Origin of the sequence: Chryseobacterium polytrichastri, assembly GCF_900142445.1 — a bacterium.
GTDB lineage: Bacteria > Bacteroidota > Bacteroidia > Flavobacteriales > Weeksellaceae > Chryseobacterium > Chryseobacterium polytrichastri.
In genome coordinates this window covers 1-46,288 of record NZ_FRAV01000039.1, presented here as the reverse complement: position 1 = coordinate 46,288, position 46,288 = coordinate 1, and the positions used below count along the sequence as shown (strand labels likewise).

The window sequence follows — 46,288 nt, the reverse complement described above, 5'->3', positions numbered from 1 at the left end:
TGCACCTGTCGTTTGCCATGGAGTAGAAGATAAAGTCTGTGATGGGGTCAGTTGTTCTTCAACGGTTAAATGATCATCGTCGTTCGAACAAGATACTGCAGTTGCAGTTAGTGTGAAAACTGTCAACAGATAAAATAATTTTTTCATTGTGTTCATAATTTATATTTTTAAATCTTTACAAACATATCCTTTCTGAAGATTAAAAATTTGTACGAAATATCTCTTTTGTTGTAAAAAATATCACTTGCTGTTAATGTTTTCTTAAATTTTCCATAAAATTTATATGAATTTAGATATTTGTACATTTGAAAGGCTAAATAGTGAAAAATTAAATGTTACGAATTGCTAGCCTTATCCTTGATAATGAAATAAAAGATTCTTTCCGGATTTCTAGATTAGACCATTCTATATATAATGAAGGTTCTTTGATAAGCGTTACCTATAATAGAATATTTATTATTCAGGAAGGAAAAGGCTCCGTTATTATCGATGATAAAGAATTTGAAATTAATAGTAAAGAGGTTCTATTGATCTCAAAAGGGCAGATATTTTCATTTTCCCCGCTTACCACATTATCCGGATTTGAAATAAGTTTTGGAGATTGTTTTTGGGAAAAGGCTCCTGCAAGTGCTTCCAATTGTAAGCTTTTATTATTCAACGATGCGGCACTTCATCAAAAAATATCTTTACAGGAAAAAGATTTTATTGAGCTTGATCCTATTTGTAAGATTCTTTTAATTGAATATCTCAGCGATGATTATCCAAATAAACTGGATGCAATGGCAGCCTATTTAAAAATTTTGATGATTAAATTAGCCAATCTTGCGCCTTCTTATAATGAAGGAATTGATGATTTTGATAATCAGATTTACCGAAAGTTTTTGGAGCTTGTAAGTACAGAATATCATCAGATGCATGATGTATTATATTATGCAGAAAAGCTTTTAATGACGCCTCGAAAACTTTCAGATATATCCAAAAAGAAAAGTGGAAAAGGAGCGAAGGAGATTATTGCCGGACAAATTATAGCAGAATCAAAACGATTGCTTCAGTTTTCGGCTAAAACAATTAAAGAGATTGCTTACGAACTGTCATTCAGTACACCCGAGCAGTTCAGTCATTTTTTCAAAAAGTATACAAATACTTCACCTTTAGATTACCGCAAGATCTTTGTAAATATTGGCAGGTAATGTGAAGATTCTGACATTCCTTTCAATCTTGAATGAGCCTACTTTTGTTATCATAAAAAATTAAAAAGTATGTCAGTTCAAAGATTACAAAACATTGCAGGAATCACCATTCCCGATAGTAAAATTGCAACAGAAGCAACCGAATTATTGTTAGAGCACGGAACCGAATTTATCTACAATCATTCTTTAAGGGTTTTCCTTTTTTCTTCGTTAAATGGTAAAAGAAAGAACCTTGCATATGATGAAGAGTTGTTATATGTGAGTTCTGTTTTTCATGATTTAGGATTGGTTCCACATTACAGCAGTTCAGATTTGAGATTTGAAGTGGATGGAGCCAATGCAGCAAGGGATTTTTTGAAAAGCCATGGAATCCCGAAGGAGAAATTACAGTTGGTTTGGGATACAATTGCCCTTCATACAACAATCGGGATTGCAGAACATAAAGAAAACGAAGTTGCTTTGATGTATTCGGGAGTTGGACTAGATGTGATGGGAGAGGGATATGAGCATTTAAGTGAGAAAAATAGGAATGAAATTATTCAAGCTTTTCCTAGAAATGATTTTAAGAATAAAATAATCCCAACCTTTTTTGATGGTTTTAAAAACAAAACAGAAACTACTTTCGGGAATATAAAAGCAGATGTCTGCGCCTTTATGATTCCTAATTTCGAAAGAAAAAACTTCTGCGACTGCATTCTTCATTCGCCTTGGAGTGAATAGTTAAAAAAATATTCTTAACCAATAAGTTAAGTTTTCATAAGTCATTCAATATGCATACACTTTGTCATCCTGAAAGGATCTCAACAGTTTTATTAATAGTTTGGATTCCTCAGGAATGAACCGAATAAATTCAGTTAAATTTTACACCGCAGTATTTTTTCTAAAATAGTGTTAAATCCTTATCATTGATAAGGATTTTTTATGCAGAACTGAAAATATTTTTTAATTTTGGAGAAACAACTCAATATGTTTATTAATAAAATTTCTCTTTTTGGATTGATGAGTGCAATCGGTTGCATTACTGCGAATTCTTTACATGGGCAAAATTCCATTCAGATTAAAAATACATTGGATTTTCCTAGAACAGAAGTCGTTTCAATTCCTGTTTCAAACCTACAATCTTTTTTAAACAAAAACAAAGAGTCTGATCTTAGAATCAAAGATAACGGAAATAAATATCTTCCTATTCAATGGATCGATAATGATGGAGATGGCAAAAGTGACGAATTATTATTCCAAGCCAATATCGAAGCCAATAAAACCAATTCATATACAATTGTAGCAGATTCTAAAGTTGCGGTTCCTGAAAGTAAATTAACCACTTATTCAAGATTGGTTCCTGAGCGTGTAGATGATTATGCGTGGGAAAATGATAAAATAGCTTTCCGAGTGTACGGGCCCAAAGGACAGAAGGAAGCGCTAGCGGGCGTTAATGGAAGTACCCTTTCTAGTGGAGTTGATATTTGGCTGAAAAGAACAGATCAACCAATCATTAATAAATGGTATAAAGGTTATATGACGGATCCTATGTATTACCATAAAGATACAAGAGGCGAGGGATATGATCCTTACCATGTGGGAAACAGCCGTGGAACGGGAGGTATCGGAATTTGGAAAAATGACAGTCTTCAGGTTTCTCAAAATTTTGTGACTTCCAAAACCATTGCAGAAGGACCATTGAGAACGGTTTTTGAATTAACCTACAATCCGTGGAGTGAATATGGAGTCAAAGAAACCAAACGTATTTCTTTAGATCTGGGTTCTAATTTCTCAAAGTTTGAATCTACTTTTGAGGCTGAAAAACAAGTTCCTAATTATACGATTGGAGTGACATTGCATAAAAATGAAGGCGAAGCAAAACTGAATGATAAAAGCGGATATTATCTTCATTGGGAAAAAATTGATGATGCTTTTGTAGGTGAGGGAATTGTTCTAGATCCTAAAATTGTTGAAAAGTCTATTGCCTTTACTTCTAAAACTCCGGATCAGAGCAATCTTTTAGTAGTTACCAAACCTCAGCGAAAACTGGTGTATTATGCAGGATTTGCATGGCAAAAAAGCGGACAGGTGCAAACACAAAAAGATTGGGAAGCTGTATTGCAAAAACAATCTAAGATCATTGCTAATCCTTTATTGATTAAGATTAAATAAATAAAAATGAATATAAAAATCTGTACTTTAATTCTGGGATTAGCGGCTGTACCTTATTCAGCTCAGATAAAAGATAGCTTAGCGGAAAAAATGTTGGTGTATCAACTTCCAAATGGCGGTTGGGGAAAGCAGCTCAATGATAAATCTGTGGTGAACTATAATTTAGCCATCGATAAAAATCTTTTAAAGAAAATCAAAGCGACGGGAGATGACCACGCTACGATTGACAATAATGCAACTTCCAGAGAGATCAATGCATTGATTAAATTATATAAAACAACAAACAATCCCGAATATCTAAAGTCAGCAGAAAAAGGAATTAACTATCTTCTTTCGATGCAGTATCAAAATGGTGGATTTCCTCAATATTATCCGAATACAGGATTATACAGAAAGCAGATTACATATAATGACAATGCGATGATCAATGCTTTAACGGTTTTGTATAATGTGGCGGAAGGTAAAAATGATTTTGATGTTGTGGATACTAAAGTAAAAGAAAAATCAAAGGTTGCTGTTCAAAAAGGAATCGACTGTATTTTAAAAACGCAGGTATTGCAAAAAGGGACTCCGTCAATTTGGGGAGATCAGTATAATGAAATCACAATGCAACCTGATAAGGCCCGGGCTTTTGAACCTATTTCTTTGGCGACTGGAGAATCGGTCAATATTGTGAAATTTTTAATGATGCAACCTGCCACTCCGGAAATTCAAAAATCGATAAAGTCTGCGATAAGCTGGTTTAAGGTAAATAAAATTGAAGGGTACAGTTATAATGTTACCAAGCAAAACGGAAAAGCAGTTAGGATTTTGGCTGAAGATAAAAATTCTATCATTTGGGCTAGATTTTATGATATCAATAACAATAAACCGTTGTTCGGAGATCGTGACGGAAGCGTAAAATATAATTATAACGATGTTTCCGAAGAAAGAAGAAACGGTTACAGCTGGTTCGGTGATAGTCCTGAAAAGCTGATTGATAAAGAATATCCGAAATGGGCACAGAAGAATAATGTGGTGTTTTAGGGCTGAAGACTTGGAACGTTTTAGGGTTTGAAAGTAGGAGAGTGAGAGTGTTTTAGGGTAGTGGAGTTGTCGTATTTTTGTGTCATTGCGAGGAGCAGAGCGACGAAGCAATCTCAATACATAATAGTAAGCATCACAGTTATCCACAAAGTTTGTCATCCTGGAAGGATCTCAACGGATGAAATACAATCTCAAGAGATAACAAAATAAGATTGGTTTACTTTGATAGGCTCAGAACAGGCTAACTATGCTTTACGTAATGAACCTAAATAAGATCTCTAATACTATGCTTAGATCCTTTCAGGATGACAAAATGAGTGTTGAAATGCATAGGTTGAAAATACGACTTCAACCCTAGCCCCGATTATAATGAAAATCCTTTTTTGAAAAAAAAGATTGTAATGGAAAGCGGGAAAAAGCTACTAAATAAAAAGTAAAAACTTATCTAAATAGAAAATGACTGAGCATTACACTCAGTCATTTTCGTCTACAATTTTAATTTTAACTTATAATGTATTGCAAATATTGCCTCCTAAAGTAGCGCCTGCATTGGCGGTAACATCAGCTTTTACGTCTGCAGCTGATAAAGCAGGAATTGAATAAGGCGGTGTAAATGCCGTTCCGCTTCCGGCTGTGTTTCCTGTTACGTTGGTAAAGATGCTTCCGGTTTGAGTAACAGCAGTAAATCCGCTCATTAAATTAATAGGCTCTTTTACGTTTTCAAAAACATTTCTGTCCACAAGAATATTCGCCTGAACTCCAGCTGCAATACATTTATTACTCGCAGAGCTGTTGAAATAACTGTTGATAATATGTATTTTTCCAAATCTCACTCTTGGCATACGCTCTTTACATCCGGGTGCCCACCAGCAACGAACAAACGTTACATTCAGTTTTCCTGCATCGGCAGTAGCTCCATCGCTTGATCCTATAAGATTCGAAAATCTGTGATCGTCTGTTCCTCCTGAACCTCCAGGTTTTGGTGTTTTCAAATAATGAAATTTAGTATACGAAACTGTTACAAAGTCAGATTTATTTTTGATATCAAAGTTCCCATCTACACCGTCTCTGAACTCACAATGATCAATCCATACATTTCGGCAATCATCTAAAATAGCATTGTCCCAACCGTCTGTATCATACGCTCCGGGTCCTTCAAAGATGAGGTTTCTGATAATGATATTGTCACATCTTTTAATATTGATAATTCCTGATCCGCTTGCAGTCTGATCCGTAGAAACCAACTTGGCACCACTTGCTCCATAAACCGTCTTTCCGGTTTGATCCTGAAGCGATAAACGCGTGGTAATAGTGATAGTTCCTGTTATCTTCACAACTTTTACGGCGGTGTTTTCGATGGCTGCTTTTAATTGTGCATAGGTAGTAACTGTAGTTTCGGCGGCTGTTCCACCTCCTGTAGTTCCCCCATTTTGAGAAGCCCATCCCGGAGCAAGACAGTTGGCGAGAGGAATAATGGCATTGGTTTCTAATGCGCCTAGATTAATGGTGTTTGGGCTTTCTTTCAATTCACTTTTGATGTCGTCTTGTCCGCAACCGATTAAGGCAAAAGTTGAACTTAAAGCTACCGTCAATAAAGCAACTTTGATTTTTGTTTTCATAGTTTAATATTTTTGTGATTTGGTGAGTTGTAAAATTATTAAATATGTAGTTAATTGTTTTATATTTTAACGTATCAATATTTATATAATTATAATGTTATTTATTTTATTAATTCAATCGGTTGCATTTTGATTTAATGTTAAAAATATTAAATTATTGTTGCTTGAATATAAAAATCCCGCAAATTTTACCAATTCTACAGAATACATCTGGCTAATTCGTAAAACCTGCGGGAGAGAAATATATATAAAGAGATTGAGTGTATTGTTTATTATTCCAACGTATTATGGAATAAGGAAATCTTCTCTAAATGGGGTGAATGCATCAATTAATTGTCCTTCTTCCAAGCATTTCACGCCATGAAAAATATTGGGCTGAGCGAAGAAACCGTCTCCTTTCTGTAGAATTTTCACTTCATCATTAACGGTTACTTCAAACTTTCCTGAAGCAACATATGTAATTTGGGAATGAAAATGCTGATGCAATGTTCCAATCGCATCTTTTTCAAATTTTACAATCACCATCATAACTTGAGAATTGTAGCCTACAAATTGTCTGCAAACTCCGCTTCCTAAATCTTCCCATTCAGAATTTCCGTCAAAGAAGGGTTCTTTTTTGAATTCCATTTTTCTATGTTTTATTGTTGGTTATTCGCAATGACGCAAAGGTTTTCAATTATTCAGTGTAAAATTTTATCGAAGATAAAATCCTTGCGTCTTAAAAAATATTTATAAGTTCAAGAATGCCTTGCGTCTTTGCGTTTAAAACTATTTAATATACTTCTCCAAGCCCGTTTTTAACGTTTTCAAAGACTGTACCGTCAATTTAGCAATAGATTCCGCCCCTAATTTTGATAAATGGGTATCGTCATCTTTTCCTTCGGGATAATAATCTATATCTCCTTTTTTATAATGCAAATGTAGCTTTTTCGAATTTTCAGGACCATAAGAAATTTCCATTTGCTCTGTCAATAACTGTAAATCTACAAAAGGAACTTTCAGCTCATTCGCAACCATTCTTACGACCAGAGGATATTCTTTATGGGTATCTACCAACACTCCATTTTCATTGAAATTTCTTCTGACAATGGAAGTCATTAAGATCGGAGTCGCTCCTTTCGATCTTGCTTCATTTACATATCTTTCTAAGTTCGCTCTGTATTGAGTATAAGGATTCGTGAAACGTACAGAATCATTTAGTTTTTGGTCGTTATGCCCAAATTGAATAATAACGAAATCCCCTTTTTTAAGCTGTTTCATTACTTTGTCCCATCTTCCTTCCGTTCTGAAACTTTTAGAACTTCTTCCGTTGGTTGCATGATTCTGAATTTCAATTCCTGAAGTCATTAATGGCGGAAGCATTTGCCCCCAACCATGTTCCGGGTTTTTATCAGGATTTTCCTTATTTGCCATCGTGGAATCACCAATAAGGAATAGGGTTGGTTTTTGTTGTGCAAATGTTATTATGGATAAGAGTAGAAATAGTAATGCAAGTTTTTTATTCATTGTAAATAGTTTTTTAATTAAATTTCTTTTGTCTTGAAACAAAAGAACCAAAAGTTCAAGACTTGGAAACTTCCGCTAAAAATTATTTCTGTTCTCTAAAAATTCTAAAACTCGCGCAAATTTGATATTTGTTCTTCGGTTCAATATTTGTGTTGCGCTCAAACAGTAGAGTTTTTTTAACGTTCACAGAATTAATTTTTTTAACGCTCCATTTTCCTATGTCAATTTAAAGATGGCTGTAATTACTCATTGCCAATTACTTATTACCTATGTTTAAGGTTTCCAGCCATTAAATATTTTTTCGACAGTATAATTTTTCAAATCCTTTTTTGTTAATTGATGTGACCAGCTTACACGCTTTGCTATATTTCCTCCTTCACCTTTGCTTCCGAATTCTGCATAGTAAGCGGTTTTTTCTTTATCAGGAAACATTTTGTCTCCTTTCCAGGGATTCCAGCCTTCAGGGACGATATGTTTTCCCATTTCGGTATTGATGAAAACTGTTTTAGCGTAAGGTCGCCAAGGCCTTCCTAAATAAACTTTTGTGATGCCTTCTTTCGCTATTAATTGGCAATCAATAAAAACAAAGCCGTATTGTCTGTCGGCTTCTGTAGCCGCCGCCGTGATATAAGAATCGGCTAAACTTTTAATGGTACAGTTTTTAAAAACTACGGTTGCCTGTCCGAAAATAAAATCAGTCGTTCCTTCGATATAACAATTCTCGAAATATTGTCTGCTATGATTCGTTGCAGAATAAAGGGTGTCCTGACACCCTAAAATAGTAGAATTTTTAATAATAAAACGGTCACCTTCCACATGAAGAGAAACAGCTTGTCCTTCATTGCATGAACTGTTTTGAATGGTTAGATTACTGATTTTAATATCATCAGCCATCACCAATACAGTATAAGAATTGAAGGTTGTCATTTTTTCATTGAACGAATCTGGTTTTCCTGAGAAATCATTATTGGTAATGATGGTGTTATCTTTATTTTCGCCTTCTAGCGTGATTTTATGTTTTGAAGTGGGAATAACAATCTTCTCATGATACGTTCCTGATTTAATAAAAATCAAAGCTTCTGCAGGACCTAAATCTCTGACTGAATTTATTGCTTTCTGAATGGATGTAAAATCTCCGCTTCCGTCTTTGGCTACGGTAATTTTGATGTACTGTTCATTTTCTGCAAACAGAAATTGAGTTATCGAAATGAAGAAAATTAATAATATTTTTTTCATAGGCTATACTATTTTTTGACGCAAAGTTTGTTTTTCTTGATGTTGATTTTTTAGTGAGCAAAGAGGGAATCAATAAATTGATTTTGATTAAGCGGACGCTGGACACATTACCATTAAGCTTCATCAGCGACTTGTCGCTTTCTTTGCTCTCTTAAATATTTAACATTATTGTTTAAAAACCTTTGCGTTTAAAATTATTATTTCAAAACTTTATCTAGAAAATCAACTGTGTAATTTAATGTTTCCGTGAACCAAGGTTCTGCTGACCAAAAAGAATGCGGTGTATCCTTGATTTCATGAAATTCGGTTGGAATATGATACGCCTTTAATTTTTTCATCATCTCGTCTCTTCCCGCATGAAATCGAGGTTGAGAACTGTTGATGAAAAGGGTAGGAGGTGTATTTTTACTCACGTATTCCAATGGTGAAGCTTCCGTCCAATTTTTGAGATTGGTATTTCTATCGCCATCCAGCCAATAGGCAGCATAGGTACTTTCTTCAGCTTCTGGGTGGATGAACGAAACAATTCCGTCAACATTCACGATGGCCTTAATGTTGTTCTTTGAGCGTACTCCAACCAAAGTGACCATCTGCGCGCCTGCCGATTCGCCCAATACAGCTATTTTATCTTGATCTAAAGAATATTTTTTTCTGTTTTTCTTTAACCATTTGATAGCAGTTTCAATATCTTCAACACCTGCGGGATATTTTGCAACATCAGCCAATCGATAACCGACTGCGATGGTAACATATCCTTTTGAAGCAAGCTCCATGGCCATATATTTTTCATTTTCCTTAGTTCCGGAAATCCAGCCACCGCCGTGAACCATTGCAATTCCGGGATGTTTTTTTGAGTTGTCGAGTGGATAATATACATCCGCTTTTAAGGAAAGTCCATTAATATTGGCGTATTCTACTTCTTTATCAATTCCAATATTTTGAGGTGTTGGTCGGTTAATTAGAGTGATGAAAGGATATTTTTTCTTTAATTTTTCATAGGTCGCTTCATTGGTGTAAGGAGTAGCATTCGGTCGTGGAACTTGCCCGAATGCTAATGTTTCTCCTACCCAAAAAATAGAAATATAAAAAAGTTTTTTATTGAAAATCATTCACTTGTGGAATTTTTTAATGCTGTTTTTGATACCTGTTTTTAATTTGTTGGTGAATCGCAAAGGCGCAAAGAATAATTAAAGGTACATGCGTTAAGGCGCAAGGATTTTATCTTCGATAAAATTTTACACTGAATAACTGAAAATCTTTGATTTTCTTGCGCCTTAAAACACGATCAAGTTTAAAAACTTTGCGCCTTTGCGATGACCAACTATTTAACTGCATTCTTAGTTACTTCTGTGCCGATAGAAAATGCATTTTTATCAGATGTAATTTCTTTCGGTAACATAACTGCTCCCGTTTTATTTCCTAATACCTTAACCGTTGGTTTATTCGCAGATTCAAATTTCACGGTTGAAAGGTTGATGTTTTTACTATTGTAAATGGTTGCGCCAGTTCCTTCCGTATATTTCAGGTTTACATTTTTCAAAGTAATTCCGTCTGTATCAACGATTGTTAAAGCTTTTTTTGTGTCAAACTGAGAATCTTCAATCACAATATTTTTAAGATTCATTTCTGCTAAACCAAATAAGGTAATTGCTTCGTAAGAGTTTGCCGCATTGATATTTTTAAAGAAAATATTTCTGAAAATAGGTGTTTCTTCTGTGACAGGATATGTTTTTTCAGGGGCTTTATTTCCTTCTTTTTTCTGTCCGTCTTCCAACACGGGAGAAGCGCCTTCATAGAACATATTGAAACCAATGGTCTGCGTTGGAATATTAATCATATCAATATTTTTAATGTAAATATTTTCAACAATTCCTCCTCTTCCGCGGGTTGTTTTAAAACGTAGCCCGATGTCTGTTCCAATAAACGTACAGTCTGAAACCTGGATGTTTCTTGCTCCACCGGACATTTCGCTTCCTACTACAAAACCTCCGTGACCGTGGTAAACGATATTGTTTTTAATGATTACATTTTCAGTAGGCATAGCTCTTTTTCTCCCATCTTCGTTTTTCCCTGATTTAATACAGATGGCATCATCACCCACATCAAACGTATTGTCGTAGATCAAAACGTTTTTACACGATTCCAGATCTACACCGTCACCATTTTGAGAAAACCAAGGATTTCTAACCGTAAGATTTCTTAAAATAACGTTTGTACACATCAATGGATGAAGGTTCCATGCGGGAGAATTTTGGAAAGTGGGTCCGTCTAACAACACTTTATCACAACCTACCAAACTTACCATAACCGGACGAAGAAAATCTTTAACGGTTGAGAGTTCTTCTTTAGAAATTTTATCAGGAACATTAAAGTTTGAACTACTTTCAAATCCTTTTTTATAACTTTCGGAAGGATACCAGTTTTTACCATCGGAAGATAAAATTCCGCCTGATGCAACGATTTCTTTCCATTCAGATTCTGCTACTTTGCTTTTTTTGATGGCTCTCCACGCATCGCCGCTTCCATCAATTACCCCTTTTCCAGTGATGGCAATATTGCTTGCATTTTTAGCAGAGATTGGAGATTGACAACGGATGGTATTTAATCCTTCAAAACTTACATCAACCAATGGATAGTCTTTTTTATCTTTGCTGAATATAATGAATGCGCCTTCTTCTACGTGAAGATTGATATTGCTTTTTAATTCGATAGGACCTGTAAGCCACATTCCGCGGGGAACAACTAATTTTCCACCTCCTTTTTTGGAAAGATCATCGATTGCTTTTTTAAAAGCTTCTGTATTTTTTACGTTACCTCCTGCAACGCCTCCATATTGAGTGATAGAAACGGTGTTGGCTGCAAAAGAAGTTTCTGTAACCTGAGGCATTTTAAACTCAATATTTTTATAAATATCCAGATTCTGAGCATATATCTGCCCTGAAAACATCATTGCTGCTACTAAACCAATAATTTTAAGAGACTTCTTCATTTTATTTTTTTTGAGTTTTAATTACTTTTTTAAATTCTTGATAAACCATAGATGCTACAACTTTTGCTCCTTCCGGTTGGAAATGAGTATTGTCTTTTTGACCTTTAGGATACGCTTCATACACATTCTCAGGAAGATTCATGAAGTAATGATTCGTGGTGAAATCCTGTCCTTTTTGGGTAAAATAATCCATAGATAATTTGTTTAAATCAATATAAGGAACCTTCATTTCCTTAGCGATATCAATAGGAGCCTGCCAATATTCTCCGTGTACATTTTCTAATTTCCCGTCTTTCCAAGGATAGTTTCTTGCAACTGGGGTTAAGATGATCGGGTTTCCTCCTTTCTGTCTGGTTTGGGTAACGAATAATCTTAAAAATTCTTTATACCCCTGAATGTTTACATAACGATCCGGATGTTTTTCTGAACCGTCGTTATGACCAAATTGCATGATCACATAATCGTTCGGCTGTACATGTTCATACACATATCTCCATCTTCCTTCCTGAAAAAAAGTTCGGGTGCTTCTTCCGCCATGAGCCCTATCAATCACTGCAACAGAATCTGCTGTGATGGCAGGTTGTAAAGATGCCAAACTATCTTTCACAAAAAACGGGTGAAAAACCTGTCCCCAACCTGTAATTGGGTAACGAACTTTCATATAATCTTTTCCGGGCTCGTAATCTCCCGTATAATCTGCCATCGTGGAATCTCCGATGAGGTAAATATGAGTGATTTTTTTATTCTGTTTTGCCATTGTCTTTTGCGCATGACTTTGGGATTGACACGCAGACAACAGCAAAACGCTGAATAAAAACGAAATGATTTTCTTTATTTTTTTCTTCATGACTAATATATCTTGTTGGTTATCGCAAAGACGCAAAGTTTTTCAACTTGATACTGTTTTAAGGCGCAAGAAAATCATAGATTTTCAATGAATTTTGAAGTATTAAATTTTATCGAAGATAAAATCCTTGCGCCTTAAACCATAAACTTTGTAAATATTCTTTGCGTCTTTGCGATTCACCAACGTATTAATTTTTAGTTATTCTAAACCAATCAAAATCTGCATATCCACCGCGAGGTGCTTTAGCTGTGCTTATGCTATATAAACCTACTTTTGTACCAATCCATTTTCCTGGTTTTGCCTGAAAAACATCGCCTGCTTTAATGAAATTTTTTCCGTTTTCACTGTAGCTGAACTGACATAAACCATTTGGTTCATTGATGTTTACTTTTAAATAGGCTTCATTAGCTTTTAATTTTGTTTCAAATAAAATCTTTTCTTCACCGCCTTTGTCTGCTTTTTCAGCTCTTCTTAACTGAAGATAATATCCGTCCGGTTTATTGGTAATGACAATAGATTCATAATCTAAGCCCATTATTAAAAGTCCTGCTGTTTTTCCTTCTTTGGCATCTTCGGGAGTTAATGTCACTTTTGTTGATGCTGCAAAATTTGGAGCAGGGAATTTTTGAGTTAATAGATTCGGAACGTTCCAAAGATTTTTTTCTCCTTCAGGAACTTTCATAGAGAATAATCTTAGAAATTTCTGTCCCGGAAGTTTGGATGACCAAACGATATTTTCGTTGGCACTCCATTGCCATTGCAATCCTAATTTAACTCCATCAAATTCATCTGTTTCTGGCGGAGTAACGATAGGGTAGGATTTGCCTACGTTTGGTTTTTTATAAGTTAAAACAGGTTCACCGATTCCGTTTTTATTATGGTCGATACCGATGATGGGCCAATCTTTTTCCCATTTCATCGGTTGTAAGTGGACAATTCTTCCCCCAGCATCTACATCCTGAAAATGATAGAACCAATCTTCTCCAGAAGGTGTATCAACCCAGGCACCTTGATGAGGTCCGTTGATTTTTGTGGAACCTTGTTCCAACACGATCTTTTCTTCGTAAGGACCGTAAATATTTTTTGATCTTAAGACCAATTGCCAACCTATGGTCACTCCTCCTGCGGGAGCAAAAATATAGTAGTAGCCATTTCTTTTATACATTTTAGGACCTTCAACCGTCGGATGATGATCGTGACCATCAAAAACATGAATGCCTTTGTCTAAGACTTTAGTTCCTTCAGAATTCATTCTATTGATGGATAAAATACTTTTTACTCCGGCACGGCTTCCTGCCCAACCATGAACTAAATAGGCCGTTCCATCTTCATCCCAAAACGGACAAGAATCTATTAAACCTTTTCCTTCCATCACCAAAACTGGCTTTTCCCAAGCTCCCAACGGATCTTTGGTTTTCACCATATAAATTCCGAAATCGGGATCTCCCCAATAAATGTAGAACTCTCCTTTATGAAATCTGATGCTGGGTGCCCAGACTCCGTCCCCTCTTTTGGGAGTGGAAAAATGTTCGTTAGGAAGAACGTCCTGAATAGCGTAGTTGACCAATTTCCAGTTGACCATATCTTTTGAGTGAAGAATAGGCAATCCCGGAGCTTCATTGAAACTTGAAGCGGTCATATAATAATCATCTCCAACACGAATGGCGTCCGGATCTGAATAATCTGCATATAAAATGGGATTTCTAAAGTTCTTTCCCTGATCAGCGGTCCATACTTCAGAAACGTAGTTTTTTTCCTGTGCGCTCAAATAGCTTGATGCAATGGAGAAAATGGTGATTGTTGCTATATTTAAAATTTTTCTCTTCATAACCAGATTTTTGATCTGTTTAATTTTTTAACGCAAAGAGCGCAAAGATTTTTTTAAACTTGATGTATATTTTTAAGTTTGCAAAGGCGTTTCACTCAGCAAAGGTTGAATGTTTAAAATTTTCACCATTAAGGTTTTTATTAAGGAATTTAATGTAATTAAGTTGAGCTTCGTTCTAAGTATTAACTTAATAAGATCTTAACTCCTTAATTTTTCTTAATGGTTTAAAGTATTATTTTTCAAACTCCAAACTTGCCAAAATAAAAGGTCCGGTTCCTTTTGGATCGTTGGAACGAATTTCTTCATTCACATAATATTCATATGAACCACTTCTGTAAGGCGTTCCGCCCAAACCTGCCACAGCGCAGCATTGATTTAAATTCACAACACCGTTTTCATCCACAGAAATTAAATTTTTAATAATTCCGTCGTAGCCTTTTTTAGCATATGCTTTATAAGAGGTTGGTAAATATCCTTTGTTGACAGATTTCATCATCACATAGACAAACATCGATGAACCTGTAGCTTCCAAATAATTTCCTTTTTCTGAGCCTTTATCCAGTACCTGATACCAAAGTCCGGTTTCTTTGTCCTGAACTTTAATAACCGCATCGGTATACGATTTTAAGTATGAAATTAGCTTTGCTCTTCCGGGATGGTTTTGAGGTAAATAATCTAATACATCAACCATTGCCATTCCGTACCAACCCATTGCTCTCGACCAGAAATTAGGTGAAAGTCCGGTTTCTTTATTGGCCCAAGCCTGTTCTTTACTTTCGTCCCAAGCATGATATAACAACTCTGTTTTTTTATCTAGCAGATGTTTTTGAATAAGATCAAATTGATTAACAATATCATCGTAAGCCTTTTCTGCATCGGCTCCTTTTGAAAATTCGTGGGTGTAATTGGCATAAAATGGTTCTCCCATATAAAGGCCATCCAACCACATTTGATTGGGATAGATTTTCTTATGCCAGAAACCACCTTCTGAAGTTCTCGGCTGCCCGTCAATTTGTGAACGAAGTGTTTGTAGCGCTTTTAGATATTTCTCTTTCTTCTCTTTTTCGTAGAGATAAAGAAGCACATTTCCACAATTCAGCATATCGATATTATACTTTGAAAGATCATAGGAAACAATGGTTCCATCTTCCTTTACCATCGTTTCGCCGAATTTGGTGATGTAGTTGTAATACTCTTTATTGCCTGTTTTTTCATACAGTTTTTCTGCGCCTTCCAAAACGATAGCAGTGGGATAACTCCATTTTGGATTTTTGTTGTAATCTAACATCCAGGCTTCAGGGAAACGTTTAATCTCAGATTGTAGCATTCTTTGTGACCAGGGAAGTTGTGTTGAAATCTTTCCTTTTATTTCTGATTTTACTTCTTTTGAAGCAATATGTAAAGGCTTTTGTGCGCAGGAAAAAAAGATTCCGGAACATAAAGCCGTGAATGCGTATATCTTAATATGATTGTTGATAAAGTTCATACGTTTAAACTTTAAAGTTGATTATTTTTATCTAAAATGTCCAGCTTTTTCTCTAGATCTTGGTAGAAAGATTCTTCAGTTGTCAAGCCATTTGGTTCTAAAGACCACGCTCCCAAAAAGTAATAGGAAACATTCTTTGTTTTCTTGAAAACTACTGTATGAGTAGATTTTGTTTTCACATATTTATCAAAACTTTCAAGAGGGTAGAAGATTGCCATTCCCAGATTGTCTTCTTTTTTGGTTTCTGTCTGATTTCCGTAGGTGGCCATGTAAGCCCATTTTTTATTTTTACTGATTCCCTGTTTTAGCGGAATGTTTTTAATAGCAACAATTCCGGTACATAATCCGGATAGGGTATTACTCAAATTCAAATCTACTTTTACAAAACGGTCTTTGTTGAAAATCGTTAGTTTTGATTGTAGATCTACTGCGTCACCCCAGGTTTTCCAGCCTTTGTAATCGATGGTTGCTGAAGATTGATCTTTTTCATTGACTACTTTTGCGGTTGTATTTTTTACGATTTTAAAAGTTTCAACATAATCATTTTGCTCGTCATATCTTCCATAAGAACCGACACCGATGGTACGGCCGGATTTCAAAACATCCTGTCCCCAAGGAGCATCGTGATGATATGATTCAAAGCCGTCTTGTCCAACTTCCGGTAAAACCAGCATGTTTATTTTTTTACCGAAAATATCGGTGGCATTTCGCCAATCTAAATATAATCTGTAGCCAATCTGATTATTTTCCAACCCGATGCCTTCATATCTGATGTACGTTGAATGGTCGGTGTGCGCTGCTGGAATTGTTAATTCCTGAACATTTTTAAAAGTTCCGCCAATGTATTTATCGCCTTCCCATTTCCCTCCTTCTTTCACAGAAAGTTCTGCGTAGGAAAAAGGAGCTTTCGGATTTTTTTTAATTTGAGCAATCACAGAAGTCTGAGCAAAACTGATTGTTGAACTTATTACTGCTCCCGCTACCCATATTTTATATAAATTGAATTTTAATGTTGACATATTACTTTTTATTATAATTGATGTTTTAAGCCTGTTTAAATTAATTGAAAAATTAAACTGCAAAAGAGACAAAAGCTATTATTAAATCATTTAAAGTTCAGCTATTTTAAAAACAAAGCTTGCAAAAGAATAAAAATCAAAGATTTTTTTACTTATGTGTTCTTGTTTGCACTTTATGATGAACTTAAATAGCTCAAGTGTTAATCTCTTGTCTCTTTTGAGGTCAAAATAAAAAGTTTAAACACAAGTTCATTAAAAAGTTTTCATGGTTATTAGTCTTGTTCTTCAGTTATTTTTTTAACAATATCATTGAAATACACTTCGATATTGTCGTAGTTTTTATCTAAATCTCTTCCGTTGGCATTGGCTATTTTTGGATTTAATTGATGCTTGATTTCCCATTCATCTGGCATTCCGTCGTTGTCTGAATCGAGTATAGGTTTGCCTTCGTTCAATTTTGGAAATCCTCCAACATCCAATTGAGAGTCGATGATTCCATTGGTACTTCCTTTTGAACCTTTGTAGGTGAAACTTCCATTTTTGACATCTTTCAATACATGTACATCAACAGCATCTCTCACTAAACTTGCACCTCCGATCTGTAAGATTTTCTCATAAGCTTCTTTTGCAGAATGTGTTTTTACATTATTCTGAATATCATGAGGCTGATTGATTTTAATCTCATTTTTATCTTTATCCGTCAGATGATAAGAAGATTTCATTTGACTGAAAACGCCTTCCGTCCAATTGTCTTTAGTTACTTCCGGGCTTCCTTCGACTACATTTCCATTGATGTAATATTTTCCCCAAATGTTGTAGACTTCAGTTTGAGGTTTTTCATTTTTATCAATGGCAACAATTCTTTGTTTTGTTGTCGTAGCCGGTCCCGGTTTGTAATAATTATTGATGAGGTTGACGTTCATTCCTTCACCTCCATATATATTATTGTGTCCCCAATTGTAAATCACATTATTCCTAAAATCAGTAAGGTCTGTTAATGCAAATTTACTTCCTGCATATTCTCCCAATCTTGGATTCCTGCTGTCGTGATGGGCATATATATTATGATGGAAAGAGGCAAATTTTCCTCCGGCAATTCCGCCATATCCGTGAGCTCCTTTTTGATGGAAAGAGTTTCTTAAACTTTCTGCAATCACACACCACTGAAGCGTTGTATTTTCGTTCGCATAAATGGAAACCGTTTCATCTGTTGACCAGCTCATCGAGCAATGATCTACGATTAAATTTTTGATAAATCTTGCGCCCAAAGCATCTCCTTCAAATTTTTTCTGATCACCCATTCTGAATCTCATGTAGCGGATAATTACATTATCTGCCGCGACAAAAGTTTCATAATTGGCAATGGTAATTCCGTCTCCGGGAGCAGTTTGTCCCGCAATGGTAACATCGCCTTGCTGTATTTTCAACGGTGATTCCAAATAAATGGTTCCGCCTGTTTTAAAAACAATATATCTCGGACCTTTTTGTTTTAAAGCAAACCTCAACGTTCCTTCTGATCCATCGTCTGTTAATTTGGTGACAGTATAGAGCTTTCCGCCACGTCCACCTGTTGTATATCTGCCAAAGCCTTCTGCACCAGGGAAACTTACCACATTTTGAGCATCAACGAAAGTTGAAATTCCGCATAAAATGCCTATCGTTAATAATTTTGTGAAATGCTTTTTCATAATTGAAAATTATGTGTTGTTGATGGTTTTGCTTAAAGTTTGGTTAGATTTTAAAAATTTTGTCTTTATGATATGAATAGTTATTATTTTTATCCTTTAATTTTTACCATTAAGATGTTCTTAAGAAGTGAAGAGCATTAAGTTTAGCTTTGCTTTAAGCCTTAAAAATCTATTTGATTTTTCTTAATTAAACTTAACTTCTTCAGTGTCCTTAATGGTTTAAATATTTTTAATTTATTTTAAACTCTTTTTCGGATTCCAGTTATCGTTTCCTTTGAGTATGTTTTCTGTAGTATATTTTTTTCTTTCTTCTTTGGTTAATTGATGTGACCACGAAACTCTTTTAGAAATATTTCCTCCTGTTCCTTTTGAGTTTGATTCGGCGTAAGATGTTGTCTTTTCTGCATCGGGCTTGCTCCAATTATGCCATCCTTCGGGTTTTATGGTTGAATTGATTTCACAATCAATGTAAACTGTTTTAGCAAAAGGTCTCCAAGGTCTTCCTAAATACACTGAATTTTCTTTAGCATTTCCGATAATTTTAGATTGAATAAAAACAAATCCAAACGTATTTTCTTGTGGAGTAGAAGCGGCAGTAACGTAGCTTGCATTTTCTTTGGAGTAAATGGTACAGTTTTCAAAAACGGCTGTTCCGGCTCCGAAAATATAATCGGTTGTTCCTTCGATATAGCAATTTTTAAAATAATTTCTTGAAGGTTTTGATTTATCTGCTAAATCCTGGGCGCCTTTTAAATATAAAGTATCTTGATTTCCTAAGAATCTGCAATTTTCAAAAGTGATTCTGTCACCTGAAGTCAAGACTGCAACGGCTTGCCCGACTCTTCCTGAACTGTTTTCAAATGAAATATTTCTTGCCGTAAAATCATTTGAATAAATAAAAATGGTGGATGAATTGGTTGTTCCAATATCTTTTCCTTCCGAATTCTTTTTTGAAGCAAAATCATCATAAGTGATGATGGTGTTTTCAGGATTTTCACCTTCCATTAAAATCGCTCCTTTTGTTTCGGGAATGATGATCTTTTCTTTATAAACTCCGGCTATAATTAAAATTTTTGTTCTTGCTGAAGTCCCTTTTTCAACTGCGTCAATGGCTTGCTGTATGGTGGTGAAGTTACCTTTTCCGTCTTTCGAAACTACGATTGTTTTATCATGAGCTTTGAAAGAAAGGAGGCTTAAAAGTATTACAGCAAAAACAGAAAACAGAATGAAATTTTTATGAAAAGAGGAAGCTTTCATTGAATTTTATTTTGGATTTTTTTAAAATACAGACTTATCTCCTGTTACAGAGTAAGTCTGTATTTAAACTAAATATGAATGTATTTTTATATTCCTAGTAACCGTAATCTTGGGTAAGATTATAATTAGAGTTAACAACATCTAAAGCTAATGGAAGTAATTCTCTTTTGTTGGGCTGGAAATAATATGCATAACTCTTAATGGGGTCACCACTGATGTAGGGCTGAGTCATCGCAAGTCTCCAGTTTACTTTTGTATATCCGGAAGGTGTTGCAACGCTTTGATTCGGACTATAGAAAATGTCTGCTTTGGCAACTCCTGTTGTAGTATAATAATCCATATCTAAAACATTTTGCTGAGCTGTTTTTGTAGGTGTATAGGTTGCTTTTTTATAGAAAATATATTCCGGAACATTAGCATAATCTCCTGTACCATTCATAAACTGGGTAAGCTTCTGTCTTGTTTCGTTAATTTTAGTTTCTAATAAATTCCAACGAATCAGGTCATACTTTCTAAGCCCTTCTCCACCAAACTCCAATTGTCTTTCTTTTACAAGATAATTAAAGAATGCTGTTTTGCCTGTAGGAATAGTTCCCAGCTGTCCTAAGTTTCCTGCATAAGCTCTTTGTCTTACCGACATAACGGCGTTAATAGCATCTGCAGAAGGCCCGTTGTGAAGTTCGTTATCTGCTTCAGCAAACATTAAAAGGATATCGGAGTATCTTAACAAAGGCCAGTCGATCCCAAGGTTTTGAGAAGTCCCTGTGATGGATGACCAAGATTTTCTGAACTTACCATCATTCCAGTTGATAGAAGTCTGAAGTTCTTCCTGTTTTGTAGTGCTTACTCTGAAGATGGCAATGTTTATATCTCTTCTCAAATCATATTTTGTGAACTCATAGAAATAAACAGGGATTGCGCTAATTCCTCCTGAAGATTTCCAGTCTGTATCATCATGTCTTAACCCATTATAGTAACCAATTTTACTGTCTGTTCTTGAATTTCCTCCGAATGCTCCGATGGCATAAATAACTTCATTTGTTGCATCTTGAGTATTGGTGTGTAATGATCTGAATAATCCTTCATAGCTTGGGTTCAACTGATGTTGTCCGGAGTTGATGATGTCTTTACATTCATCATAAGCAATTTGATAATACTTCTGCGGATTAGAACCCTGTAACATTTGCTGCGGAGCTCTTCGTAAAGAATATCCGGCTCTAGCCAATGCGATTCTTGCTCTTAAACCTTTTACAGCCCCTTTAGAAATTCTTTGTGCTGTTGTAGCCCCTTCAGATCTCCAAGGTACAAGGCTTTCTGCTTTTAGTAAATCATCAAGAATTTTATCATAGATAATGTCTCTGTCTGTTTTTGCAAGATATAAATCCGTAAGATCTGCCGATGGAACATCCTGAAACGGAACATCTCCCCAGTTTTTAATAAGGTCGTGATAAAAATGAGCTCTCAGCGTTAAAGCTTCACCCAAATATCTATCCATTAATTTTTTATCTGCAGCAGTACCTGTTTGATAAACCGGAGAAATTGGGATGTTTTTAATCACAAGGTTTGCTCTTTCAATCCCTGCATACGTATCTAAGAAAGGTCTTAAAAGTTCTGTATTTGTAGGTATTGCACCGAAGCAACTTATTCCTCTTCTGTCATTAGCGTTATAATCCCCGGAAGTTCTCATATCGTCTCCTGATTGTGAAAGGATAAGATTCATTCTTTGACCATAGGTATTATCACCCATCGTACTGTTGTAAACTCCTACCAATGCAGAGAAAGTATCTGAGGCGGAATCAAATTGCTGTTTTTCAGCAGTATTAGATAAGCTTTCTACATCCAAATAATCTTCACATGAATTTAAAGATAGTAGTCCTACAATAGAAAATAGAATAGCTAAAAATTTATTTTTCTTCATAATATTAGATTTAAAAAGTGATATCAACGCCTGATAAAATAAATCTGCTACGTGGGTAAGCTGCATAATCTACACCAGGTGTTAAAGGATTTCTTCTTGTATTAGCCTCTGGGTCATATCCTGAATATCCTGTGATTGTAAATACATTGTTCATTGTGAAATACAATCTGAAATTTGATAGACCTAGCTGCTTTGTAAATTCTTTTCCAAGAGAATACCCGATTGTTACATTGTTTAATCGTAAGAAAGATCCATCTTCAATAGCATAGGAGTGTAAGAAATAAGCACCTGCAGGAGGAGTCCATCCTGTTGTATTGGCATTTAATGCTGCTAATGCAGTTGGGTCGTTTACCTTTACACCTGCATCATCAAACCATCTCCATCTGTCAGCTACTTCGGCTAACATGTTATTGTCTTTATATAAATATTGTGTTGAATACTCAACTTTGTTGGCGTTATATACTTTGTTCCCAACAGAGAAGTTGAACATTAAGCTCATATCCCAGTTTTTATAACGGAAAGTCTGATTGAACCCACCGTAGAATTTGGGTTGGGCATTTCCTAAATCAGTCATGTCTTTATTATCAATAATACCATCGCCATTCAGATCCTGAAGTTTAAGATCTCCTGGCTGTACAGCTTTTGCTCCATTGGCAGCAGCTGCAGAACTTGGAATACCTGTTTTTAAGGTGTATACTTGCGTTGCTTGGTTATAATCAAAATCACTTACCTCGTATCTTCCTGCTGTTACATATCCCCAATAAGTACCTACCGGTTTACCAACCTGTACCAAGAAGTCATTTAAATTGTTTTGCCAACCAGAAGGATAGAGATAAGAATTAGCACTTGCTGAGGCATTATTTCCTAAACTTTTGATGGTATTTTTGTTTGATGAAATATTTGCATCAATTTTCCAAGAGAATTTGTCTGTGCTGATGATTGTACTTCCTATAGAGAATTCAATTCCTTTATTTGTAGTACTTCCAGAATTTTGATATTGGTATTCATATCCTCTGTCTTTAGGAATTTGTGCTAAAAGCAATAGGTCTTTAGTATCTGTTTGATATACATCAAGACTTCCATATACTTTACCTTTAAATAACCCAAAATCTATACCTATATTCTTAGACGTTGCTGTTTCCCATTTTACATTTTTATTTGCTAAAATATTCCCGGTAGTAGCACCTGGTGTTACGTTTGTACCAAATGCATATCCGTAGTCAGACGATGTTGTAAAGAAGGTGTCATATAAAAATGACCCAATTCTATTGTTTCCGGATAAACCGTATCCTGCACGAAGTTTTAATTCGCTAATTGTTTTACTGTTTTTTAAGAAGTTTTCTTCAGTGACTTTCCATGCGGCAGAAGCTGCAGGGAAATATCCCCATCTGTTTCCTGGACCAAAAACACTTGATCCATCTGCTCTCATAGAAGCTGTAAAGATGTATTTATTTTTGAAAATATAGTTGGCTCTACCAAAAAACGAGGCTAATCGATCGGGCGATCTTCCTGCTTTTGGAGCGTCTTGTACCAAACCGGATGGTGGTGAAGCAGACTGAATATTGGCAAATGCTTCCTCAGCACTTATAGATTTCGGAAACCACTTAACCGTCATTGCCAATGATTCTCCATCTGTTTTTACAATTTCTTGTCCTGCTAATAAATCTAGCTTATGATTTCCAAATGTTTTTCTGAAATTTAAGGTGTTTGTATTTGTAATTCTTCTGGTTTGAGACTTGCTTAAAAATACAACCGGTTGGTCATTATTCTGTCTTGCAAGAGTAGTTACGGTACCAGAAAATTGATTGATATATTCATCCCTCTGCACATATCCAATTATACTTCTGAATGTAAAATCTTTGTTGATTTTATATTCCAAAGTTCCGTTTAATAACAAATCATTTCTGCCATTCTCTTTGATTTCATTATTAGCTAATAAAATTGGATTTACCAAGTTGGTTTGATCTGCAAATAGAGGATCAAATTCATCAACATTTACTGTAGAGCCTCCTTCAAATGGTTGGTATCTAACAGCATTTCTTAATCGGTTTGTACTTTGTGAACCTGTAGAAGATGTTCCGGCTCCGAAAATTGTTTGTCTGCTATATCTGGCATTCAAAGTCATGCTTACTTTCTTTGAAAGATCATAGTCATATTTGAAATTTGCCATATTTCTTTTAAACCCTGAACCAATCATAATTCCGTCTTCCTTTACATTATTCAATGATAATGAAAAAGATGAATTGTCTGATCCTCCTGTAACAGAAAGGTTATGAGTGAAGTTGAATGCTTCTCTGCCAAAAACTTCGTCCTGCCAATCTACTTTTTTAACATCTTTATATTTACCTAATTGGTCATAGGTTCCGTATCTCGTTTGAAAAGCATCAATATCAGTCTGTAGGCCGGCCTTATTGTATAATTCGTACTGATAAAGTACATATTGGTAAGGATCCAATACATTAATCGTATTCTGAATTGTTCTTACTCCTAAGAATCCGTTATAATTAATAGATGTTTTGGCTTTTTTACGGCCTCCTTTTGTTGTAATCAAAACAACGCCATTAGCTCCTCTGGCTCCATAAATATTGGTAGAAGATGCATCTTTTAAAACCTCAATAGATTCAATTTCTTTGGGAGATAAAATTGATAAGGCATTATCCATTTGAACTCCGTCTACGATATAGAGTGGGGCATTACTGCCTGTAATAGAATTCCCTCCTCTAATCACAATATCTACATCGGCTCCAGGTGAACCTTCGCTTAGCGAAACCTGTACTCCTGCCATTCTTCCTTGGATTGCTTCTGCAGCATTAGTTGAAGGCATATCCTTAATTGCGTCTGCTTTTACAGAAGAAACAGAATTGGTAACATCTTTTTTCGAAACTTTGGTATATCCCACCAAAACCACTTCGTCAATTTTAGCTTCTCTTTCTTTGTTCTTATCTTTTTCTTGAGCCATTGCAAGGACAGGAAGTAGAAAGACCGTTAAATATAACCACTTTACTGATTGTACTCTTTTATCCATTATTGTATCCTTATAGTTTTAATTCTTGGTTGAAAGCTTTTTTTTCAATCTTTGCTTTTTTTGGATTTAGTAAGTATTCTATTCTTTCTAGTGGTTAATATTTAAAAAATTTCACGCTTTATTCAAAGTGCAATCGATTGCGTAATTTTTCGTAAAAAATATCTTGGCTTCTAAACTAATATTATTTTCCAATACACAAAGAAAAAAATATTATTTATTCATTAATTTGATTGTTTAAGTTGTTAAATTTAAAAAAACATTCGTTTGGTATTTTAGTTTAATTTGTTGATAATTAATTGGTTATTCATTGGTTGGGTATGGGTCAAATTATTTTAAAATTTGGAGTAAATTTTCTTATTTAAAATTAAAAACTTAAAAAAAACTTAAAAAATGCTTGCTTTTTTGGTGTTAAAAATTCCCAAATCGAGTGCTCAAGAACAAAATTTCAGTGGTTTTACTGATTTTTGTCATCTTTTCTAGTTGAATTTTTGTACTGTTTTTCTTTAATAATAATGATTAAACTTAATACGCATCATATTTACATATAAACAAGGTTATTGTTAATGATTTTACAACTTGCCTTTTAGTGTTTTGTTTTGGCATGATTTTATTTAAAATCAAGACTTTGGATTCACTTTTGGTTAAAAAATTGCTAGAAAATATCATTAAAACTTCTCTATTTATTTTTGTTTTTTAAAATTATTGATCTGTTTATCAGTGTTTTAAAAATTAAAATTAATTTTTTGTTAACTAATTAAAGAATAATTATATATTTATCCCAACAGTAATTCTATCATATTTTAGTGTAATTAATGCAATCGATTACGCAAAGTTGAAAAGGTTTGAGAAAACCACAAAATAAAAGTATAAAAATCAAGTAGTATGACACAGTCAGAATTTCGTTACGCCCATCATCCTGAAGATGCAAAAAAGTATACCACTGAAGATCTTAGGAGGGAGTTTCTAATCAATGATTTATTTAATGAAGATAAGATAAAACTAGTCTATTCTATGTACGACAGGCTGATTGTAGGAGGTATTATGCCTTCAACACAAGCTTTGAAACTGGAACCAACAGATGATTTGAAAGCCGAACATTTCCTTGACAGGAGAGAGTTAGGAATCATCAACGTTGGCGGTGCAGGAAAAGTAACGGTAGATGGTAAAGTATATGAGCTTGGAAATAAAGAAGCTTTATATATTGGTAAAGGAGCAAAAGAAGTAATTTTTGAAAAGGCGGATCATGAACAACCGTATTTTTATATCAATTCAGCTCCGGCGCATCATACTTATCCAACAAAGAAGATCACGAAGAACGAAGCCGAAATTGTAGAACTGGGCGAAGAGAAATACGCCAACAAGCGTACGATCAACAAACTGATTGTAAATTCTGTTCTTGAAACTTGTCAATTACAAATGGGAATGACGGAACTTCACCCAGGAAGTGTTTGGAATACCATGCCTTCCCATACCCACACCAGAAGAATGGAAGCCTATTTCTATTTTGATTTGGAAGAAGGTCAGACAATCAGTCATTTCTTGGGACAGCCTCAGGAAACGCGTCATATTTTTATGCAAAACCGTGAAGCTGTGTTGTCTCCGGAATGGTCTATTCACTCAGGAGTCGGAACTTCTAATTATACTTTTATCTGGGGTATGGCCGGAGAAAATATGGACTACGGCGATATGGACGGTATCAAAACTAACGAACTAAAGTAATTTTTCTGATGAATTTATTTGATTTATCCGGTAAAGTAGCCGTTGTAACCGGCGGTACTCACGGATTAGGAATGGCAATGGCCGAAGGGCTTGCCGCTGCAGGTGCTGAACTGGCTATTACAAGTACAACGCCATCAAAATTAGTGGCTGCTTTAGACTATTATCGTGGAAAAGGATATAGTGCAACGGGGTATTTGTTTGATGTAACGGACGAATTGGAAGCCGCTCAGAAAGTAGCTTTAATGGAAGCTACCCATGGAAAAATAGACATCCTTGTCAACAATGCAGGAATCATCAAACGTGTTCCCGCAATTGAAATGGAGGTCGAAGACTTTAGAAAAGTAATTGATGTGGATCTTACAGGACCTTTTATCATGTCGAAATTAATCGGAAAATACATGATCAAAAGAAAATCCGGAAAGATCATCAACATCTGCTCAATGATGAGTGAGTTGGGTCGTGATAATGTGGTGGCTTATGCTTCTGCAAAAGGCGGTCTGAAAATGCTTACCAAAAATCTGGCGACAGAATGGGCAAAATATAATATTCAGGTAAACGGAATCGGTCCCGGATATTTTGCGACTTCTCAGACAGAACCAATCAGAGTAGATGGACATCCTTTCAACGATTTTATCATTAACAGAACTCCGGAAGGAAGATGGGGAAATCCGGAAGATCTTGCAGGAACAGCTATTTTCTTGGCTTCCGACGCAAGCAGATTTATCAACGGACAAATTATTTACGTTGATGGCGGAATTTTGGCAACCATCGGGAAACCTGCTAATGAGTAACAACAGAATTAGATTAGAATGAAACCTTTTATTACAGATAACTTTTTATTACAAAATAAATACGCTGAAGAATTATACTTCAAGTATGCAGAAAAACAACCGATCATTGATTATCATAATCATTTGATTCCTAAGGATATTGCAGAAGATACCGTTTTCGAAAATATCTCAAAGGTTTGGATTGCAGGCGACCATTACAAATGGAGAGCGATGCGTACGCTGGGAGTGAACGAAAAATTCATCACCGGAGATTCTTCAGATAAAGAAAAATTTGAGGCTTGGGCTAAAACAGTTCCTTATACATTGAGAAACCCTTTGTATCATTGGACGCATTTAGAATTAAAAAGATATTTCGGAATCGATGAATTACTAAATGCAGACAATGCATCTGAAATTTACGAAAACATCACCGCTCAGCTTCAGACGCCTGAAAAATCGACAAGAGGATTGTTAAAAATGATGAATGTAGAATCTCTGTGTACAACGGAAGATCCTACAGATATTTTAAATTATCACCAGGATTTAGCGAAAAGTGATTTTGACATTAAAGTAAGTACCGCTTTCCGTCCTGACAAAGCAATTTTAATTGAAAACCACAACTTCGCAGATTACATTTCAAAACTAGGCGAATCTGCCGGAATTGAAATTAATTCTTATCAGACTTTGTGTGATGCTTTAATTAAAAGAATTGAATATTTCCACGAAAATGGATGCAGATTGTGCGACCACGGATTAAATAATATTTCTTTTGAAGAAGCGACTGATGCAGAAGTAAGCACAATTTTCAAGGATAAATTATTAGGAAAAGTGATTGCTGAAAAGCAGGTGAATCAATTCAAAACAGCGATTTTATTATTCTTAGGCGAAGCTTATCACAAATTTGGTTGGGTTCAGCAATTCCATTTGGGAGCGTTGAGAAATAATAATGAAAGAATGCACAGAATTCTAGGTCCGGATACGGGTTGGGATTCTATCGGTGACTTCGTTCAGGCTGAAACTTTGTCTAAATTATTAAATACCTTAGACGGAAAAGATAAATTAACAAAGACCATTTTATATAATTTAAATCCTGCCGACAACGAGATTTTCGCGACAATGATCGGAAATTTCAATGACGGGAGTATTAAAGGAAAAGTGCAGTTTGGCTCAGGATGGTGGTTTTTAGATCAGAAAGACGGAATGATCAAGCAGATGAATGCCCTTTCCAATATGGGATTAATCAGCTGTTTCGTGGGAATGTTAACAGATTCCAGAAGTTTCCTTTCTTTCCCTAGACACGAATACTTCAGAAGAGTGTTGTGTAATCTTTTTGGTCAAGAAATGGAAAATGGCGAATTACCTGATGATCTCGAACTGATTGGTAAAACAATTTCAGATATTTGTTATCATAATGCTAAAAATTATTTTGATTTTTAAATTTCAAATGCTATAAATTTTCTCGAAGATTTAGCTGATTACGCAGATTTTTTTAAACATAATCATCTGCAAGATTTGCGAAATCTGCGAGAGATAAAAAAATTAAACCATTAAGATAAATATAGAAGTTAAGAATCATTAAGAAGATAAATCGAAGATTTTAAACTAATTAAAAAATTAAACCACAAAAGGTACAAAAGCTATTTTTTAATCATTTAAAGTTCAGCTATAAAAAAAAATAAAGCTTACAAAAGAATAAAAATCAAAGATTTTTTACTTATGTGTTCTTGTTTATACTTTATGATGAACTTAAATAGCTCAAGTGTTAATCTTTTGTAACTTTTGTGGTCAAAATAAAAAGTTTGAACAAGTTCTATTTGATCTAAACTTCAAAATTACTAAAGTGTTAAAAAACTTTTGGATCTTTTGTGGTTAAATAATGACCGGTAATTAAAAAAAATGAGCAACAAAATAGTCACATTCGGAGAAGTCATCATGCGACTTTCACCTCCCGGAAACAGAACCATGAAGCAAAGCCACGAAATGGAATTTTTTTTCGGTGGAACAGAGTTGAATGTAGCATCTTCATTGGCAACAATGGGGTGTGACGTGAGGCATGTCAGTAGTATTTCTGATGATTTTGTAGGTGAATCAGCAGTTTCTTTCATAAAAAGTTTGGGAATTGATACGACTTTCATCAACAAAAATGAACATCCTTTAGGATTGTACTTTTTGGAAGTAGGTTCATCAGTTCGTGCCAGCAGAATTGCGTACAACAGATTGAACGGTTCTTTTGCAAATATTAAATCTGAAGAAATCGACTGGGAAAAAGTATTCGAAGGTTGTAGATATTTTCACTGGACAGGCATTAGTCCGGGGATTTCCGAATCAGCGTATGAAACGTTGAAAGAAGGTTTGAGAACCGCTCGTGAACTGGGAATTGAAGTTACAACCGATCCCGCTTACCGATCCAACCTTTGGAAATATGGTAAAAACGGAAACGAGGTATTGAAAGAATTGGTTTCTTACTCAACAATTTTCATCGGTGGAGTGAATGAAATCAATGAAATTCTTGGAACTCAATTTTCATCAGATAAAGAAGGTTTCATGGAAGCCTGTAAAGAATTAAAACAACAAATTCCTTCTATTCATAAGATTTTCGACAAGATAAGAATTGGCGTTACGGCAAGTTCTCAGCAAACGCAGGGACGAGCTTTGGTGGATGATCATTATTTTGAAACTGAAGTATTGGAAGTCAATCCTGTGGTCGACAGAATCGGGACAGGTGATGCTTTTGCAGCAGGTTTGATATATGGTTTAATTAATTTCGATGATGAAAAAGCATTGAAATTCGCCAACGCGGCTTGCGCGATAAAACACACCATTTTGGGTGACATTAATTACAGCAGCGCAGAAGATATTTTGGAAGTCATGAACGGAAATTCAGGAGGAAGAATAAAAAGATAATTATGGCAAGATTTACGCGTATAGAAGTTGCATTAAAAGTGAAAGAAACGGGTATTGTTCCTGTATTTTATCACGCCGATGCAGAGATTGGCAAGAGAATTTTAAAAGCTTGCTACGACGGCGGTGCCCGTGTTTTTGAATTTACTAACAGAGGAGATTTTGCGCACGAAGTTTTCGTGGAATTGGTAAAATATTCAGCGAAAGAACTTCCTGAAATGATCTTGGGAATAGGTTCTGTAGTTGATGCCGGAACAGCGTCTTTATATATTCAAAACGGAACCAATTTCATTGTTGCCCCTTCATTAAATCCTGATGTAGCAAAAGTTTGTAACAGAAGAAAAATCTCATGGATGCCGGGCTGCGGATCGGTTTCTGAAATTTCTTACGCAGAAGAATTAGGCGCTGAAATTGTCAAGATCTTCCCTGCTACACAAGTTGGCGGACCGGAATTCATTAAAGCGGTAAAAGGCCCGATGCCATGGTCAAACATAATGCCTACAGGCGGAGTATTACCCACCAAAGAAAATATTTCACAATGGATTTCTGCAGGAGCATACTGCGTAGGCTTAGGTTCCCAGTTATTTGTGAAAAATGAAAATGGGGAGTATGATTACGAAAAAATTACAGAAACGGTCGCAAACTCAATTCAGATTATTAAAGAATTAAGGTAATTGTTTTTAACTAAAGATAAATGTAAATGCAAAGTTTTAATAGCTATTCATTATTTTAAGAAGGCAAAGAGTAGCGGAAAAAGTCACTGATTACACTGATTTTAATACGTCCGCTTCATAAAAATCAATTGATTGATTTCACCTTTGCTCACTCAAAAATAAGAATAAAGAGAATAAACCTTTGCGTTAAAAAACAACTAGAAATTAATTAAAAACAATTCTTAATAATATATTTTTCTTTGCTAAAATAGCTTAGAATAGGGGATTTACACCCCAAATTATTTTCAAAATCAAGAAAAAATCAATACGCTTAAAGATTGATATGAAAAAAGAAATATCCTCGAAACCGAGTAAATTTAGATGGACGATATGCTTCTTGCTGTTCATTGCCACGACCATCAATTATATGGATCGGCAGGTTTTGTCCCTTACGTGGAAAGATTTCATTGCACCGGAATTTCACTGGAATAATAATGATTACGGAAATATCACCGCATTATTTTCTATTTTCTATGCGATAAGTATGCTTTTCGCAGGGAAATTTGTGGATTGGATGGATACGAAAAAAGGGTTCCTTTGGGCAATCGCAATTTGGTCTGTAGGAGCGGTTTTACATGCTTTTTGTGGAATTGCTACAGCAGGAGTTCTTACCGGAAACTGGATGGTTGGTTTCCATGAATCTAAGGCGTTGATTGGTAAAGTTGATAATGTTTCAATGGTTATCAGTACGAGTGTAACATTGTTCATTTTCGCCCGTTTTGTATTGGCAGTAGGGGAAGCAGGGAATTTTCCGGCCGCAATTAAAACAACAGCAGAGTATTTCCCTAAAAAAGACAGAGCGCTGGCTACCAGTATTTTTAATGCAGGAGCAACGGTGGGCGCTTTGGCGGCACCGCTTACGATTCCTTTTATTGCAAAATCAATGGGATGGGAATGGGCATTTATTATCATCGGAGCATTAGGATTTGTTTGGATGGGACTTTGGGTATTTTATTACAAAAAACCTCATGAGCATCATAAAGTCAATGAACATGAATTAACCTATATTCAACAAGATCAGGATGATATTCCTAATACAGATTCTAGCATTCCTGAGAAAAAATTCACTTTCAAAGAATGTTTTAGCTACAGACAAACTTGGGCTTTTGCTTTCGGAAAATTTATGACAGACGGGATTTGGTGGTTCTTTTTATTCTGGACGCCGGCTTATTTAAGCTCAGTCTATAAAATGGATTCTACGCAAAGTGCATTGCCATTATTCGTTCTTTACATGATCACTTTATTATCGATCATTGGCGGATGGCTTCCAAAATATTTTGTGGAAAAAAAAGGAATGAACGCTTATACAGGAAGAATGAAAGCCATGTTGATTTTTGCATTTTTCCCTTTGTTAGCATTATTTGCACAACCTTTAGGCTCAATTACGTATTGGCTTCCGGTTATCATCATCGGAATTGCAGGAGCAGCGCATCAGGCTTGGTCGGCGAATATTTTCTCGACTGTTGGCGATATGTTTCCTAAAAAAGCCATTGCAACCATCACAGGAATTGGTGGAATGGCGGGCGGAATTGGTTCTTTTATCATTAATAAATCTTCGGGAGTATTATTCGATCATGCTCATAAAGCATGGACAACAGTGGGCGGAACGCCTTTATTGGAAAAATATCCACAATATATCAATGAACGTTTGCCGGAAGGATTTTTTGAACAATTGGAAAAATCAGGAGCCGTGATTTCAGACGGAATTGATAAAGGATACATGATTATTTTTTCAGCCTGTGCGGTGGCGTATCTAATTGCATGGAGTGTCATGAAAGCATTGGTTCCAAAATATAAAGTGATAAGTAAATAATTATATCTATCTAAACCTTCAGGGTTTGATTAAACAAAAAATAGATTCAAAGATTTTATACCGGTCTTAGCTGAGTGAAACGCCTTTGCGAACTTAAAAACAGTTAGTAGTCAAAAAATATTTGCGCCCCTTTGCGTTAAAAACAAACAAAATCATCGAGTTAAAAAAGATGGAAAATCAGATTAAACAAAAATTAAATCGTGAATTAAACGGTTCTCAGGAAAAGCTTCCCATAAAAATTGTACAGTTTGGAGGGGGAAATTTCATGAGAGGATTCACAGATTATGTGATTGATAAATTAAATAAAGAAGCAGGATTTAATGCAGGAATTGTAAACGTTCAGCCTACAGCAGGCGGTTCGGTTCACAAATTGGAAGAGCAGGATAATTTATACACGCTTTTTTCAAGAGGAATTAAAAAAGGAGAGATCATTGATACAAAACAGGTGATCTCGGCGATTCAAAAATCGATTAATCCTTATACAAATTACGATGAATTCTTAGCATTGGCAAAAGAAGAGGAATTAGAATTTATCTTCTCCAACACTACAGAAACAGGAATTGCTTATGATCAATCTGAGAATGATTACACAGGTCCTCACAAAAATTTCCCTGCGAAACTAACGGTTTTATTACACGAAAGATTCCAACATTTCAACGGAGCAAAAGACAAAGGATTAAGAATTATTCCTTGTGAATTGATTGAAGACAATGCTTTTGCTTTAAAGAAAATCATCTTACAATATGCACAACTTTGGAATTTAGAAGATGGTTTTGCGCAATGGATTGAACAATGTAATTGTTTCCACAATACATTGGTTGACAGGATTGTTCCGGGGTATCCAAAAGATGATGTAGAATCGTATGAAGAGCTATTGGATTACGAAGATCAGATGATGGTGGTTTCCGAAACGTTCTTGCTTTTTGTCATTCAGGATGTGGCCAATTTAAAAGAGAGAATTCCTTTTGGTCAAATCAACGAACAGATTTTGGTGGTTGATGATATCCAGCCATATCGTTTAAGAAAAGTGAGAATTTTAAATGGTGGTCATACATTAATGTTGGCTCCCGCAATTTTATCAGGGAAAGAAACGGTAAAAGAATCTGTTGATGATCAATTTTTAGGTAAATTTTTAAATGAAACGATTTTTAATGAAGTAAATCCTACATTAGGATTAGATGAAAATGAATTGAAAGATTTTGCTGAAGAAGTTTTCGATAGGTTTAGAAATCCTTTTATTAAGCATTATCAGGCAAGCATCGCGTTGTATTTTGTTTCTAAATTTAAAGTGAGAATTCTTCCGAGTTTGTTGGGGTATGTTGAAATCGACAAAAAATTACCGTTGAATTTAACCTTCTCTTTGGCAAGCTTAATCAGATTCTATCAGGGAAGTTTTGGGGAGAAAACATTACCATTGAATGACGAAGAATCAGTCATCAACAGATTCAAAGAGATTTGGAAAAATGAAGATTACAAGAAAGTAGCAGAATTGGCGTTAAGCGAAACGACTTTCTGGGATACTGATCTTACTGAAATCTATGGTTTAAGATCTGCAGTGGCAAAAGCATTGTGGGAAATTGATCATCACGATATGGAAACGGCTTATCATAACTTTATCCAATTTTATTCTTAAAAAATGATGCAAAAGAAAGTACTGAAAGTAAATCCCAAAGATAATGTAGCAGTGGCATTGGTAGATCTGAAGCAAGGGGAAACTGTTACTTTAGGTGATCTTAGTTATGATCTTATAAAGGATACGAAGGCGAAACATAAATTTGTAACCGAAGATCTTTCCACTGGTGATTCTATCATCATGTACGGAGTTTTGGTGGGAAAAGCGAATCAAGTCATCCAAAAAGGAGAGGTGATCACCACTGAAAACGTTAAGCATCAAAGTGCAAAAGTAGAGGGCAAAACTGAAACGACTTCATGGGCTGCCCCAAACGTTGACAAATGGAAAGATAAAACCTTCATGGGCTACTACCGTGAAGACGGACAGGTTGGAACAGAAAACGTTTGGTTGTTTTTTCCATTGGTTTTTTGTGAAAACAGAAATGTGGAGATTTTAAAAGATGTCTTTGAAAAGGAATTGTTGTTCGAAAAAGCAACCAAACATCAATTATTATTAAGATCATTAATCAATAATTCTGAAACAGAAAGTTTTGTTGAAGAAGATCATGATTCTCGGGTTTTTAAAAATATTGACGTAAAATTTATCACGCACCAAGGCGGTTGTGGCGGAATTCGTCAGGATGCGGAAGCATTGGGAAGGTTATTGGCTGGATATGTTAATAATCCGAATGTAGCCGGAGCAACAGTGTTGAGCTTGGGTTGTCAGAATTTACAGGTTCAGATTTTTACAGATGCTTTAGAAAAGATCAGTCCAAACAATAAAAAATCAATCATCGTTTACGAACAGCAAAAGTCTGGAACGGTGGATGAAATGCTGAATGGAATCATTAAAGATTCTTATGAATCCATCAAGCAAGCGAATGAAATCGAAAGAAAGGCGGCACCAATTTCTAAGTTAGTTTTAGGGTTGGAATGTGGAGGCTCAGACGGATTTTCTGGTATTTCTGCCAATCCGGTATTGGGACAATTATCAGATTTAATGGCAGGAATCGGAGGTTCAACTATTCTTTCTGAATTCCCTGAATTATGTGGAGTAGAGCAGGAGCTGGTAAACCGTTGTGTGAATGAAAACGATGCCGAAAGATTCTTACAATTAATGAAAGACTTTGAAGATTCAGTCGTTGCTGCAGGATCTGGTTTTGATATGAATCCGTCGCCGGGGAATATTAAAGATGGATTAATAACCGATGCCATGAAATCTGCAGGAGCGGCTAAAAAAGGCGGTTCGTCGCCGATAAATGATGTACTGGATTTTACAGAATATATCAAAGAACCGGGCCTAAATTTACTGTGTACTCCAGGAAATGACGTGGAATGTACAACGGCTTTAGTGGGCTCAGGTTCAAACGTAGTTCTATTTACGACAGGTTTGGGGACACCGACAGGAAATCCTGTTGTTCCCGTAGTAAAAATATCTTCTAATACTTCTTTGTCAGAGAGAATGCCAGACATCATCGATTTCAATACAGGAGATGTAATTACTGGTGAAAAGACAATTGACGAAAAAGCAGAAGAACTGCTAGAGTTTATCATTAAAGTAGCTAGCGGAGAGGTAAAAACCAAAGCAGCTATTTTAAATCAGAACGATTTTATCCCTTGGAGAAGGGGAGTTTCTTTATAGATATAGTTTATAATTATTAGGATTAAAAATGCTCCTTACGTTTGTGGGAGGCATTTTCTTTTGGTTAGAAAACCGTGTATATTTGAATGCTATTTTTAAAAAAATTAGAATCTTCTTTAATAATGAAAATCAAGCTATTATACATCATTCCAGTTTTTACAATATTTTATGGTTGCAATTTCATAAAAACGGAATGGCGAATTGATGAATTATATATGCAAAAAATTGAAGGCTCGTCAAAAGTTATTTATAATTTCAGTGCTTGGGGAGGTCTTGATTCAAATCCACGTGGATTTATTATTTTAGATTCTTTAGAAACTTTTCAGGTAGATGTAGAAAACATTCTTCCAATCTATCAATTATCTGATATTCCAACTAAATCGAATATTGATGGAATAACACATGATTGTTATGGAACTTGTGGAGATCCATATTACAATAGTGTTCCAATTTTCAAACCTATGGATTTGAAAAAATCAAAAATCGAAGATATAGAATTAACAAGTCGTATTTATCAATACAAAGGTTATTCAGAGCATGATAAAGGTTTAGAAAGATATGCTTTTGAAAAATTTAAAGAAACTACTGACAGTTTATTTTTTTATAATTTGGATGATGTGGAAAGTATGAATGGAATACATCTTGATGAATTGAAAATAAAAAAAGGAGAAATTTATATCCAACTTAATGAAAAAAAAGAGATTAAAAAGATCATTGCTGATGATGTAGTGATCAATTCAAAAACAAAATCAATTGAACAGATTAGACACATTTTTCTGACTCCAAAAAATAAGATTATTAATAGCGAAATATCAGAAAGAGGAATATTTAGAGAAGTGAAAATTCTTAATAAATAGATTTAATAAGGGCTAAAAATTCATTTAGCCAAAACATATGTAATAAAAACTTGGCTTAGATTCTTTCAGAATTACAAACTACACGGTGAATTGTTAATAACGACATCGGAAGCTGAAGCGTTAAGAAAATTAATTCTGAGAACGTTAAGAAAATTCTACTGTTTGAAGTGCGAGACAGATGTTAAATCAAAAGATAAACATTGAATTCGCACAAGTTTTAGAATTTTTAGAGAACAGAAATAATTTTTAGCATTCAGATTTCAAGTCTTGAATTTTTGTTTCTTTTGTTTCAAGACAAAAGAAATTTATTTCCTTTTCGAAGACTTCCTAATATAAAGCTGCGGTGCCAGCACTACTTTTTTCTCAATAGAAACCCCGGAACCATTCTCTTTGATACTTTCAATAAATACCTGTCCGGCCATTTTTCCCATGATAACAGGAGTTTGATCTACAGAACTCATTGGGAGTTCCATAAATTGAGTAAACGGTTCGTTAGAGAAACCGATAACAGCTACTTCCTGAGGTATTTTTATTTTACGTTTTTTTAATTCCTGGCAAGCGCCCAACGCTGCAAAGTCACTTGATGAAAAAATAGCATCAGGGATCGATTTTTTATCCCAAAGTTTTTTAACGGCTTCAATTCCTTCATCAATTGAACTTCCCGTTACAATAATATTATCCTCTTTTACTTGAAAGTTATAATCGATTAATGCTTGTTTATAACCGTTAAGACGATTTTGATAAATTTCAAGATTAAGATCTCCTGCAAAATGGCAAATGTTTTTGTATCCTTCTTGAATAAGATGCTCGGTTGCAATATATCCTCCTTTGTAATCATCAATTACTACGGTACTAATTCCCGGAATATCTTTCTTTCTATCGAAAAAAATAATCGGAGTATTGGTGGTATCTAAAATACTTTGGATATGTTCGGTATCAATAGTTGTTTTTGAAACCGACATGAAAATTCCATCTACCTGAGCATTTAACAACGTATTAAGATGTCTTTTTTCAATCATAACATCTTCATGACTCTGGCAGATAATAACGTGATAGCCGTGCGGAGAAAGTTCTTCTTCAATTCCACGGATAACGGAGGAGAAGAAGTTGGTATTTACAAAAGGAACAATAATTCCTACGTTTTTTGTTTCACCGCTTTTAAGAGCTTTCGCAAGATTATTCTGCTTATAGTTCATTTCTTTAGCAGTTTTCTTTACCAAATCTTTTGTTGCCTGGCTGATTCTCGGATGATCATTAAGTGCTCTGGAAACAGTAGCCACACTTACATTAATTTTCTTTGAAATATCATATATCGTGGCCCCTTTCTTATTCATAAATGTTTTTTCTAGCTTGTTTTTGTATATCAAATGGATATACGTTATTGACGTAAATTTAATCAAAATATGACTACTAAAAAGGAAATAATGTGTATTTTATATCAGTTTATGCAGGATTACATTTAAATGATGAATGAAATCTGTTTAACCATTTCGTTCTCTTTGTTTTAAGGTTGAATTTCACTTTAAATAAAAGTTGATATTCACTTAAAATCAGACTTATTTATGGTGTAAATTGATGTTTAAAGATGAATTTAAATGAGTGGAAGTATATTTCATTTAACCAAAAAGGACACCGAAATCGATGCCCTCAATTAACTAACTGTATGAAATTTTTATTTTCCCCATATCTTTTCTATTTCTTCTAAGGATTTACCTTTCGTTTCAGGAACCATTTTCCAAACAAAAATTAATGATAAGACACTCATCACTCCATAAAATCCGTAAGTAAAAGCACCACTGAATTCCATCATAAACGGATAAGTTGAGGAGATTAAATAATTGGCTGCCCATTGTGCGGCAACAGCAATGGCAATGGCGCTTCCTCGTATTTTATTAGGGAAAATCTCTGAAATAAGAACCCAACAAATGGGTCCCCAAGACATCATGAAAGAAGCGGTATACATAATAATAAAGACCAAAGTGGCAATCCTGATAATATGATAATAGGAGAAAATAGCAATGGCAAACATTCCGATGGCCATTCCTAATGAACCCACGATGAGAAGAGGTTTTCTTCCCCATTTATCAACCGTGAAAATAGCGACAATGGTAAAAACGACATTTACTAATCCCATCACAACAGTTTGAAGCATCGACGCATCTTTGTGAACGCCCATACTTTCAAAAATTCTGGGAGCATAATATAATGCGACGTTAATCCCTACAAATTGTTGGAAAACAGAAAGTAAAATCCCAATAACAATAACCGTTTTTCCAAATGCAAAAATTTCACTTTTATGTTCTGCAATCGTACCTTTTATTTCTGTGAAAATTTCTTTTCCACGAGCTTCACCGTTTATTTTAGATAGTATTTTCAATGCTTCATCGTCCTTTTTCATTAGAGTTAAATAACGTGGGGTTTCAGGAACAAAGAATAATAAAATTCCAAACAGAGCGGCGGGAATGGTTAATGATAAAAACATATATCGCCATCCGATTTGGTTGATCCATTCTAGACTTTTTCCGTCGGCAATTCCCCAATTCACAAAATAGACCACCAGCATTCCAAAAATAATGGCAAACTGATTGAGAGAAACCAATTTTCCTCGCACTTCAGCAGGAGCAATTTCCCCAATATACATTGGACAAACGGCTGAAGCCAAACCAACTCCGATTCCACCAATAATTCTGTAAAAATTAAAAGCGAGTAAAACTCCCATTGAATGTTCACCTTGCTTAAAGAATAAAAACTCAGGATACGCTGCGCCCAACGCACTTATGAAAAATAAAAATGCCGCCAGCATCAATGATCTTTTTCTTCCCAGTTTTGTCGAAAAATATCCTGAGACAGCACCTCCGATGATGCAGCCAATTAAAGCACTTGAAATAGTTGCTCCGTGAGCCAATGAACTTAATCCTAATGGAATGATTAAATATTCTTGAATCGATTTTTCTGCTCCAGAGATCACTGCGGTATCATAACCAAACAGTAGACCGCCTAGTGTAGCCACTAAGGTAAGCATGGTCACATAAACCATATTGATTTGTGCCTTTGTTCCTGAAGAATATTTCGGACCGTTATCTATTATCTGCATAGGTTGTATTCGTTTTAATTTTTTAATTTCAAAAAGCGCAATCGATTGCATTTTCAAGAGTAATACTTGATTATTAAATAAGCTTACGTTATCATTTTTTAAATATTATTCAATTATAATAATTGTAAGGCTTTAAATGTAATAATTTTAGACAATAGATGATATATTTTTGTGAATAATTAAATTTTGATGATAAGTATTTTGTTATTTGTTTAGGTAACACGATTTTATATTCTATTTTTTTATTGCTGTTTTAAGATTAGTCAAATATTCAGTGCTTTATTATGAAAATATGCACTCCCAAAAACTGGAGTTTGTTATTAAATTTTATCAATCAACTGTATTGAATAAAAGAGATGATCATATATTTAAGGCTAAATATTCTCCCAAATAATATATTTTTGAATATGAATAACAGGAATCGTGGGAAAAATACAGGTGATGACATTCTGTTTGGTCCTGACAAGCAAATTGATAAACTGAGGCTTGCCGTTCAGGATATACACTATTTATTGAGTAGAGGATATGCTGAAAGAGCGAGCTCTGAGCTGGTAGGAAATAGATATAAACTAAAGACCCGACAAATTCAGGCGATTCGCGCTGCGTCTGCTTCAGAAATTCAGATTGAAATTAGAAAATCAAAACAGATTGAAATATCAGATTTAAAAGATAGAACAATCTATTTGGATGGTTTTAATATTTTGATTTTGTTGGAAAGTTTACTTTCAGAAGCGTACATTTTTCAAGGAATTGATGGTTGTTACCGTGACCTTTCCGGTGTTCACGGTACGTATAAAAGAGTCAACCAAACACAAAGATCAATAGAATTGGTCTCTCAGTTTTTCCAAGAAGCCAACCTTCAGAAATTGATTTGGATTTTTGATAAACCCGTTTCCAATAGCGGAAGGATCAAACAAATCATTCTTGAATTTGCCGTGGAAACTCAGCTCAATTGGGAAGTTGAATTAGAATTTAATCCGGATAAATTTTTAGCAGAAAATGCAGAAATTACAGCGTCCTCAGATGCTTGGATCTTAGATTATTGCACAAAATGGTTTAACCTGATTGATTATTTAATTCAGCAAGAAAAGCTTTCTGTGAATTTGATTAGGATGGCTTAAAATAAATTAATAAAATTTTATAAATATTTTATTACTACGTAAAAAGATTGCGTATAAGACTGATACTTTTGTCATCATAAAATTAAAACAATGGATTTTTCTAATCAAAAATTTTCAGAAAAAGAATGGGAAGCATGTATGAAGGTATTGAATGCCTTGAAAGATGAACCTTTTCAGAACCCTGATAATAAAACCTTTTCAGGATTGATTACAAAAATTCATAAAAATGCTAAAAAGCAAAACCGTCAGGAAAGTTATTTCCAGATGAAAACTCAGGATTTGGAAATCAATTCAGAATCCGTACTGCTGAAAAAAGCTTTAGCCGGAGTTTCTGCTTTTTATGATGATCAAAAAGATGAAACAAAACTTACGAAGCTTCAGATTCCTAAAAACTGTTACTGTTGTAATCAGAGTTATGTATATGCGCATTCTTTTTACACAAGATTGTGCCCTAACTGTGCAGAACAGAATTATGAAAAACGCTTTGAATCAGTAGATTTGACAGGGCGAAATGTTATTCTTACAGGAGGAAGGGTAAAAGTAGGTTTAGCCATAGCTTTAAAAATATTGAGAAACGGTGCTAATTTGGTATTGACCACCCGTTTTCCTGCACTTGCTTTGGAGCAATTGCAGCGGGAAGAAGATTATAATGATTGGAAAGATAAGCTTTGGGTCTACGGATTAGATCTTAGAAATTTAAAGGCAATTCAGGAATTCATCAATTTTTATAAAGCAAATTTTGAAACCCTTGATATTCTCATCAATAATGCAGCACAAACTATCAAATATCCCGATGAATATTACCTTCCAATTGTAAAACGTGAAAATAAAATGCTGGTTGAGTTTAAAGATATACAGAATTTAATTTCCAATCAAACGCAAATTTCAAATGAGATCGGGAAATTAGAATATGCTCAAAATGAAGAAACAACTGTTGCTTTGACCCGCTTCGGGCAACCTGTTGATAACCGAGATAAAACCAGTTGGAATTCTACTTTGGAAGAAGTTTCAATGTATGAATTGGTAGAAGTTAACCTCATTAATCATATTGCTCCTTATTTTTTAATTAAAGAATTAAAACCATTAATGAGAAACTCTTTATTCAAAGAAAAATTTATTATTAATGTGACTTCTTCCGAAGGTATCTTTAGTTATGAAAATAAAACTATTTTCCATCCACATACGAATATGACGAAAGCCGCCTTAAATATGATGACACTCACTTCTGCAAAAGAATTTGAAAAAGATGAGATTTATATGAGTGCTGTAGATGTTGGCTGGATTTCTACAGGAGCAAAGGAAAGTTTAAGAAAGAAACAATTTGAGCAGGGATATATTCCTCCACTGGATTCTGTGGATGGAGCTGCTAGAATTTTGCAGCCTATTATAGAAGGTATTAAAGGAAATTATTTTAGTGGAGTTTTGTTGAAAAATTATAAAATTCATACTTGGTAAAATAAGAGAAACGTTAGCTCAATGGAAGAGCCCTGACCATCCAAGTCAGATGTTACGGGTTCGAGTCCCGTACGTTTCGCAGGAGTACATAGTTGATAATTGGAAAAATACTGCCCTTCCAAGGCAAAGTTGCAGGTTTGAGTCCTGCTGTACTCCCAAAATGGAGATAATAGTAGTAATGGAAAAATACGTTTTGCTAAGACGAGTTGCAAGTTCGAATCCTGCTTATCTCCCAAATGGAAGCAATAGTTTAAATGGAAAAATGCCTCGAACACAGAGGAGTTGCGAGTTCAAATCTTGCTTGCTTCCCTTTTTAAGACGCGATGAAAAATCTTTACAATAAAGGAACTTTCCGATCTTATGAATATGGCAAAATTCCACCATATTTAAAAAAGTATGGGAATAAGAAATGGAGAAGAACAGAAAAGTCTGCCGTTCAAGATCAATTGATTGAAGAAGTGAAATTTTGGAAAACCAGAAAACAAAAACAAAAAATGATCTGGGTGAAAATTACAAAAGAGATTAATGGAACAAAATATTCTAATTTTAGAAAATATGGGAAAGAAAAATCATTCAAAAGCGCCATTACAAGCCCTCATGTCATAAGATACTTTACTATATATAATGAACAAAATAATAACAAAAACAAATGAACACATTTATAGATATTGGTATTAATCTTACCAATAAACAATTTAACAACGAACACGAAGAAATCATCAACAGAGCGCTGGACAATGGAGTAGAGCAAATGATCCTCACGGGAACAAGCATTTGTGGAAGTAAAGAATCTGCTGAGATCGCGGAAGAATATCCTGAAATTTTATTTTCAACTGCAGGAATCCATCCTCATGATGCTAAATCTTTTAACAATGAAAGTATCAATGAACTTCAAAAATTATTAAAGCAAGACCATGTCATCTCCGTCGGAGAATGCGGATTAGATTTTGACCGTGATTTTTCACCAAGAGCCATTCAGGAAAAATGTTATCGAGCTCAATTAGAATTAGCTGTTGAGGTTAATAAACCCCTTTTTCTTCATGAAAGGTCGGCCTTTAAAAGATTTAATGAAATTACAGACGAATATCTTTCCAAGTTACCCGAAGCGGTTGTTCATTGTTTTACAGGAACGTTGGGTGAAGCGAAAGTGTATTTGGATAAAGGATTTTACTTAGGATTTACGGGAGCGATTAGTGATGATAAGAGGTTTAAACATTTAGAAGACGTCATAAAGTATGTGCCTTTAGATAGGATGATGATTGAAACAGATGCCCCTTTCATGCTTCCGAAAAATAGGTCAAGAACACAAAACCGCCGAAACGAACCATCCTTTCTGCCGTACGTTGCACAAACAATAGCACATCTAAAGAAAATAAGCATTTCCGAAGTGGCTGATGAAACTACAGAAGTCGCCAGAAAATTTTTCAGCATATAAAAAAGAGCTCTACAGATTCATGTAAAGCTCTTTTTGTTTTATAAGGTTGCTTTTTGTTTAGATGCTTTTCCAAGCAGCTTCCAATGCCAGTTCGATCATTGGCTTCAAAGCAGTTTCTCTTTGATCAGCCGAAATCTTTTCGTGAGTAGGAATAATATCAGTTACCGTAAGAATCGTCGCTGCATTTTTTCCTAAATGTCTTGCGTTGGCATACAATCCAAATGCTTCCATTTCCACTGCCGGGCAGTTATATTTTGTAGCAATTGCAGGAACAGCCTGATCTTTTCTGTAGAAAATATCACTACTGTGAACATTGATTGCTTTTGTTTTTAAAGACAATTCCTCTGCAGTAGCATTAATCGTGTCAAAAATACTTCCTTCATAAGAAAGAATTTCCTCTTCAATTTCCCATGCATATTTAGCATATGTACTTTCACTTGCTGCATTTTCAACATTTAAAATATCAAAAGTTTTCAAGTCTGTAGTATAAGCGCCGCAAGTTCCAATTCTGATGATCGTCTCCACTTCATATTCTGTGTATAGTTCAAAAGAATAAATTCCAATACTTGGAAATCCCATTCCACTTGCTCCCACAGTAATTTCTTTACCTTTATAAAGACCGGTATAATAAAAAATACCTCTTGTTTTACTTACTAATTTTGCGTTTTCTAAAAAGTTTTCTGCAATATACTGTGCACGAAGCGGATCTCCCGGCTGCAATACAACTTTAGCAATTTCTCCTTTTTTTGCACTAATGTGAATACTCATAATTTTATTTTGAATGATGCAAAGATAATAACTTTTTGATTGTCATTGCGAGGAACGGAGTTGAGCCTATATAAGTAAAGCAATCTCAAAAACAGAACCTCTTTCATACTTTCCAACTCTCAAACCTTCCTTTTCTCCAGTTTATTTTTTCAGGAGCTCAATCCAGCTCTCCGCTGTATCTTTTTTGTTACGGCCTGCGCTTCGCTCCGGCCGCAACAAAAAAGGATGCCGCTTCTATCTGGGCTAGGGTGTTTGTCGTACTTTTCAATAGTCCACATCACCACAAAGTTTACCATCCTGTAAGGATCTCAATAACGCAATTCAAAAAGTGTAGAGATTCTTCACTCTACTGAGTTTCCTCTAAACCTAACAGGTTTCGAAAACCTGTTAGGTTTGCCTTAGCACTTAGAAAGATTATATTTCAACATTTTATCCATCCACTAATACCTGTCTCAATCTTTGCAATATCCATGCACCCACAATCATCTGTGTAAATCTGTGTCATTTGTGGGAAACAAAAAAATCCTTTCTTAAAATATAACCTCTCATACTTCAAACCCAAACCTCATAGGTTTCAAAAACCTATGAGGTTTTGACATACCTTATATATAATAGGAACCCTTTTCAAAAACATTTTAAGCAATACAAAGCAGTCTTATAATATATTTAAAACTACAATTCACCAATGTGGATAACTACTTTATGTTATATAAAGTAAATAAAATCAATTATTTAGCGCACTTACTTCTCCACAAAAGCTTAATTATCTCCACTTTATATTCATAAAGTTTGGATTGGTAGGTAAAGTTGGAGTACTTTTGCCCCACTGAAAAACGATATTGATTCGGTAGCGCAGAGGAGCTTTTAGATAAGCATATAACAATAAAGAAGACTACAACGAATCAAAAAAATAACTTTAAATTTTTAGAAATAAAAGTTGTTAAAGTTAAAAAGATTTGTATCTTTGCAGTCCGGTAAAACGGGAGCAGAGGAGTAGAATACAGAGGGTTTTGAAGATGAGATTAGGGTTACTTAAAAGACTTTAAATTAAGTTAGAAAACGCTTTGTTAATTAGAAATAAAGTTTTACTTTTGCACACGCAAATCTATACTGAAAACGACAGAAAATTAGGTATAGTAAAAAGCGAGAGATATAAGAAGATCATTGACATACAATATAACAACCAAGTAAGGAAAAGACTAGAACGTTAATAACTTTGAGTGAGTCAGACAAACATACAATGGAGAGTTTGATCCTGGCTCAGGATGAACGCTAGCGGGAGGCCTAACACATGCAAGCCGAGCGGTATTGTTTCTTCGGAAATGAGAGAGCGGCGTACGGGTGCGGAACACGTGTGCAACCTGCCTTTATCTGGGGGATAGCCTTTCGAAAGGAAGATTAATACCCCATAATATATTGATTGGCATCAATTAATATTGAAAACTCCGGTGGATAGAGATGGGCACGCGCAAGATTAGATAGTTGGTGAGGTAACGGCTCACCAAGTCCATGATCTTTAGGGGGCCTGAGAGGGTGATCCCCCACACTGGTACTGAGACACGGACCAGACTCCTACGGGAGGCAGCAGTGAGGAATATTGGACA

At 35.0% G+C, this 46,288-nt stretch carries 34 protein-coding genes, 4 tRNA genes and 1 rRNA gene; 22 read left to right on the top strand and 17 right to left on the bottom strand.

Annotation, left to right across the window (positions count from 1 at the left end):
- Positions 1-332 precede the first annotated feature (332 nt).
- The 4 genes from BUB80_RS19235 to pelA all read left to right on the top strand — a co-directional run bounded on the left by BUB80_RS19235 (position 333) and on the right by pelA (position 4,367).
- On the top strand, positions 333-1,190 hold the full coding sequence (locus tag BUB80_RS19235) for a helix-turn-helix domain-containing protein (protein WP_073296504.1): 858 nt from the start codon (positions 333-335) through the stop codon (positions 1,188-1,190).
- A gap of 69 nt (positions 1,191-1,259) precedes the next feature.
- Complete coding sequence (locus BUB80_RS19230) at positions 1,260-1,910, top strand: HD domain-containing protein (protein WP_073296502.1); 651 nt, start codon at positions 1,260-1,262, stop codon at positions 1,908-1,910.
- 246 nt (positions 1,911-2,156) lie between these two features.
- Positions 2,157-3,341 (top strand): DUF4861 domain-containing protein, encoded by a 1,185-nt coding sequence (locus tag BUB80_RS19225; protein ID WP_073296499.1) that lies wholly within the window; start codon positions 2,157-2,159, stop codon positions 3,339-3,341.
- 6 nt (positions 3,342-3,347) lie between these two features.
- The gene (gene pelA / locus BUB80_RS19220; RefSeq protein WP_073296496.1) at positions 3,348-4,367 is read left to right on the top strand and encodes a pectate lyase; all 1,020 of its coding nucleotides are present in this window, start codon (positions 3,348-3,350) and stop codon (positions 4,365-4,367) included.
- A 506-nt stretch (positions 4,368-4,873) separates the two neighbouring features.
- Here pelA and BUB80_RS19215 read toward each other — a convergent pair.
- From BUB80_RS19215 to BUB80_RS19150, 14 genes are all read right to left on the bottom strand, one after another.
- A complete protein-coding gene (locus BUB80_RS19215; RefSeq protein ID WP_073296493.1) occupies positions 4,874-5,986 on the bottom strand; it encodes a pectate lyase family protein in 1,113 nt (370 codons plus the stop codon).
- A gap of 285 nt (positions 5,987-6,271) precedes the next feature.
- A complete protein-coding gene (locus BUB80_RS19210; protein WP_073296490.1) occupies positions 6,272-6,613 on the bottom strand; it encodes a cupin domain-containing protein in 342 nt (113 codons plus the stop codon).
- A 141-nt stretch (positions 6,614-6,754) separates the two neighbouring features.
- Complete coding sequence (locus BUB80_RS19205) at positions 6,755-7,492, bottom strand: rhamnogalacturonan acetylesterase (RefSeq protein WP_073296513.1); 738 nt, start codon at positions 7,490-7,492, stop codon at positions 6,755-6,757.
- Positions 7,493-7,765: 273 nt separating this feature from the next.
- Positions 7,766-8,728 (bottom strand): pectinesterase family protein, encoded by a 963-nt coding sequence (locus BUB80_RS19200; RefSeq protein ID WP_073296488.1) that lies wholly within the window; start codon positions 8,726-8,728, stop codon positions 7,766-7,768.
- Between the two features lie 197 nt (positions 8,729-8,925).
- A complete protein-coding gene (locus tag BUB80_RS19195) occupies positions 8,926-9,837 on the bottom strand; it encodes an alpha/beta hydrolase (RefSeq protein ID WP_083547288.1) in 912 nt (303 codons plus the stop codon).
- A 212-nt stretch (positions 9,838-10,049) separates the two neighbouring features.
- Positions 10,050-11,717: a glycoside hydrolase family 28 protein gene (locus BUB80_RS19190; RefSeq protein WP_073296485.1), complete on the bottom strand. Its 1,668-nt coding sequence runs from the start codon at positions 11,715-11,717 to the stop codon at positions 10,050-10,052.
- A gap of 1 nt (position 11,718) precedes the next feature.
- Positions 11,719-12,564: a rhamnogalacturonan acetylesterase gene (locus BUB80_RS19185; protein ID WP_073296482.1), complete on the bottom strand. Its 846-nt coding sequence runs from the start codon at positions 12,562-12,564 to the stop codon at positions 11,719-11,721.
- A 187-nt stretch (positions 12,565-12,751) separates the two neighbouring features.
- Positions 12,752-14,392 (bottom strand): glycoside hydrolase family 43 protein, encoded by a 1,641-nt coding sequence (locus tag BUB80_RS19180; protein ID WP_073296479.1) that lies wholly within the window; start codon positions 14,390-14,392, stop codon positions 12,752-12,754.
- Positions 14,393-14,624: 232 nt separating this feature from the next.
- Complete coding sequence (locus BUB80_RS19175; RefSeq protein WP_073296476.1) at positions 14,625-15,878, bottom strand: glycoside hydrolase family 88/105 protein; 1,254 nt, start codon at positions 15,876-15,878, stop codon at positions 14,625-14,627.
- 11 nt (positions 15,879-15,889) lie between these two features.
- Positions 15,890-16,897 (bottom strand): DUF4861 family protein, encoded by a 1,008-nt coding sequence (locus BUB80_RS19170; protein ID WP_073296474.1) that lies wholly within the window; start codon positions 16,895-16,897, stop codon positions 15,890-15,892.
- Between the two features lie 272 nt (positions 16,898-17,169).
- Entirely contained in the window at positions 17,170-18,585 is a 1,416-nt protein-coding gene (locus BUB80_RS19165) for a pectate lyase family protein (RefSeq protein WP_073296471.1), read from the bottom strand.
- A 234-nt stretch (positions 18,586-18,819) separates the two neighbouring features.
- Complete coding sequence (locus tag BUB80_RS19160; protein WP_073296468.1) at positions 18,820-19,842, bottom strand: pectinesterase family protein; 1,023 nt, start codon at positions 19,840-19,842, stop codon at positions 18,820-18,822.
- A gap of 94 nt (positions 19,843-19,936) precedes the next feature.
- Positions 19,937-21,760, bottom strand: a complete 1,824-nt coding sequence (locus tag BUB80_RS19155) for a RagB/SusD family nutrient uptake outer membrane protein (RefSeq protein ID WP_073296508.1) — start codon at positions 21,758-21,760, stop codon at positions 19,937-19,939.
- A 10-nt stretch (positions 21,761-21,770) separates the two neighbouring features.
- Positions 21,771-24,785: a SusC/RagA family TonB-linked outer membrane protein gene (locus BUB80_RS19150; protein WP_073296466.1), complete on the bottom strand. Its 3,015-nt coding sequence runs from the start codon at positions 24,783-24,785 to the stop codon at positions 21,771-21,773.
- Between the two features lie 882 nt (positions 24,786-25,667).
- On the opposite strand from BUB80_RS19150, the gene kduI reads away from it, so the two are divergent.
- The 9 genes from kduI (at position 25,668) to BUB80_RS19105 (ending at position 36,811) form a co-directional block, all read left to right on the top strand.
- Entirely contained in the window at positions 25,668-26,504 is an 837-nt protein-coding gene (gene kduI, locus BUB80_RS19145) for a 5-dehydro-4-deoxy-D-glucuronate isomerase (RefSeq protein WP_073296463.1), read from the top strand.
- Between the two features lie 8 nt (positions 26,505-26,512).
- On the top strand, positions 26,513-27,295 hold the full coding sequence (locus BUB80_RS19140) for a gluconate 5-dehydrogenase (protein WP_073296460.1): 783 nt from the start codon (positions 26,513-26,515) through the stop codon (positions 27,293-27,295).
- An 18-nt stretch (positions 27,296-27,313) separates the two neighbouring features.
- The gene (uxaC, locus tag BUB80_RS19135) at positions 27,314-28,711 is read left to right on the top strand and encodes a glucuronate isomerase (protein WP_073296457.1); all 1,398 of its coding nucleotides are present in this window, start codon (positions 27,314-27,316) and stop codon (positions 28,709-28,711) included.
- A gap of 459 nt (positions 28,712-29,170) precedes the next feature.
- Entirely contained in the window at positions 29,171-30,178 is a 1,008-nt protein-coding gene (locus tag BUB80_RS19130; protein WP_073296454.1) for a sugar kinase, read from the top strand.
- Positions 30,179-30,180: 2 nt separating this feature from the next.
- On the top strand, positions 30,181-30,849 hold the full coding sequence (locus BUB80_RS19125) for a bifunctional 4-hydroxy-2-oxoglutarate aldolase/2-dehydro-3-deoxy-phosphogluconate aldolase (RefSeq protein ID WP_073296452.1): 669 nt from the start codon (positions 30,181-30,183) through the stop codon (positions 30,847-30,849).
- A gap of 322 nt (positions 30,850-31,171) precedes the next feature.
- Entirely contained in the window at positions 31,172-32,701 is a 1,530-nt protein-coding gene (locus tag BUB80_RS19120) for an MFS transporter (protein WP_073296449.1), read from the top strand.
- 169 nt (positions 32,702-32,870) lie between these two features.
- A complete protein-coding gene (locus BUB80_RS19115; RefSeq protein ID WP_073296446.1) occupies positions 32,871-34,334 on the top strand; it encodes a tagaturonate reductase in 1,464 nt (487 codons plus the stop codon).
- A gap of 6 nt (positions 34,335-34,340) precedes the next feature.
- Positions 34,341-35,954 carry a UxaA family hydrolase gene (locus BUB80_RS19110; RefSeq protein WP_073296443.1) on the top strand — a complete coding sequence of 538 codons (1,614 nt, stop codon included), beginning with the start codon at positions 34,341-34,343 and terminating at the stop codon, positions 35,952-35,954.
- 86 nt (positions 35,955-36,040) lie between these two features.
- Complete coding sequence (locus BUB80_RS19105; protein WP_073296440.1) at positions 36,041-36,811, top strand: hypothetical protein; 771 nt, start codon at positions 36,041-36,043, stop codon at positions 36,809-36,811.
- Positions 36,812-37,116: 305 nt separating this feature from the next.
- On the opposite strand, the gene BUB80_RS19100 is transcribed toward BUB80_RS19105, so the two are convergent.
- Positions 37,117-38,145 carry a LacI family DNA-binding transcriptional regulator gene (locus BUB80_RS19100; RefSeq protein ID WP_073296437.1) on the bottom strand — a complete coding sequence of 343 codons (1,029 nt, stop codon included), beginning with the start codon at positions 38,143-38,145 and terminating at the stop codon, positions 37,117-37,119.
- Positions 38,146-38,483: 338 nt separating this feature from the next.
- Positions 38,484-39,905, bottom strand: a complete 1,422-nt coding sequence (gene xylE, locus BUB80_RS19095) for a D-xylose transporter XylE (RefSeq protein WP_073296434.1) — start codon at positions 39,903-39,905, stop codon at positions 38,484-38,486.
- Positions 39,906-40,312: 407 nt separating this feature from the next.
- Here xylE and BUB80_RS19090 point away from each other — a divergent pair, with 407 nt between their 5' ends.
- The 8 genes from BUB80_RS19090 (at position 40,313) to BUB80_RS19060 (ending at position 43,916) form a co-directional block, all read left to right on the top strand.
- Positions 40,313-41,026: a DUF434 domain-containing protein gene (locus BUB80_RS19090; protein WP_073296431.1), complete on the top strand. Its 714-nt coding sequence runs from the start codon at positions 40,313-40,315 to the stop codon at positions 41,024-41,026.
- Between the two features lie 90 nt (positions 41,027-41,116).
- Positions 41,117-42,481 carry an SDR family oxidoreductase gene (locus BUB80_RS19085; RefSeq protein ID WP_073296428.1) on the top strand — a complete coding sequence of 455 codons (1,365 nt, stop codon included), beginning with the start codon at positions 41,117-41,119 and terminating at the stop codon, positions 42,479-42,481.
- A gap of 7 nt (positions 42,482-42,488) precedes the next feature.
- A tRNA-Gly gene (locus tag BUB80_RS19080) sits at positions 42,489-42,560 on the top strand.
- Between the two features lie 3 nt (positions 42,561-42,563).
- A tRNA-Gly gene (locus BUB80_RS19075) sits at positions 42,564-42,637 on the top strand.
- 7 nt (positions 42,638-42,644) lie between these two features.
- Positions 42,645-42,714, top strand: a tRNA-OTHER gene (locus tag BUB80_RS23700).
- 6 nt (positions 42,715-42,720) lie between these two features.
- A tRNA-Val gene (locus BUB80_RS23695) sits at positions 42,721-42,790 on the top strand.
- Between the two features lie 14 nt (positions 42,791-42,804).
- The gene (locus tag BUB80_RS19065; protein ID WP_073296423.1) at positions 42,805-43,134 is read left to right on the top strand and encodes a hypothetical protein; all 330 of its coding nucleotides are present in this window, start codon (positions 42,805-42,807) and stop codon (positions 43,132-43,134) included.
- The gene (locus BUB80_RS19060; protein ID WP_073296420.1) at positions 43,131-43,916 is read left to right on the top strand and encodes a TatD family hydrolase; all 786 of its coding nucleotides are present in this window, start codon (positions 43,131-43,133) and stop codon (positions 43,914-43,916) included. The genes BUB80_RS19065 and BUB80_RS19060 overlap by 4 nt, the downstream gene beginning before the upstream one ends.
- Positions 43,917-43,973: 57 nt before the next feature.
- Here the strand turns inward: BUB80_RS19060 and deoD are convergent, their stop codons facing one another.
- Positions 43,974-44,684 (bottom strand): purine-nucleoside phosphorylase, encoded by a 711-nt coding sequence (gene deoD / locus BUB80_RS19055; protein WP_073296417.1) that lies wholly within the window; start codon positions 44,682-44,684, stop codon positions 43,974-43,976.
- Between the two features lie 1,237 nt (positions 44,685-45,921).
- Between deoD and BUB80_RS19050 the strand changes: the two genes are divergently transcribed.
- A 16S ribosomal RNA gene (locus tag BUB80_RS19050) occupies positions 45,922-46,288 on the top strand; the annotation flags it as partial.

Coding starts and splice junctions, on each gene's coding strand:
- BUB80_RS19235 (WP_073296504.1), top strand. CDS start 333: ATGTTACGAATTGCTAGCCTTATCCTTGATAATGAAATAAAAGATTCT.
- BUB80_RS19230 (WP_073296502.1), top strand. CDS start 1,260: ATGTCAGTTCAAAGATTACAAAACATTGCAGGAATCACCATTCCCGAT.
- BUB80_RS19225 (WP_073296499.1), top strand. CDS start 2,157: ATGTTTATTAATAAAATTTCTCTTTTTGGATTGATGAGTGCAATCGGT.
- pelA (WP_073296496.1), top strand. CDS start 3,348: ATGAATATAAAAATCTGTACTTTAATTCTGGGATTAGCGGCTGTACCT.
- BUB80_RS19215 (WP_073296493.1), bottom strand. CDS start 5,986: ATGAAAACAAAAATCAAAGTTGCTTTATTGACGGTAGCTTTAAGTTCA.
- BUB80_RS19210 (WP_073296490.1), bottom strand. CDS start 6,613: ATGGAATTCAAAAAAGAACCCTTCTTTGACGGAAATTCTGAATGGGAA.
- BUB80_RS19205 (WP_073296513.1), bottom strand. CDS start 7,492: ATGAATAAAAAACTTGCATTACTATTTCTACTCTTATCCATAATAACA.
- BUB80_RS19200 (WP_073296488.1), bottom strand. CDS start 8,728: ATGAAAAAAATATTATTAATTTTCTTCATTTCGATAACTCAATTTCTG.
- BUB80_RS19195 (WP_083547288.1), bottom strand. CDS start 9,837: ATGATTTTCAATAAAAAACTTTTTTATATTTCTATTTTTTGGGTAGGA.
- BUB80_RS19190 (WP_073296485.1), bottom strand. CDS start 11,717: ATGAAGAAGTCTCTTAAAATTATTGGTTTAGTAGCAGCAATGATGTTT.
- BUB80_RS19185 (WP_073296482.1), bottom strand. CDS start 12,564: ATGAAGAAAAAAATAAAGAAAATCATTTCGTTTTTATTCAGCGTTTTG.
- BUB80_RS19180 (WP_073296479.1), bottom strand. CDS start 14,392: ATGAAGAGAAAAATTTTAAATATAGCAACAATCACCATTTTCTCCATT.
- BUB80_RS19175 (WP_073296476.1), bottom strand. CDS start 15,878: ATGAACTTTATCAACAATCATATTAAGATATACGCATTCACGGCTTTA.
- BUB80_RS19170 (WP_073296474.1), bottom strand. CDS start 16,897: ATGTCAACATTAAAATTCAATTTATATAAAATATGGGTAGCGGGAGCA.
- BUB80_RS19165 (WP_073296471.1), bottom strand. CDS start 18,585: ATGAAAAAGCATTTCACAAAATTATTAACGATAGGCATTTTATGCGGA.
- BUB80_RS19160 (WP_073296468.1), bottom strand. CDS start 19,842: ATGAAAGCTTCCTCTTTTCATAAAAATTTCATTCTGTTTTCTGTTTTT.
- BUB80_RS19155 (WP_073296508.1), bottom strand. CDS start 21,760: ATGAAGAAAAATAAATTTTTAGCTATTCTATTTTCTATTGTAGGACTA.
- BUB80_RS19150 (WP_073296466.1), bottom strand. CDS start 24,785: ATGGATAAAAGAGTACAATCAGTAAAGTGGTTATATTTAACGGTCTTT.
- kduI (WP_073296463.1), top strand. CDS start 25,668: ATGACACAGTCAGAATTTCGTTACGCCCATCATCCTGAAGATGCAAAA.
- BUB80_RS19140 (WP_073296460.1), top strand. CDS start 26,513: ATGAATTTATTTGATTTATCCGGTAAAGTAGCCGTTGTAACCGGCGGT.
- uxaC (WP_073296457.1), top strand. CDS start 27,314: ATGAAACCTTTTATTACAGATAACTTTTTATTACAAAATAAATACGCT.
- BUB80_RS19130 (WP_073296454.1), top strand. CDS start 29,171: ATGAGCAACAAAATAGTCACATTCGGAGAAGTCATCATGCGACTTTCA.
- BUB80_RS19125 (WP_073296452.1), top strand. CDS start 30,181: ATGGCAAGATTTACGCGTATAGAAGTTGCATTAAAAGTGAAAGAAACG.
- BUB80_RS19120 (WP_073296449.1), top strand. CDS start 31,172: ATGAAAAAAGAAATATCCTCGAAACCGAGTAAATTTAGATGGACGATA.
- BUB80_RS19115 (WP_073296446.1), top strand. CDS start 32,871: ATGGAAAATCAGATTAAACAAAAATTAAATCGTGAATTAAACGGTTCT.
- BUB80_RS19110 (WP_073296443.1), top strand. CDS start 34,341: ATGCAAAAGAAAGTACTGAAAGTAAATCCCAAAGATAATGTAGCAGTG.
- BUB80_RS19105 (WP_073296440.1), top strand. CDS start 36,041: ATGCTATTTTTAAAAAAATTAGAATCTTCTTTAATAATGAAAATCAAG.
- BUB80_RS19100 (WP_073296437.1), bottom strand. CDS start 38,145: ATGAATAAGAAAGGGGCCACGATATATGATATTTCAAAGAAAATTAAT.
- xylE (WP_073296434.1), bottom strand. CDS start 39,905: ATGCAGATAATAGATAACGGTCCGAAATATTCTTCAGGAACAAAGGCA.
- BUB80_RS19090 (WP_073296431.1), top strand. CDS start 40,313: ATGAATAACAGGAATCGTGGGAAAAATACAGGTGATGACATTCTGTTT.
- BUB80_RS19085 (WP_073296428.1), top strand. CDS start 41,117: ATGGATTTTTCTAATCAAAAATTTTCAGAAAAAGAATGGGAAGCATGT.
- BUB80_RS19065 (WP_073296423.1), top strand. CDS start 42,805: ATGAAAAATCTTTACAATAAAGGAACTTTCCGATCTTATGAATATGGC.
- BUB80_RS19060 (WP_073296420.1), top strand. CDS start 43,131: ATGAACACATTTATAGATATTGGTATTAATCTTACCAATAAACAATTT.
- deoD (WP_073296417.1), bottom strand. CDS start 44,684: ATGAGTATTCACATTAGTGCAAAAAAAGGAGAAATTGCTAAAGTTGTA.